The 53,571-nt window shown below is 69.3% G+C and carries 54 protein-coding genes and 3 pseudogenes (1 of these 57 only partly in view); 18 read left to right on the forward strand and 39 right to left on the reverse strand.

Annotated features, from left to right (window positions below; all coding sequences use genetic code 11):
* Nucleotides 1-522: YceI family protein (locus AC2YHT_RS13750; RefSeq protein ID WP_487290358.1), on the forward strand; the 522-nt coding region annotated here is incomplete at its 5' end.
* Entirely contained in the window at nucleotides 450-1,430 is a 981-nt protein-coding gene (locus tag AC2YHT_RS13755; RefSeq protein WP_487290359.1) for an L-threonylcarbamoyladenylate synthase, read from the forward strand. The genes AC2YHT_RS13750 and AC2YHT_RS13755, both read left to right, overlap by 73 nt.
* A gap of 198 nt (nucleotides 1,431-1,628) precedes the next feature.
* Here AC2YHT_RS13755 and AC2YHT_RS13760 read toward each other — a convergent pair whose 3' ends face one another.
* Complete coding sequence (locus AC2YHT_RS13760) at nucleotides 1,629-2,288, reverse strand: hypothetical protein (protein ID WP_487290360.1); 660 nt, start codon at nucleotides 2,286-2,288, stop codon at nucleotides 1,629-1,631.
* Nucleotides 2,289-2,540: 252 nt separating this feature from the next.
* On the opposite strand from AC2YHT_RS13760, the gene AC2YHT_RS13765 reads away from it, so the two are divergent.
* Entirely contained in the window at nucleotides 2,541-4,964 is a 2,424-nt protein-coding gene (locus AC2YHT_RS13765; RefSeq protein ID WP_487290361.1) for a TonB-dependent receptor, read from the forward strand.
* Between the two features lie 167 nt (nucleotides 4,965-5,131).
* Here AC2YHT_RS13765 and AC2YHT_RS13770 read toward each other — a convergent pair whose 3' ends face one another.
* From AC2YHT_RS13770 to AC2YHT_RS13790, 5 genes are all read right to left on the reverse strand, one after another.
* Nucleotides 5,132-5,893: an ABC transporter permease gene (locus AC2YHT_RS13770; RefSeq protein ID WP_487290362.1), complete on the reverse strand. Its 762-nt coding sequence runs from the start codon at nucleotides 5,891-5,893 to the stop codon at nucleotides 5,132-5,134.
* Complete coding sequence (locus AC2YHT_RS13775) at nucleotides 5,890-6,834, reverse strand: ABC transporter ATP-binding protein (RefSeq protein ID WP_487290494.1); 945 nt, start codon at nucleotides 6,832-6,834, stop codon at nucleotides 5,890-5,892. The genes AC2YHT_RS13770 and AC2YHT_RS13775 overlap by 4 nt, the downstream gene beginning before the upstream one ends.
* A gap of 252 nt (nucleotides 6,835-7,086) precedes the next feature.
* Entirely contained in the window at nucleotides 7,087-7,551 is a 465-nt protein-coding gene (locus AC2YHT_RS13780) for an NfeD family protein (protein ID WP_487290363.1), read from the reverse strand.
* 4 nt (nucleotides 7,552-7,555) lie between these two features.
* A complete protein-coding gene (locus AC2YHT_RS13785; protein ID WP_487290495.1) occupies nucleotides 7,556-8,533 on the reverse strand; it encodes an SPFH domain-containing protein in 978 nt (325 codons plus the stop codon).
* Between the two features lie 77 nt (nucleotides 8,534-8,610).
* Nucleotides 8,611-9,042 (reverse strand): TIGR02301 family protein, encoded by a 432-nt coding sequence (locus AC2YHT_RS13790; RefSeq protein ID WP_487290364.1) that lies wholly within the window; start codon nucleotides 9,040-9,042, stop codon nucleotides 8,611-8,613.
* Between the two features lie 215 nt (nucleotides 9,043-9,257).
* On the opposite strand from AC2YHT_RS13790, the gene AC2YHT_RS13795 reads away from it, so the two are divergent.
* Nucleotides 9,258-9,467 (forward strand): hypothetical protein, encoded by a 210-nt coding sequence (locus AC2YHT_RS13795; RefSeq protein ID WP_110118296.1) that lies wholly within the window; start codon nucleotides 9,258-9,260, stop codon nucleotides 9,465-9,467.
* Between the two features lie 123 nt (nucleotides 9,468-9,590).
* A complete protein-coding gene (locus AC2YHT_RS13800; protein WP_487290365.1) occupies nucleotides 9,591-10,361 on the forward strand; it encodes a Crp/Fnr family transcriptional regulator in 771 nt (256 codons plus the stop codon).
* Between the two features lie 6 nt (nucleotides 10,362-10,367).
* Here the strand turns inward: AC2YHT_RS13800 and AC2YHT_RS13805 are convergent, their stop codons facing one another.
* From AC2YHT_RS13805 to AC2YHT_RS13860, 12 genes are all read right to left on the reverse strand, one after another.
* Nucleotides 10,368-11,723, reverse strand: a complete 1,356-nt coding sequence (locus AC2YHT_RS13805; RefSeq protein ID WP_487290366.1) for a PI-PLC domain-containing protein — start codon at nucleotides 11,721-11,723, stop codon at nucleotides 10,368-10,370.
* A 127-nt stretch (nucleotides 11,724-11,850) separates the two neighbouring features.
* Entirely contained in the window at nucleotides 11,851-12,816 is a 966-nt protein-coding gene (locus AC2YHT_RS13810; protein ID WP_487290367.1) for an NAD(P)H-dependent flavin oxidoreductase, read from the reverse strand.
* 114 nt (nucleotides 12,817-12,930) lie between these two features.
* Nucleotides 12,931-13,077 carry a hypothetical protein gene (locus tag AC2YHT_RS13815; RefSeq protein ID WP_199228323.1) on the reverse strand — a complete coding sequence of 49 codons (147 nt, stop codon included), beginning with the start codon at nucleotides 13,075-13,077 and terminating at the stop codon, nucleotides 12,931-12,933.
* A gap of 234 nt (nucleotides 13,078-13,311) precedes the next feature.
* Nucleotides 13,312-14,625, reverse strand: a complete 1,314-nt coding sequence (locus tag AC2YHT_RS13820) for an ABC transporter ATP-binding protein (protein ID WP_487290368.1) — start codon at nucleotides 14,623-14,625, stop codon at nucleotides 13,312-13,314.
* A gap of 12 nt (nucleotides 14,626-14,637) precedes the next feature.
* Nucleotides 14,638-16,395 carry an ABC transporter permease gene (locus tag AC2YHT_RS13825; RefSeq protein WP_487290369.1) on the reverse strand — a complete coding sequence of 586 codons (1,758 nt, stop codon included), beginning with the start codon at nucleotides 16,393-16,395 and terminating at the stop codon, nucleotides 14,638-14,640.
* A gap of 279 nt (nucleotides 16,396-16,674) precedes the next feature.
* Nucleotides 16,675-17,106, reverse strand: coding sequence for an NUDIX hydrolase (locus AC2YHT_RS13830; protein ID WP_110118299.1), 432 nt, complete (start codon nucleotides 17,104-17,106; stop codon nucleotides 16,675-16,677).
* Nucleotides 17,103-18,176, reverse strand: coding sequence for a patatin-like phospholipase family protein (locus tag AC2YHT_RS13835; RefSeq protein WP_487290370.1), 1,074 nt, complete (start codon nucleotides 18,174-18,176; stop codon nucleotides 17,103-17,105). Before AC2YHT_RS13835 ends, AC2YHT_RS13830 begins: the two co-directional genes overlap by 4 nt.
* Before the next feature lie 174 nt (nucleotides 18,177-18,350).
* Entirely contained in the window at nucleotides 18,351-19,148 is a 798-nt protein-coding gene (locus AC2YHT_RS13840) for a 3-hydroxybutyrate dehydrogenase (protein ID WP_487290371.1), read from the reverse strand.
* Between the two features lie 104 nt (nucleotides 19,149-19,252).
* Nucleotides 19,253-20,020 carry a peroxide stress protein YaaA gene (gene yaaA, locus AC2YHT_RS13845; RefSeq protein WP_110118302.1) on the reverse strand — a complete coding sequence of 256 codons (768 nt, stop codon included), beginning with the start codon at nucleotides 20,018-20,020 and terminating at the stop codon, nucleotides 19,253-19,255.
* Nucleotides 20,021-20,275: 255 nt separating this feature from the next.
* On the reverse strand, nucleotides 20,276-21,022 hold the full coding sequence (gene map / locus AC2YHT_RS13850) for a type I methionyl aminopeptidase (protein WP_487290372.1): 747 nt from the start codon (nucleotides 21,020-21,022) through the stop codon (nucleotides 20,276-20,278).
* A complete protein-coding gene (locus tag AC2YHT_RS13855; RefSeq protein WP_487290373.1) occupies nucleotides 21,019-21,261 on the reverse strand; it encodes a ParD-like family protein in 243 nt (80 codons plus the stop codon). Before AC2YHT_RS13855 ends, map begins: the two co-directional genes overlap by 4 nt.
* 417 nt (nucleotides 21,262-21,678) lie before the next feature.
* On the reverse strand, nucleotides 21,679-22,830 hold the full coding sequence (locus AC2YHT_RS13860; RefSeq protein ID WP_487290374.1) for a lipase family protein: 1,152 nt from the start codon (nucleotides 22,828-22,830) through the stop codon (nucleotides 21,679-21,681).
* A 183-nt stretch (nucleotides 22,831-23,013) separates the two neighbouring features.
* On the opposite strand from AC2YHT_RS13860, the gene AC2YHT_RS13865 reads away from it, so the two are divergent.
* The 3 genes from AC2YHT_RS13865 (at nucleotide 23,014) to AC2YHT_RS13875 (ending at nucleotide 25,428) form a co-directional block, all read left to right on the forward strand.
* The gene (locus AC2YHT_RS13865; RefSeq protein WP_487290375.1) at nucleotides 23,014-23,844 is read left to right on the forward strand and encodes a hypothetical protein; all 831 of its coding nucleotides are present in this window, start codon (nucleotides 23,014-23,016) and stop codon (nucleotides 23,842-23,844) included.
* A gap of 38 nt (nucleotides 23,845-23,882) precedes the next feature.
* A complete protein-coding gene (locus AC2YHT_RS13870) occupies nucleotides 23,883-24,194 on the forward strand; it encodes a hypothetical protein (protein WP_487290376.1) in 312 nt (103 codons plus the stop codon).
* A 127-nt stretch (nucleotides 24,195-24,321) separates the two neighbouring features.
* Entirely contained in the window at nucleotides 24,322-25,428 is a 1,107-nt protein-coding gene (locus AC2YHT_RS13875) for a Fic family protein (protein ID WP_487290377.1), read from the forward strand.
* Between the two features lie 12 nt (nucleotides 25,429-25,440).
* On the opposite strand, the gene AC2YHT_RS13880 is transcribed toward AC2YHT_RS13875, so the two are convergent.
* Nucleotides 25,441-26,850 carry an FAD-binding oxidoreductase gene (locus tag AC2YHT_RS13880; RefSeq protein ID WP_487290378.1) on the reverse strand — a complete coding sequence of 470 codons (1,410 nt, stop codon included), beginning with the start codon at nucleotides 26,848-26,850 and terminating at the stop codon, nucleotides 25,441-25,443.
* 112 nt (nucleotides 26,851-26,962) lie between these two features.
* Here AC2YHT_RS13880 and AC2YHT_RS13885 point away from each other — a divergent pair, with 112 nt between their 5' ends.
* Nucleotides 26,963-27,139, forward strand: a complete 177-nt coding sequence (locus AC2YHT_RS13885; protein WP_487290379.1) for a hypothetical protein — start codon at nucleotides 26,963-26,965, stop codon at nucleotides 27,137-27,139.
* Between the two features lie 18 nt (nucleotides 27,140-27,157).
* Here AC2YHT_RS13885 and AC2YHT_RS13890 read toward each other — a convergent pair whose 3' ends face one another.
* Genes AC2YHT_RS13890 through AC2YHT_RS13900 form a run of 3 tightly spaced genes read right to left on the reverse strand, consistent with a single transcriptional unit; the run spans nucleotide 27,158 to nucleotide 29,132 of the window.
* Nucleotides 27,158-27,526: a hypothetical protein gene (locus tag AC2YHT_RS13890; RefSeq protein ID WP_487290380.1), complete on the reverse strand. Its 369-nt coding sequence runs from the start codon at nucleotides 27,524-27,526 to the stop codon at nucleotides 27,158-27,160.
* A 16-nt stretch (nucleotides 27,527-27,542) separates the two neighbouring features.
* Nucleotides 27,543-28,391 carry a prephenate dehydratase gene (locus tag AC2YHT_RS13895; RefSeq protein WP_487290381.1) on the reverse strand — a complete coding sequence of 283 codons (849 nt, stop codon included), beginning with the start codon at nucleotides 28,389-28,391 and terminating at the stop codon, nucleotides 27,543-27,545.
* Nucleotides 28,392-29,132 (reverse strand): 3-deoxy-manno-octulosonate cytidylyltransferase, encoded by a 741-nt coding sequence (locus AC2YHT_RS13900; RefSeq protein WP_487290382.1) that lies wholly within the window; start codon nucleotides 29,130-29,132, stop codon nucleotides 28,392-28,394.
* 169 nt (nucleotides 29,133-29,301) lie between these two features.
* Between AC2YHT_RS13900 and AC2YHT_RS13905 the strand changes: the two genes are divergently transcribed.
* Nucleotides 29,302-29,973 carry a c-type cytochrome gene (locus AC2YHT_RS13905; RefSeq protein WP_487290383.1) on the forward strand — a complete coding sequence of 224 codons (672 nt, stop codon included), beginning with the start codon at nucleotides 29,302-29,304 and terminating at the stop codon, nucleotides 29,971-29,973.
* 231 nt (nucleotides 29,974-30,204) lie between these two features.
* Here AC2YHT_RS13905 and AC2YHT_RS13910 read toward each other — a convergent pair whose 3' ends face one another.
* The 4 genes from AC2YHT_RS13910 to AC2YHT_RS13925 form a co-directional block, all read right to left on the reverse strand.
* Nucleotides 30,205-31,158, reverse strand: a complete 954-nt coding sequence (locus AC2YHT_RS13910) for an SDR family NAD(P)-dependent oxidoreductase (RefSeq protein ID WP_487290384.1) — start codon at nucleotides 31,156-31,158, stop codon at nucleotides 30,205-30,207.
* Nucleotides 31,159-31,326: 168 nt separating this feature from the next.
* Nucleotides 31,327-32,097, reverse strand: coding sequence for an enoyl-CoA hydratase (locus AC2YHT_RS13915; RefSeq protein ID WP_487290385.1), 771 nt, complete (start codon nucleotides 32,095-32,097; stop codon nucleotides 31,327-31,329).
* Nucleotides 32,094-32,555, reverse strand: a complete 462-nt coding sequence (locus AC2YHT_RS13920) for a MarR family winged helix-turn-helix transcriptional regulator (RefSeq protein ID WP_487290386.1) — start codon at nucleotides 32,553-32,555, stop codon at nucleotides 32,094-32,096. The genes AC2YHT_RS13915 and AC2YHT_RS13920 overlap by 4 nt, the downstream gene beginning before the upstream one ends.
* Nucleotides 32,556-32,724: 169 nt before the next feature.
* Nucleotides 32,725-33,804, reverse strand: coding sequence for an MBL fold metallo-hydrolase (locus tag AC2YHT_RS13925; protein ID WP_487290387.1), 1,080 nt, complete (start codon nucleotides 33,802-33,804; stop codon nucleotides 32,725-32,727).
* Nucleotides 33,805-33,944: 140 nt separating this feature from the next.
* Between AC2YHT_RS13925 and AC2YHT_RS13930 the strand changes: the two genes are divergently transcribed.
* On the forward strand, nucleotides 33,945-35,279 hold the full coding sequence (locus tag AC2YHT_RS13930) for a hypothetical protein (protein ID WP_487290388.1): 1,335 nt from the start codon (nucleotides 33,945-33,947) through the stop codon (nucleotides 35,277-35,279).
* A 174-nt stretch (nucleotides 35,280-35,453) separates the two neighbouring features.
* Here the strand turns inward: AC2YHT_RS13930 and AC2YHT_RS13935 are convergent, their stop codons facing one another.
* Nucleotides 35,454-36,995: an acetolactate synthase large subunit gene (locus AC2YHT_RS13935; RefSeq protein WP_487290389.1), complete on the reverse strand. Its 1,542-nt coding sequence runs from the start codon at nucleotides 36,993-36,995 to the stop codon at nucleotides 35,454-35,456.
* An 11-nt stretch (nucleotides 36,996-37,006) separates the two neighbouring features.
* Between AC2YHT_RS13935 and AC2YHT_RS13940 the strand changes: the two are divergent.
* A pseudogene (locus AC2YHT_RS13940) lies at nucleotides 37,007-37,106 on the forward strand (hypothetical protein); the annotation flags it as partial.
* Between the two features lie 29 nt (nucleotides 37,107-37,135).
* Here AC2YHT_RS13940 and AC2YHT_RS13945 read toward each other — a convergent pair.
* The gene (locus AC2YHT_RS13945) at nucleotides 37,136-38,926 is read right to left on the reverse strand and encodes a feruloyl-CoA synthase (protein ID WP_487290390.1); all 1,791 of its coding nucleotides are present in this window, start codon (nucleotides 38,924-38,926) and stop codon (nucleotides 37,136-37,138) included.
* 86 nt (nucleotides 38,927-39,012) lie between these two features.
* Here AC2YHT_RS13945 and AC2YHT_RS13950 point away from each other — a divergent pair.
* Nucleotides 39,013-39,126, forward strand: a pseudogene (locus tag AC2YHT_RS13950) (hypothetical protein); the annotation flags it as partial.
* A 22-nt stretch (nucleotides 39,127-39,148) separates the two neighbouring features.
* On the opposite strand, the gene AC2YHT_RS13955 reads toward AC2YHT_RS13950, so the two are convergent.
* The 3 genes from AC2YHT_RS13955 to AC2YHT_RS13965 all read right to left on the reverse strand — a co-directional run bounded on the left by AC2YHT_RS13955 (nucleotide 39,149) and on the right by AC2YHT_RS13965 (nucleotide 42,433).
* A complete protein-coding gene (locus AC2YHT_RS13955) occupies nucleotides 39,149-40,483 on the reverse strand; it encodes a dihydroorotase (RefSeq protein ID WP_487290391.1) in 1,335 nt (444 codons plus the stop codon).
* Nucleotides 40,484-40,726: 243 nt separating this feature from the next.
* Nucleotides 40,727-41,020 carry a GIY-YIG nuclease family protein gene (locus tag AC2YHT_RS13960; RefSeq protein ID WP_487290392.1) on the reverse strand — a complete coding sequence of 98 codons (294 nt, stop codon included), beginning with the start codon at nucleotides 41,018-41,020 and terminating at the stop codon, nucleotides 40,727-40,729.
* A gap of 231 nt (nucleotides 41,021-41,251) precedes the next feature.
* Nucleotides 41,252-42,433 (reverse strand): glycosyltransferase family 9 protein, encoded by a 1,182-nt coding sequence (locus AC2YHT_RS13965; protein ID WP_487290393.1) that lies wholly within the window; start codon nucleotides 42,431-42,433, stop codon nucleotides 41,252-41,254.
* Nucleotides 42,434-42,542: 109 nt separating this feature from the next.
* Between AC2YHT_RS13965 and ygfZ the strand changes: the two genes are divergently transcribed.
* Nucleotides 42,543-43,373, forward strand: coding sequence for a CAF17-like 4Fe-4S cluster assembly/insertion protein YgfZ (ygfZ, locus tag AC2YHT_RS13970; RefSeq protein WP_487290496.1), 831 nt, complete (start codon nucleotides 42,543-42,545; stop codon nucleotides 43,371-43,373).
* Nucleotides 43,374-43,545: 172 nt separating this feature from the next.
* Here the strand turns inward: ygfZ and AC2YHT_RS13975 are convergent, their stop codons facing one another.
* The gene (locus tag AC2YHT_RS13975; protein WP_487290394.1) at nucleotides 43,546-45,249 is read right to left on the reverse strand and encodes a hypothetical protein; all 1,704 of its coding nucleotides are present in this window, start codon (nucleotides 45,247-45,249) and stop codon (nucleotides 43,546-43,548) included.
* A gap of 139 nt (nucleotides 45,250-45,388) precedes the next feature.
* On the opposite strand from AC2YHT_RS13975, the gene AC2YHT_RS13980 reads away from it, so the two are divergent.
* Together AC2YHT_RS13980 and AC2YHT_RS13985 are read left to right on the forward strand one after the other, a co-directional pair.
* On the forward strand, nucleotides 45,389-46,288 hold the full coding sequence (locus tag AC2YHT_RS13980; protein ID WP_487290395.1) for an alpha/beta fold hydrolase: 900 nt from the start codon (nucleotides 45,389-45,391) through the stop codon (nucleotides 46,286-46,288).
* A gap of 251 nt (nucleotides 46,289-46,539) precedes the next feature.
* Entirely contained in the window at nucleotides 46,540-47,136 is a 597-nt protein-coding gene (locus tag AC2YHT_RS13985; RefSeq protein WP_487290396.1) for a DNA-3-methyladenine glycosylase I, read from the forward strand.
* 178 nt (nucleotides 47,137-47,314) lie between these two features.
* Here AC2YHT_RS13985 and AC2YHT_RS13990 read toward each other — a convergent pair whose 3' ends face one another.
* Entirely contained in the window at nucleotides 47,315-47,659 is a 345-nt protein-coding gene (locus tag AC2YHT_RS13990; protein ID WP_487290397.1) for a DUF8200 family protein, read from the reverse strand.
* Between the two features lie 64 nt (nucleotides 47,660-47,723).
* A complete protein-coding gene (locus AC2YHT_RS13995; RefSeq protein WP_487290398.1) occupies nucleotides 47,724-48,371 on the reverse strand; it encodes a glutathione S-transferase C-terminal domain-containing protein in 648 nt (215 codons plus the stop codon).
* 83 nt (nucleotides 48,372-48,454) lie between these two features.
* Here AC2YHT_RS13995 and AC2YHT_RS14000 point away from each other — a divergent pair, with 83 nt between their 5' ends.
* A complete protein-coding gene (locus AC2YHT_RS14000) occupies nucleotides 48,455-49,123 on the forward strand; it encodes a TetR/AcrR family transcriptional regulator (protein ID WP_487290399.1) in 669 nt (222 codons plus the stop codon).
* Between the two features lie 64 nt (nucleotides 49,124-49,187).
* Here the strand turns inward: AC2YHT_RS14000 and AC2YHT_RS14005 are convergent, their stop codons facing one another.
* From AC2YHT_RS14005 to AC2YHT_RS14025, 5 genes and pseudogenes are all read right to left on the reverse strand, one after another.
* Nucleotides 49,188-50,375 (reverse strand): sialidase family protein, encoded by a 1,188-nt coding sequence (locus AC2YHT_RS14005; protein ID WP_487290400.1) that lies wholly within the window; start codon nucleotides 50,373-50,375, stop codon nucleotides 49,188-49,190.
* Nucleotides 50,372-50,698 (reverse strand): hypothetical protein, encoded by a 327-nt coding sequence (locus AC2YHT_RS14010; RefSeq protein ID WP_487290401.1) that lies wholly within the window; start codon nucleotides 50,696-50,698, stop codon nucleotides 50,372-50,374. The genes AC2YHT_RS14005 and AC2YHT_RS14010 overlap by 4 nt, the downstream gene beginning before the upstream one ends.
* Nucleotides 50,699-50,731: 33 nt before the next feature.
* Nucleotides 50,732-50,914, reverse strand: a complete 183-nt coding sequence (locus tag AC2YHT_RS14015) for a hypothetical protein (protein WP_487290402.1) — start codon at nucleotides 50,912-50,914, stop codon at nucleotides 50,732-50,734.
* Nucleotides 50,911-51,999: pseudogene (locus AC2YHT_RS14020) on the reverse strand (PepSY-associated TM helix domain-containing protein); the annotation flags it as partial. The pseudogene AC2YHT_RS14020 and the gene AC2YHT_RS14015, both read right to left, overlap by 4 nt.
* A 105-nt stretch (nucleotides 52,000-52,104) precedes the next feature.
* Nucleotides 52,105-52,839: a DMP19 family protein gene (locus AC2YHT_RS14025; protein WP_487290403.1), complete on the reverse strand. Its 735-nt coding sequence runs from the start codon at nucleotides 52,837-52,839 to the stop codon at nucleotides 52,105-52,107.
* 143 nt (nucleotides 52,840-52,982) lie between these two features.
* Here AC2YHT_RS14025 and rnhB point away from each other — a divergent pair, with 143 nt between their 5' ends.
* On the forward strand, nucleotides 52,983-53,571 hold the 5' portion of the coding sequence (gene rnhB / locus AC2YHT_RS14030) for a ribonuclease HII (RefSeq protein WP_487290404.1). Its footprint extends 35 nt past the window's final position; only the first 589 of its 624 coding nucleotides appear in the window; it begins with the start codon at nucleotides 52,983-52,985; its stop codon lies beyond the right edge, outside the window.

The raw sequence follows: 53,571 nt of genomic DNA on the forward strand, positions 1-53,571 counted from the left end.
CCGGCCGACAGCGCCCTGAAGGACCCGGTCGCCTGGGCCGTGCAGAAGGGCTCGCACCTCGATTTCGACCTGGCCTGGGCCGACACCCCGATCCACGGCACGTTCAGCCGCTGGACCGCCGACATCCTGTTCTCGCCGGAAGCCCTGGACCGCTCCAAGCTGACCGTCAGCGTCGACCTGGCCTCGGCCGGCACGGGCGACGGCCAGCGCGACGAGAGCCTGCAGGGTCCCGACTTCTTCAACACCTCGGCCACGCCCAAGGCGACCTTCACCGCCACCAAGTTCCGCAAGACCGCCGAGGGCCGCTTCGTCGCCGACGGGACGCTGGACCTGCGCGGGACCAAAAAGCCGCTCAGCCTGCCCTTCAGCCTGAAGATCGACGGCGACACGGCCAAGGCCCGCGGTGTAACCACCGTCGACCGGACCGTGTTCGGGGTTGGACAGGGCGAATGGGCGTCGACGGATCAGATACCGGGCAAGATCAAGGTGAGCTTCGCCCTGACCGCCAAGAAGAAGTCGTAGCCAAAGCCGCCGAGGCCCTCGTTGCCGGGGGCCTGGTGCTGCTGCCCACCGAAACCGTCTATGGCCTGGGGGCCGACGCGTCGAACCCCACGGCCGTGGCGGCGATCTTCGAGGCCAAGGGCCGCCCGCGCTTCAACCCGCTGATCGCTCACGTCGCCGACGCCGAAACCGCCGCCCGCATCGCCGCCTTCGACGACCGGGCCAGCGCCCTCGCCGAAGCGTTCTGGCCCGGCCCCCTGACCATCGTCGCCCCGATCGCCGACCCCTCGGCCGTCTGCGACCTGGCCCGCGCGGGGCTGGAGACCGTCGCCATCCGCGTGCCCGGCCACCCGCTGGCCCGCGCCGTGCTGGCGGCCTTCGGCGGACCGGTCGTGGCCCCCTCGGCCAACCGCTCGGGCCGCCCCAGCCCCACCACCTACGCCGACGCCTTCGCCGAGACCGGCGACAAATGCGCCGCCGCCCTCGACGGCGGGCCGTGCACCGTGGGCCTGGAGTCCACCGTCGTCGCGGTGCTCGACGGCCCCGTGCGCCTGCTGCGCCCCGGCGCCGTCACCCGCGCCCAACTGGAGGCCATAGTCGGCCCCCTCGCCGAAGCCGACGACGACGCCAAGCGCTCCCCCGGCCGCCTCGCCCTCCACTACGCCCCCGACGCCCCGGTGCGCATCGACGCCGAGGCGCCGAAGGAAGGGGAAGCGTTCCTGGCCTTCGGGGAATGGCCGGAAGGGGAGGGCGTCCTGAACCTCAGCCCCTCCGGCGACCTCGCCGAAGCCGCCGCGAACCTCTTCGCCTACCTGCGGGCGGCCGACCGCCTGAAGCCGACGGCGATCGCCGTGGCGAAGATCCCCGACGAGGGGCTGGGCGAGGCGATCAACGACCGCCTACGCCGCGCGGCGGGGTTTGTGGGGTAGCGTTGATACGCATTATTGCTCGACAAAATGCGGCGCGGGTGGAATGTAAGGTGAACATGGGAGATTGTAACGTGACGGACAAACGCGTGTTTGTTGGTAATAGCGCTCTTCCGAAGACGTGGGAGCATGTTGAAAGGGGCTCTGTTCAGCCCAAGACTCCCTCTCCTCTTTCTCTCGGCGTTCCTTCAAGCGACCCTTCTACAACGTCCCAAGTTGCGACACCTCCTCCTCCGTCGAAAGATGATTGACTATGGGTGTGTGCCGCATTGTGATGCGTTTTATTTTTGCGGCTGGAATATAAGTTATTCTATCTCCCCATTTTGAATCTTTAACTGTAGATAGTTCTTTGGGGATGGAATCCTTAAGTTCTTCGTGGGTAAGGTAGATAGCGATATCGCCTCCCTCGCCTATGACGCATGGCCCGAATGGGGAATTAGAAAATTCGGATGTGTTATCGCATCTCAGCCAAGTCCCGTCGTCAAGTTGGACGGCGATTTGCGTTATGTAGTTATCGGTGTCGTGGGCGATAGATCCAAGAGCAGTCGGAAATTCATCCGCCCATGATATATTTAGATGCCGGAGAACGGCATATGATATTTTTTGCAGATACTTTCTCCATGCTAGGGCGATTGATACGGATATGAGTAAAGCGAGAGGCGCATATATTATCATTCCGACTTTTCTGGCGGAAAAAATAACAAAACTTGCTACCGACCCAAACGCAATAACTGAGAATATTCTGTCAAAATCGGTCATGGAGCGCCGCCTGCCAGTGTAGGCAAGCATGTAGGCTGTGTACCCGCAGCCTAAAGAAATTTGCAAATCTATAGATATTTTTAGAAAATCTAGCGGGTTCATGTGTGCTTCCTGCTTAATTGGTGTTTGGAAAGCTATACGATATAATCAATTATTCGATGGGGCGTGGGCATCCTTCGAGTGTCGATCGCAGGAACCAAGGTTGGCCATTGTGCTACTGCCCCCCACCCCTCCGTACACCCCGCAGAAAAACTCTCCCCCTGCCCACCCATTCTCTATTTCACCGATAGGAATAGGTAACTATCACGCTCCCCAACACGCCGAATGGCGTTATCTCAAAACGAGGGGGCTCTCGTGGCTATCGGAATTTCGGGCGGCCTTTCGGCCAAGGGCGTCGGCCGCGCCGCGCTGCTGAGCGTGCTTCTGTCCACCACCGCCGGCGCCGTGCTGGCCGCCGACCTGGCGCCGGCCGCCGATGTCGCCGCCGCCGCGACGCCCGCCGCCGACCCGGCTGATCCGACCGCCACCGACGCTTCGGCCGTCGGCCAGGTGTTCGTCACCGCCCGCCGCCGCGAGGAGAGCGCCCAGGAGGTGCCGATCGCGCTGACCGTGACCTCGGCCGAGACCCTGACCCAGACCGGCGTCAACAGCATCGTCGCCCTGACCCAGCTGGTTCCGACGCTTCAAGTCCTGTCGCCCAACCCGCGCAACACCGCCCTGACCATCCGCGGTCTGGGCGCCAGCTACGGCCTGGCCAATGACGGCCTGGAGCAGGGCGTCGGCATCTATGTGGACCAAGTCTATAATTCGCGTCCGGGCGCCGCGACGCTCGACTTCATCGACATCCAGCAGATCGAAGTGCTGCGCGGCCCGCAGGGCACGCTGTTTGGCAAGAACACCACGGCTGGCGCGCTGAACATCACCACCCGCGACGCCACCCAGAAGTTCGAGGCCGACGCCGAGGCCAGCTACGGCAGCCTCAACTTCCGTCAGTTCAAGGCCACGGTGGCCGGGCCGCTGATCGAGGGCGTGCTGGCCGGGCGCCTGTCGTTCGTCGGCACCTGGCGCGATGGCGACCTCTACAATCCCAAGAGCAACACCTGGCAGAACGCGCGCTCGAGCACGGGTTACCGCGGCCAGCTGAAGTTCACCCCGAACGAGCAGCTGACGGTCAAGCTCTACGGCGACTACGCCTTCCAGCAACCCGAGTGCTGCACCCAGGTCTATGTCACGGTCGGCACGACCCTGAAGCCGACCGCCCAGCAGTACGCCGCCCTGGCCGCCGGCAAGAACTACACCGTCGCCAGCACCAACCCCTATGACCGGATCTCCGACATCGACGATCCGATCCAGGCCGACCAGTGGGTCAACGGCCTGTCGGCGGTGGCCGACTACGACTTCGGCCCGGTGACCCTGACCTCGGTCACCGCCCACCGCGAATGGGACTGGGAGCCGCGCAACGACCGCGACTACACCGCGCTGGACGTCACCCGCCGCTCCAACAACCCCTCGCACCAGAAGCAGTTCAGCCAGGAGTTCCGCCTGTCCAACAACGAGGGCGAGCGCTTCGACTGGACCGTGGGCCTCTACTATTTCGACCAGAACGTCACGACCCACGGCGTCACCGAGTACGGCTCTGACGCCTCGTACTGGCTGCTGCCGGCCACCAACACGCCCTCGTCGCTGCTCGACGGCTACACGGTGTTCAACGACAGCACGATCGACACCACCAGCTACGCCGCCTTCGGCCAGCTGACCTGGAAGGTCAACGACCGCCTGAGCGTCACGCCTGGCGTGCGCTTCACCCAGGAAAAGAAGGACGGCGCCTACATCCAGACCACCACGGGCGGTTCGGTGACCACCGACACCACCCTGATCAACCGTCGCCTGGGCATCGCCCGGCCGCAGACCTTCTCGGCCAAGACCGACGACGGCGCCTGGTCGGGCCAGATCGCCGTGGTCTACCAGCTGACCGACGACATCAACGCCTACGCCACGGTGTCGAGCGGCAACAAGTCGGGCGGCATCAACATGACGTCGCTGCCGCTGACCAGCAGCAACACGGTGTCGACCTCGGCTGCGGTGATCCGTCCGGAAAAGGTGTCGACCATCGACATCGGCCTGAAGACCCAGTGGTTCGAGCGCCTGCTGACGGCCAACCTGGCGCTCTTCGCCACCGACGTGAAGGACTACCAGGCCAACGTCGTCGACAGCGGTCCGGGCGCCCTGCGCGGCTACCTGGCCAATGTCGAGAAGGTCGAGGTGCGCGGCGTCGAGCTGGACGCCACCACCCGCTCGATCGGCGGCTTCAAGTTCTACGGCAACCTGGCCTGGACCGAGGGCAAGTACGCCGACTTCAAGAACGGGCCGTGTCCGCTGGAGAAGATCGGCACCTCGACCGCCCAGTGCGACCTGTCGGGCCGTCCGCTGCCGGGCTTGTCGAAGTGGGCCGGTTCGGCCGGCGCCGAGTACCGCCGCGAGGCGACCCTCGGCCGTCTGGCCGGCGAGGTCTATGCCGGCGCCGACGCCAGCTTCCGCTCCAACTACTACGCCGACAGCTCGGACTCGCGGTACACGATCATCAAGGCCTACGAGATCGTCAACCTGCGGGCCGGCTTCAAGTCGGAAGCGGGCTGGGAAGCGTTCGTGTCGGTGCGCAACGCCTTCGACGCCGAGTACCTGCAGAACATCACCGTGGTCTCGGGCAACTCGGGCCTGGTGGTCGGCACCCCCGGCGACGCCCGCGCCTTCGCCTTCACCCTGAAGGCCAGCTACTGAAGCCCTTTCTTCTTCCCGTCATTCCCGCCCTTGTGGCGGGAACCCCTGGTTCCGCTCGCACGTGAGGCTCAAGCGGCGCGCTCAGCGCGCCGCTCCTTCCGCCCTAGCGGCTGACAGAGGGTTTCCCGCCACAAGGGCGGGAATGACGGGATTTGGGGAGAGCAGAACTACTGCTTCAGCCGATAGCCGGTCTTGAAGATCCAGCCGACCACCGCCAGGCACAGCGCCAGCACGCCCACCGTCGCGGCCAGGCTGATCCCCACCCCGACATCCGACGTGCCGAAGAAGCTCCAGCGGAAGCCGCTGATCAGATAGACGACCGGGTTGAACAGCGAGGCCGTCCGGAAGGCGCCGGGCAGCATGTCGATCGAATAGAAGCTGCCGCCCAGGAAGGTCAGGGGCGTGATCACCAGCAGCGGCACGATCTGCAGCTTCTCGAAGCTGTCGGCCCAGATGCCGATGATGAAGCCGAACAGACTGAAGGTCACCGCGGTCAGCACCAGGAAGGCGGCCATGAACAGCGGGTGCTCGATCTCGAACGGCACGAACAGGCGCGCCGTGGCCAGGATGATCACACCCAGCATCAGCGACTTCGACGCGGCCGCGCCGACATAGCCCAGCACGATCTCGAACGGCGACACGGGGGCCGACAGCACCTCGTAGATCGTGCCCGACCACTTGGGCATGTAGATGCCGAACGAGGCGTTCGACAGGCTCTCGGTCAGGATCGACAGCATGATCAGGCCCGGCACGATGAAGGCGCCGTAGGGCACGCCGTCGACCGAGGTCATGCGCGAGCCGATGGCCGCGCCGAACACCACGAAATAGAGCGAGGTCGACAGCACCGGCGCGGCGATGCTCTGGGCCAGGGTGCGGAAGGTCCGCGCCATCTCGAAGCGGTAGATGGCGGCGATGGCGTGGATGTTCATGGCCGGTCCTTCACCAGGCTGACGAAGATCTCTTCGAGAGAGCTCTGGCGGGTGTTGAGGTCGGTGAAGTCGACGCCCTCGGCGTGCAGGCGGCGCAGCAGCGGGGCGATGCCGGTGGCCTCGGCCTGGGCGTCGAAGCTGTAGACCAGCTCGCGGCCCTCGTCGGCCAGCGCCAGGTCGTACTCATCCAGGCCCGCCGGCACGGCTTCCAGGGGCGACTGCAGGTGCAGGGTCAGCTGCTTCTTGCCCAGCTTGCGCATCAGCACCTTCTTGTCCTCGACCAGGATGATCTCGCCCTTGCGGATCACCCCCACCCGGTCGGCCATCTCCTCGGCCTCCTCGATGTAGTGGGTGGTCAGGATGATGGTGACGCCGGTCTCGCGCAGCTTGCGCACCATCTCCCACATGTCGCGGCGCAGCTCGACGTCGACGCCGGCGCTGGGTTCGTCGAGGAACAGGATCGAGGGCTCGTGCGACAGGGCTTTGGCGATCATCACCCGCCGCTTCATGCCCCCCGACAGGGTCATGATCTTGGCGTCCTTCTTGTCCCACAGCGACAGGTCGCGAAGGATCTTCTCGATCAGGGCCGGGTTGGCCGGCTTGCCGAACAGGCCGCGGCTGAAGGTGACGGTGGCCCAGACGGTCTCGAAGGCGTCGGTGGTCAGCTCCTGCGGCACCAGGCCGATCTTGGTGCGGGCCGGACGGTATTCGCGGGCGATGTCGTGGCCGTCGGCGACGACCGTACCGGTCGAGGGCCGCACGATGCCGCAGATGATGCTGATCAGCGTGGTCTTGCCGGCGCCGTTGGGACCCAGCAGGGCGAAGATCTCGCCGCGCTTGATCGTCAGGTCGACGGTCTTCAGGGCCTGGTGGCCCGAGGCGTAGGTCTTGGTCAGACCCGACACCGTGATGATGGGTTCCACCCGGTCGTTCCCTTCGATGCGTGCGGTCCCGCGCCAGATGGGGGCGGGGAGGGGCAAAAGCCAGAGCCTTACATTTCTCCCGTCATTCCCGCCCTTGTGGCGGGAACCCCTGGTTCCGCTTTCACGTGAGGCGCAAGCGGATCGCTGGCGATCCGCCCCACCTGCACTTGCGGCTGACAGAGGGGTTCCCGCCACAAGGGCGGGAATGACGGGAGAGGATAGAGGCCGGAGGCTCTAGCGTCGTTATGCGCCGGAACCTGTCAGCAGCTGTCACCGCACCGTCAGCACCGCCCCGTGCACGCCCACCACCGAGACGCGGGTCCCGGTCGTCGGGGCGCTTTCGGCCTCGCCCTCGCCTTCGGTCTGGGCCGCCCACTCCTTGCCGTCGACGAAGACGCGGCCGCGGCCGTTCTCGAAGGCGGCGACCACTTCGGCCGGGCGGCCGAGCAGGCGCTGGGTGGGGTCGTTGAGGTCGGGGTCGGGACCGGCCAGGGCCGGCCGCAGGAAGCGGCGGGCCAGGTAGGTCGAGGCGATGGTCAGCACGGCGAAGAGGACGATCTCCACCGGCAGGCTGGTCGGGAGGAGGAGGGCGACGACGCCGACCGCCGCCGCCGAGGCGGCCGGCCACAGCAGCCAGCCGGTGCCGGTGCCTACCTCGATCGCCAGAAACGCGGCCGCGATCGACAACCACAGCCAGAAGGGATGGGCGACGAAGAAATCGATCAGGCCGGTCATGGGATCAGGCTCCCTTGCGCGGCGCGGACGGAACCGCGCTCGAACGCGACGCCGCCGGCGACGGGGTCGGACGCGGCGGAGCGTCGGGGCCGCCCAGCGAGCGGATCAGCTCGCCGACTCCGGCCACCGTGCCGGTGATGCCGGCGAAGTCGGCCGGCACGATCACCGTCTTGGCGTTGGGCGAACGGGCCAGCTCGCCGAACGCCTCGACGTACTTCTGGGCGACGAAGTAGTTGATGGCGTTGACGTCGCCGCGGGCGATGGCTTCCGACACGAAGGCGGTGGCCTTTGCTTCGGCCTGGGCTTCGCGCTCGCGGGCCTCGGCGTCGCGATAGGCCGCTTCGCGCCGGCCCTCGGCCTGCAGGATGGCCGACTGCTTGGCGCCCTCGGCGCGGGCGATCTGGGCCTGCTTCTCGCCCTCGGCCTCGGTGATGACGGCGCGGCGCTCACGCTCGGCCTTCATCTGACGGGCCATGGCGTTGGTGATGTCGGCCGGCGGGGTCAGGTCCTTGATCTCGATGCGGGCCATCTTGACGCCCCAGGGGCTGGTGGCTTCGTCGATGGTGGCCAGCAGGCGCGAGTTGATGTGGTCGCGCTGGCTCAGCACCTCGTCCAGCTCCATCGAGCCGACCACGGTGCGCAGGTTGGTCTGGGCCAGCTGGGTGATGGCGTAGATCAGGTTGTCGACGCGATAGGCCGCGGCGGGGGCGTCCATCACCTGGATGAAGACGATGGCGTCGACGGTCACCGACACGTTGTCCTTGGTGATGACCTCCTGCTTGGGAACGTCGAGCACCTGCTCCATCATGTTGACCCGGCGGCCCACCGTCTCGACGAACGGGGTGAGGATGCTGATGCCGGGCTTCAGGGTGCGGGTGTAGCGGCCGAACCGCTCGACGGTGAATTCGCGGCCTTGCGGCACGATCTTGATGACGTTGACGACCAGCAGGATCGCCAGCACCAGAAGCACCAGGGGGACCAGAAAAGCGGTCACGAAAGCCTCCCGAGACGCGGCCCGGCGGCCCAAGCCGCCAGTCGCCGTGCGTCCATGAGGAGAATTTAGCGCGCCGCTCGCCCTTCCGCCACGGAATCCGGCGCAGCTTGCTCGTTGATCCGCACCGTCTGCGACAGCTTGTTGGCCAGAGCCCGGCCGCGAAGAGCGGCCTGGCGCTCGGCCCGGCGGCTTTCGGGGCTGCACTCGGGATGGGCGGCCTGGGCCGCGGCGTAGCCGCCGTTGAAGCGGTCGCGCAGCTGGCCGTCGAAGGTCTGGTCGGCCTGCTCCACCTCGGTCAGCCGCACCATGCGGGCCCGCCAGAACTGGTCGCCGACGCCCTCGCAGGCCTGGCGCAGGGCGTGGCTCTGGCCGATGGCGTAGGCCAGGTCCAGCAGCCGCTGGCGCTCGGCCGGCGCGCGGTCCTGGGCGCTGGTCACGGCCGGTGCGGCCAGCAGCAGGGCGGCCAGGAACGGAGTGGCGAGGCGGGCGCGAAGCATGCGGGCACTATCGCCGCAAGCGCCCCGCCTGTCATCGCCTCGCCCGCGAGGGGCGAAATCAACCTTGAGGATATCCACAGCGGCGCTTGCCCATTTCAAGTCGAAACTTCGACTCTTCAGGGCCTTGCTATCAACAAGGATCGGGATCAGGCTGTGGATAAGTCAGGGGTGGCGAGAAACGACCAACTCCGACAGCGCAGAAGGGAGGACGTGTCATGGCTGAAGTGCACTACGGCGTCGTCCAGGTGGGCGACCGGTGGACCATCATCGGCGACCAGCTCAGGTTCGGGGCTTATCGCAGCCGCCACGAGGCCGAAAAGGCCGCCAACCGCCTGGCCGAGCAGGCCACGGGCGTCGGCATACCGGTGCGCATGCACCTCCAGGACGAGACCGGCCAGCTGCACCGGCCCACCTTGATGAGTTGATGGGATGAGCTGAGAGGGATGAGCTGACGCGCGGCGCGTGTCGGCGTCCCGACAGGTCCACGCAACGAAACCCTCGGTCCGCGCGCTTTAACCGACGAGCAAGCGCCGCCGTTGGATGCCGCCATGGCCGACTCCGCAGAAATGAACGACCGAGACACCCGCGCCGAGCGGGTGCACCACGCCTATGCCGGCAACCGCCTGCTGCTGGCCATGCCCGAGGACGCGCGCGCGGCGCTCAAATCGGCCATGACCCTGACCGCCCTGGCCCGCGGGACGGTGCTGTTCGACGTCGGCGAGGACGTGCGCACCACCTATCTGCCCTGCCGGCCGACCATGGTCTCGCTGCTGGTGCTGACGCCTGAGGGCCGCGAGGTCGAGGCGGCCACCGTCGGCTGGGAGGGCGCGCTGGGCGGCGTGGTCAGCGGCGGCCTCAAGCCCGCCTACGGCCGGGCGGTGGTGCAGGCGCCGGGACCGGCCTTCACCGTCCAGACCGCCCGCCTCGACGAGATGCGCCAGCGTTTCCCGGCCTTGGGCGACCTCTTCACCCGCTATGCCGACGCCATGATCGCCCAGATGATGCAGTCGGTGGCCTGCAACGCCCTGCACACCATCGAGCAGCGCTGCTGCCGCTGGCTGCTGGCCGCCCACGACCGAGCCGGCGAGGACATCGTGCGCCTGACCCAGGAGGCCCTGGCCGACATGATGGGCGTGCAGCGCACCACCGTCACCGCCGCGGCCAAGGTCCTGCAGGCCGACGGCATCATCCAGACCCGCCGCGGCCGCGTCGAGATCCGCGACCGCCGCAAGCTGGAGCGCCGGGCCTGCGAGTGCCACGCCCAGGTCGAGGCCCATTTCCACAAGCTGCTGCCGGAACTGGCCCTCGACGCCGGCTGAGGCGCCTCAGCTCGGATAGCCGAAGTTCGAGGCGATGACCGCCTCGACCACGGTGAGGTCTCCGAGGTCGGTCGAGGCCACGCTCTCCTCGTAGTCGTAAAGCGACCACCCCAGGGTCGTCGTCCGGGCCTGGACGATGTTGTAGGCCACCGAGCCCTGGATGTAGACGCCCATCAGTCCCCAGGTTCCGCTGGCGAAATTGACCAGCAGGCCGCCGGCGGGCTTTTTGGCGAGGGCGGCCATGAAGAGCGCATACTTGGCGTCGAACGCCCCGTCGAAATTGATGGCCAGGTGCTCGTACTTGTCCTGGACGTAGATCTCGAAATTGCGTCTCGGGTCGGCCGGCATCAGCTGGCCCGGCGTGTTGTCGGCGATGCCCAGCGGCACGCCGTAGCTGTGCGTCTCCACCTTGGCCTTGGTCTTCGCGTCGAGCGGCGGGTTGCGATTGGGGTCGATCAGGGCGGGCACGATCCGGTCGAGAAGGTAGATCTTGCCCTTCATCGTCTCCAGGGACGGCATGTCGCCCATCCAGGGCTTGATCCCGGCTCCCAGCAGGAGGGCGTCGAGCACGTCCAGGACGTCGGGCAGGTCGGCGTCGGGCACGCCGTTCTGGTCGTCGATCTTCAGCGACATGGCGATGAATTCGGTCGGCTGGCCGATGAGGAAGTCGGCGCACTCGTCCATCAGCGAGTTGAAGCTCTGGAAGACGTTGGCGCGGCGTCCCTGTCCATGGTCGCCGTGGCAGGTCTGGAAGACGTAGGTCGTGCCGTGCTGTCCCTGCACCGTGTCGATCAGCAGGCGCACGTCCAGCAGGCGCACGCCCGCCTGCAGCTGCTGGGTGATGCTGCGGTAATGGCAGGAATAGGCGGTGACGACGGTGGGATCGATCGCGGCGCTGTCGTGCGTGCCGGGCAGGTTGATGTCGCCGATCAGGGTGGCCGGCGGCAGGTCCTTCATCCAGGCGCGGGGATGGGGCAGGGCGACGACGATGATGTCGTCGTCATAGTTGTCGGTCGACCAGTAGACGTTGCTCTGACCCGAGGGGAACTTCAGCCGGCGGTCGGGCGCGCCCGCGAGGGAGACGCTGCCGTCGCCATGATAGACCACCGGCGCGGCGTATTTGCCGCCCCATAGCCCCCAGTCGGCGCGGTCGCCGACGTCGTCGTCGCCGCCGTCGCCGAGATAGCGGTTGTATGGGCTGGTTTCCTTGGTCAGGTAGAGATCGGAGCCGTCGTAGCCCCACTTGAGCGGGGCGGCGTCGCCCTTGGCCTGCACGATGGTCGTGTAGTTGTCGTGGGTGGCGAGATAGCCGACGAACGTGTTGGTGGCGCGATTGTAGCAAGCGACGGCGCGGTAGGTCATGTGCGGTCCCCTGGGGACGTTCCCCTTGCGCCCGGCGCCCCATGGCCAGGCGCGCGGACCCTAGGAGCAACCTTGCCGCGCTTTTGTGAAAATCGTCACTTCAGGATGTATTTTCACAAAGAGCGTCTCAGGAGAGCAGTCCCGCCGTCCGCCTGATCGCCGATTCCGCCTCCGCGACCAGGCTGGCCACGATCTCGGCCGCCGGGCGTACGTCGGTGATCCCGCCGGCGCTCTGGCCCATGGCCAGGCACGAGCGCTCGGGGTCCAGGCCCTCGGTCTGGCCGGCGATGCCGCCCAGCACCCCGGCCTGGACGCTGGCCATGGCCTGCAGGGGGAAGGGCTGGATGTCGCCGGCCCGGGCCTCCCAGTCGTCGACATAGGGGTTGGCGCGCACCCGCATCGGCTTGCCGGAATAGCAGCGGGTGCGGACGGTGTCCTCGTCGCGGGCGGCCAGGATGGCGTCCTGATAGAGCGCGCCGGCGTGGGCCTCGGCGCTGGCGATGAAGCGGGTGCCCATCCAGACGCCTTGCGCCCCCAGCGCCAGGGCCGCCGCCAGCCCGCGACCGTCGTGCAGGCCGCCGGCGGCGATCACCGGGATGTCGACCGCCTCCACCGCCTGGGCCACCAGCGGCAGGGTGCCGACGAGGCCCGTGTGGCCGCCGCCTTCGCCGCCCTGGCAGATCACCGCGTCGCAGCCGGCCTCCTGCGCCTTCACCGCGTGGCGCACCGTGCCGCAGACCACCATCACCTTCAGCCCCGCCTCGTGCAGTCGCGCCAGGATCGCCGAGGGCACGCCCAGGCCCGCGATGAAGGCGCTGGCGCCCTCCTCGATGATGACCTCGACGCTGGCGGTCAGGGCGTCGGGCGTGGCGGCCAGCAGGTCGACGCCGAACGGCCTGTCGGTCAGGGCCTTCACCTGTCGCATCTGCTCGCGGATGAAATTGGGCGAGGTTCCGGCCATGCCCAGCACGCCGTAGCCGCCGGCGTTGGAGACCGCCGCCGCCAGCGGCGCGTACGAAACCCCGCCCATGCCGGCCAGCAGGATCGGGTGCTCGATGTTCAGCAGGTCGCAGATCGGCGTGCGCAGGGTCATGGCGGCGTCTCCCGTTCGCGACCCTCTGGCGGGGCCGTCCGGGGGAGAGTGCGCTCGCCCTTGCTGGCGGCAAGCGTGCCGCGAGGTCAGGCGCGGGGCGGTGGTCCTGGGGCGCTATTCGTCGAGGATGCGCTCGGGATCCAGTTCCGGCGTCCAGAAGCAGGCGGCCATCGCCGCCAGCATGACGGCGACCATCGCCAGGAAACCACGCGGCGGGGCCAAACCCGCGATGTAGGGGCCCACGATGTCTTGCGGGGTCATCTCTCTCGTTTCCTCTGCAAGCAGCGCCCCGATCTGACGTCAGGACTGCCGTTCACGGAGGAAAGCGTCTCACCGAAGCGAAGGTTCGACAAGTCCCCATTTTTCAAGGGGTTATTGTGGACTCGCGGGTCCAGGATTGGACGGGGCAGGCCATGAGGGCCCGCCCCGCCTCGCACGTCTAGCGCCGCACGGTCAGGCCTAGGGACAGCGCTCGCGGGCTTTCGCCATCGGCGGCTAGGCCGGGTCGTCCAGCGAGAAGCGGTCGGCGCTCTCGTCATAGGAGAAGACCTCGGCGTAGCGGCTCCAATTGGTCGCCGCGCGCAGGGTCTGGTCGGCGTAGTCGGGGGACATGAAGTCCTCCAGCTCGTCGCGGAACCGGCTGGCGGGGGCGGCGTGGCTGGGCCGATCGTCCAGCACCCGGCGCACGTGGGCGGCCAGGGGAACGTGGGCCAGCAGCTGCTGGGCGAAGATCGACTTGCGCGCATCGACGTCGGCCTCGGCGTAGCGACGGGCCGTGGGCGTCAGCACCAGATCGCCCTCGCGCAGTTCGGCCAGGCGCAGCAGCTGCAAGGTCTCGGCGATCGGAAAGAGCGCGTCGGCCTCGTACCGCAGCACCCGGGCCAGCTCGGGCATGTGCGCCCGGCCGTCGAACGGCGCGGCGCAAACCGCCTCGATCAGGCCGGCCATGACGTTGGTCGAGACGCGCGGCAGCACCATACCAAGGCCCATGCCGGGAAAGACCCCGTCACGGGCGCTCGCCGCCGCCTGGTCGGGCCGGGTCATCTGGGCGTAGATCCGCTCGACCAGGGCCCGGAAGGCCGGATCCTGGCGGTTGCGCGGCTGCGGCAGGTCGACCTTGACCGTCGACGCCACCCGGCCCGGATTGGACGAGAACACCAGGATGCGGTCGCACATCAGCACGGCCTCCTCGATGTTGTGGGTGACCATCAGGATCGACTTGATCGGCATCCGGCCCTCGTTCCACAGGTCGAGCAGGTCGGTGCGCAGGGTCTCGGCGGTCAGCACGTCGAGGGCCGAGAACGGCTCGTCCATCAGCAGGATCGAGGGATCGACCACCAGGGCGCGGGCCAGGCCCACGCGCTGGCGCATGCCGCCCGACAGCTCCTTGGGATAGGCGTTCTCGAAACCGTCCAGACCGATCAGGTCGATGGCGGCCAGGGCCCGGCGACGGCGCTCGTCCGGGCGCACGCCCTTGGCCTCCAGCCCGACCTCGACGTTCTGCAGCACGGTCAGCCAGGGGAAGAGCGCGAAGCTCTGGAACACCATGCTGACCGTGGTCGGGCCGTCCTCGCGCGGCGGGAAGACGATGTCGCCCGAGGTCGGCTTGATCAGGCCGGCGATCGACCGCAGCAGGGTCGACTTGCCCGAGCCCGAGCGGCCCAGCAGGCCGACGATCTCGTTCTCGTCGAGGGTCAGGTCGACATTGTCGAGCACCAGCAGGTTCGCGCCTTCGGCCTTGCCGTACAGGTGACGGATGGCCTTGGCTTCGACCAGGGCGGGCGATTGGGTGGGGGTGAAGCAGGTCATGGATGCTCTCCCTTAGGCCAGACGGAGACGGCGCTCGGCGAAGCGGTACATCGGCCGCCAGAGCACGCGATTGAAGACGATGACGAAGACGGACATGACGGCCACGCCCAGGGCGACGCGGGCGCTGTCGCCGGCGGCGGTGGCCCTGGCGATGTAGGCGCCCAGGCCCGCGGCCTCGAGGCGCTCATGGCCCCAGCTGACCGCCTCGGCCACGATGCTGGCGTTCCACGACCCGCCCGAGGCGGTGAGCGCGCCGGTCACGTAGTAGGGAAAGATCCCCGGGATCGCGACCTGCCGCCACCACTGCCAGCCCCTGAGGCCGAACATGCCGGCGGCCTCCTTCAGGTCGCCCGGAATGGCGCTGGCCCCGGCGATGACGTTGAACAGGATGTACCACTGGGTGCCGAACACCATCAGCGGCGAGAGCCAGATGTTCGGGTCCAGGCGCAGGGCGACGATGGCCGCCACCGCGAACGGAAACAGCACGTTGGCCGGGAAGGCCGCCAGGAACTGGGCGATCGGCTGCAGGCGTTCGGCCCAGGCCGGGCGCAGGCCGATCCAGACGCCGATCGGGACCCAGACGAGGGTGGCCAGGGCGATCAGCACGACGACCCGGACCAGGGTCGCCAGGCCCAGCAACGAGACCTGGCCCAGGTCGCCGAGGGTCAGGCGCTGGCCGAGGAACGACCACAGCAGCCCGGCGCCGCCGACGACCGCGATGGCGACCAGCGCCAGCCAGAGGCCGTCCAGGACCCTGCCCAGCGCCGCGGGCTGCGCGGGCAGGCGCAGGGGCGGCAGGCGGACGGGCGGACGCAGGCCGGAGAGGGCGCAGGACAGCCTCGCCAGCGGCCGGGCCAGCGACCGGATCCAGACGGCCCGGCGCAGCAGGTCGTACAGCCACGAGGCCGGGCGCTGCTGGCTGGCGGTCTGTTCGAAGCGGAACTTGTCGGCCCAGGCCACGACGGGACGGAACACCAGCTGGTCGTAGAGCACGATGACCACGGCCATGGCGGCCACGCCCAGGGCCAGGGCCCGCATATCCTGGCGGGCGATGGCGACCGACAGCCACGAGCCGATCCCGGGCAGGGTGACGGTGGTGTCGCCCACGGTGATGGCCTCGGACGCCACCACGAAGAACCAGCCGCCCGACATCGACATCATCACGTTCCAGACCAGGCCGGGCGTGGCGAACGGCAGCTCCAGCCGGACGAACCGGCGCCAGGGCGAGAAGCCGAACTGGCGGCTGACGTCGTCCAGGTCGGCCGGGATGGTCCGCAGCGACTGGTAGAAGCTGAAGGCCATGTTCCAGGCCTGGCTGGTGAAGATCGCGAAGATCGCCGCGCATTCCACGCCCAGCTGACGGCCGGGGAACAGGCCCATGAAGAAGGTGACCGTGAAGGTCAGGAAGCCCAGCACCGGCACGGACTGCAGGATGTCGAGGGCGGGCGCGATCAGCAGCTCGGCCTTGCGGCTCTTGGCGGCCAGGGTGGCGACCGTGAACGTGAAGACGAGCGAGGCGAAGAGGGCCAGGAACATCCGCAGCGTCGTGCGCAGGGCGTATTCAGGCAGGCGGGCGGGATCGAGCGTGACCGGGGCGGCGTGCAGGGCCGCCAGGGGCTGGCTCATGTCCTCGGCCCCGCGCACGACCAGGACGGCCGCGGCGGCGAGCAGGAGGAAGGCGACCAGATCCGCCCACGAGGGGACGGTTCCGGCGCGAAGAAAGCGCGCGAGCGGACGCGCGGCCTTGAGGTCTCCGGAGAGGAAAACCATGGGGCTTGTCCTTGTGACTGTGGCCGCGACCGGCCGTCAGCAAGGAGCCCGTTGAACCCCTAGCGTGACGCCGTTCGCGGCGTGTTGGATCGACTGTGACTGTCGCTGGGCATGGGGCTTGGGTTTCCGTTGAAAGCGTCGTCGCCGCGTCGCGGCATCGAGCGCGGCGGCGGGATGCGCCCGTCGACCGACGTTGTCAAGTTGCTGTGGAGAAGATCCGTCGAGCGGCCGTCTTTTTCCGAAGCCCGCGCCTCGGGGCGCGGCGATCCGGCGATGCGCCTAGCGTCCGAACAGCGCGTAGGTCTGCTCGATGACCTGCCGGGTCAGGTCCCACTCGACGGCGGCCATGGCCTCCTCGCGGGTGAAGAAGCGGGCGTCGGCGGCGTCGTCGCCGGCCTTGGGCTCGCCGCCGGTCCATTCGGCGGCGTAGTCGAACATCACGAAGTGGCGGGTGGTCTCGCCGGTCTCGCGCGAGGTGAAGACGCCGTCGACGACGTCGATCAGGCCCAGCAGACGGGCTTCCACCCCGGTTTCCTCGCGCAGTTCGCGCAGGGCGGCGGCTTCCGCCGTCTCGCCGAACTCGATCCGTCCGCCAGGCAGGCTCCATTGGCCAAGACGCGGCGGCGTGCCGCGCTTGATCAGCAGCACCTCATGCCCCCGCAGGCAGATGACGCCGGCGGTGGGGGAGGGGATCGGTGCGGGGGTGTTCATGCGAAACCAGACTTCAAATCTACCGTCGAGCGCTCCCCCACCAGGGGCAAACACTCGCCGAGCCAAGCTTCCGCCGCCTTGCGCCCACGGGCCTTGAGGTCGGTCAGAAAGCTCCACTCGGTATTGAACTTGGACGCCAGCGACAGGTCGGCCAGCGGCTCGTCGGCCTTGATGGCGTGCAGCAGCATCCGCCGATAGCGCCCCCGGGCGTTGTCTTTCAAGAGGCCTTCGTCGAGCAGCTTCTGCACGAAGCCGATGGCGCGCAGTTCCGAGGACAACGCGGCGTTGAAGGTGATCTCGTTCAGGCGGTCCATGATCTCGCCCGGGGTCTTGGGCGTCTCGTCGCGCACGAAGGGATTGAGGCTGACCAGCAGGATGTCGTCGGGGGTCTTGTCGTAGAACAGCGGCCACAGCGGCGGGTTGGCCAGAAAGCCGCCGTCCCAATAGGGCTCGCCGTCGATCTCCACGGCCTGGAACACCTGCGGCAGGCAGGCGCTGGCCAGCACGTGGCGGGCGGTCAGCTCGGTCTCGCGGAACACCTTGGCCTTGCTGGTGCGCACCGCCGTGGCGGCGATGTAGAGCTTGACCGGCGAGCGGGTCCGCAGGGCTTCGAAGTCGATCGTCTCGTCGAGGATGTCGTTCAGCGGATTGAGGTTGAACGGGTTGAACTCGTAGGGGCTCATCGACAGGGCCAGGGTCTCGGCCAGCCGCCAGCCCGGGGTGTTCTTGATCCAGTCGGCGGCGCCGCCGAACGCGCCCCCGAAGGCGCTTGTCCAGATGCTGGTGTCGCCGAAGACGTTGCGGCCGCCGTTGCGGTTGACCTGCTTCCAGAAGTCGTCGAGCGAGGCCTTGGCCCCCTCGCGTCCGCCGGCGATCAGGCCCGAGGCGTAGGCCACCGCGTTCATCGCCCCGGCCGAGGCGGCGGTGATCGCCTGGATCTCCAGGCTCTCCTCCTCCAGCAGCCGCTCGATCACGCCCCACTCGAAGGCGCCGTGCGAGCCGCCGCCCTGCAGCGCCAGGCTGATCGGACGCGGCCCCTTGGGCTTCCTCTTCAGCGGCGCGATGGGCATGGGTCTGCCTTTGCCTCTAGAGCGGATCGATAGTCACAGCCTCGGCCCCCTTCTCCGAGCCTCCCCGCGAAGGCGGGGATCCAAGCCGAGTCTGTGGGCCTGACGCGGGAAGCGCCTCATCCTGAACGTCAGCTTGGATCCCCGCCTTCGCGGGGATCTTACGGCTGAAAAGAGCTACTGCGCCGTCCAGCCGCCGTCGATGGCGAAGGAGGCGCCGTTGGCCGAGGCCCCCAGGTCGCTGACCAGGTACAGAAGCTGGCCCGACAGCTGCTCGAAGGTGACGAACTGCTTGGTCGGCTGGGCGGCCAGGATCACGTCCTTCATCACCGCCTCCTCGCTGATGCCGCGGGCCTTGGCCTGGTCGGTGATCTGGGCCTCGACCAGCGGGGTCTTCACGAAGCCGGGGCAGATGGCGTTGCAGGTGATGCCCTGCTGGGCCACTTCCAGGGCGATGGTCTTGGTCAGGCCCAGGATGCCGTGCTTGGCGGCCACATAGGCCGACTTGTAGGGCGAGGCGACCAGGCCGTGCGCCGAGGCGATGTTGACGATCCGCCCGCGGCCCTGCTCGCGCATGATCGGGATCGCCGCCTTCGACGCGTGGAAGGCCGACGACAGGTTGATGGCGATGATCAGGTCCCACTTGTCGTCGGGGAATTCCTCGACGGGGGCCACGTGCTGGACGCCGGCGTTGTTGACCAGGATGTCCAGCTCGCCGAACTCGGCCTTGGCGGCCTTGACCATGTCGGCGATCTCGACCGGCTTGGTCATGTCGGCGCCGTGGTACAGCACCTCGACGCCGTGCTTCTCGGCCAGTTCCGAGCGGGTGCGCTCGATGGCGGTCATCTCGCCCAGGCCGTTGAGCACGATGTTGACGCCTTGACCGGCCAGGGCGTCGGCCAGGGCGTGACCGATGCCGCTGGTCGAGCCGGTGACGATCGCGACCTGCCCCTGCAACCCGAAATCCACCGCCATGGCGCTCTCCTGCCGGCCGCTCGGGCCGCTTGAATTGTTGCAACGCAACATATAGCCCGCCGTTGCGAAAGAACGAGGGGCTATAAATTCATCGTTAGATGAATTCAGGGCTGCGGGCGAGCGAAAACCCAGTCGGCCTCGGTGGAGAGCTCGGGCCTGAAGCGGTAGCCGTCGCGGTCGAAGGCCTTGAGGTCGGCGGCCTTCTCGATGCGGCCGTCGATGATGTGGCGGGCCATGCGGCCGCGGGCCTTCTTGGCGTAGAAGCCCAGCACCTTCAGGGTTCCGGCCTTCTCTTCCTTGAAGTGGCAGGTGACCACCGGCAGCTTCAGGGCCTTGGCGTCGACGGCGCCGAAATATTCCTGGCTGGCCAGGTTCACCAGGGTCGGGTCCGCGTGGCCGGCGGCGGCCTCGTTGAGCGTCTTGGCGATGGTCTCGCCCCAGAAATCGTAGAGGGTGGCGCCGCGCTTGGTCTTCAGGCGGGTGCCCATCTCCAGGCGGTAGGGTTGCAGGGCGTCCAGCGGCCGCAGCACGCCATAGAGGCCCGACAGGATCCGCAGGTGGTCCTGCGCCCACTCCAGCGAGGCGCGGTCCAGCTCGCGCGCCGCCAGGCCGGCATAGACGTCGCCGTTGAAGGCGATCACGGCCTGCAGCCCCTCTTCGACCTGGGGATCGAAGTGCTGAAAGCGCTCGCGGTTCAGGTCGGCCAGCTTCTCGGAGATGTGCATCAGCCGGCGCAGGTCGGCGGCCGTCAGCTTGCGCGTGACCTTGGCCAGTTCGGCGATCTGCGGTTTCAGGGCCGGCGTCGTCAGCGGCAGCACCTCGCTGGGCGCGGTGAAGTCGAGCGACTTGGCGGGAGAGATGACCATCAGCATGGGGACGCAGATAGAGGCTTTGGCCCCGCTTCGCCAGCGGTGGCGGTGTCGGAGCTGACCCTTAAGGCGTATCGCCTTCTCATGCCGCACCCCTTCTCCGAGTATCCCCGCGAAGGCGGGGATCCAAGCCGAGGCAGTGGTTTTGGCGCTGAGCGCGCTCCATCCTGAACGTCAGCTTGGATCCCCGCCTTCGCGGGGAACTGACGGTTGAAAATCAGCCGGGTGGGGGAAGTCAGCCCCGTTTGGCCTGCCCCCTCAGGCCAGCGTCAGCACCAGCGGTCCGTTCCGCGTCGCCACCAGGGTGTGCTCGTACTGCACGGTGGGCTGGCCGCGCGGCGGGCGCAGGGTCCAGCCGTCGTCCAGTTCCTCGACCCAGTCGGCGCCCAGCGACAGGAACGGCTCGATGGTGAAGACCAGGCCCTCGGGGATGGTCCGCCGGTCGCGCGGCTCGCGCCAGGTGGGGATCTCGCGGGGCTCGTCGTGCAGCGAGCGGCCGACCCCGTGGCTGGCCAGGTTGCGCACCAGGCTGTAGCCGTTCTTGTCGGCGAAGGTCTCGATGGCGCCGCCGATCGCGTTCAGCCGCGCGCCGGGCTGCACGGCCCGGATGCCCGCCCACATCGCCCGCCGGCCGTCGCGGCAAAGGCGTTCGATGCGCTTGGTCGTCGGCGGCACGGAAAAGCTGGCGCCGGTGTCGCCGAAATAGCCGTCCAGCTCGGCCGAGACGTCGATATTGATCAGGTCGCCGGCCTTGATCACCGTGTCGCCGGGAATGCCGTGGGCGCAGTCGGGACCGACCGAGATGCAGGTCGCGCCGGGGAAGTTGTAGGTCAGTTCCGGGGCCGAGCGCGCGCCGTCCTTCTCCAGCAGGGCGCGGCCGATGTCGTCCAGCTCCCGGGTGGTCATGCCCGGCTCCAGTGCCGCCCCCATGGCCGCCAGGGTGCGGGCCACCAGGGCGCCGATGACGCGCAGCTTCTCCAGCTGGTCTTCGTGCTCGATGGTCACGGCAGGGTCTCGACGGCCTTAGCCGCTTTGGGGCCGTCGGGCGTGGGATCGTCACCGTCCACGCCCGCCTCCCGCAGTTCGCGCGCCACCAGTTCCTGGAAGGTCAGGTGCGGGTGCAGCTCGCACAGCATGCCGATCCTGATCCAGAACGCCGCCTGGCCGTTGATCGACCGGTACGACGCCTTGCTGGCCCGCCGTAGCTGCTCGTGCAGCTCGTCCTCGATATTGACGATGCCCATGGGATATCTCAATCATATACGTTTCGTATATGCGATATATGGCCTGGGTGCGGACGAGGCAAGACCCGCTAGACCCCTCTCTCATGGAGAGAGGGAGGGTGAGAGGTGACAAAGCCGGCCGGTGTGGGCGCGAGGCTAAATACATTCGCCTCCCTAGGCCTTGTGCCTAGGGCCCAGGGTTCAGCCGCCGAGATCTCGGGCCGTTCGCGGCCACGCTGGCGGCGCCCAGGACGGAGGCGCCGAGCCTGGCCTGGCCATGGGTCCTCGCCACAGGGGCGAGGAAGGCGAGAAGTTTAGGGGCCGTCTCGAAAGGGGCGGCCCTTTTTCGTGGGTACGACGGCCGGCGGTGAAACCTCTCACCCTCCCACCGCTGCGCGGCGGGCCCCTCCCACTCTCTAAGAGAGAGGGATTTTACTGCTATTCCGCGGCCGCTGACGATGTCGAAGCCTGCTGCCCCTTCGCCGCCGCGATCAGTTGGCGGGCGTGGGTCTGGACCTGGCGCAGGGTGGCGTTGGTCATGACCTGGGTGGTGTCGTTCAGCGCGTCGGTCACCCCGAAATAGGTCGGGTAGGCCGCCAGGTGGTTGGCGACGATCAGGCCGAAGAAGTCCTGCAGGCTGGCGTAATCGACGTCCGGCGGGCTGGCCGCGAAGGTCTTGTGGGCGATCGGGGTGTAGGTCTTGAAGGCGAGCAGGCCGTCGGCCAGCAGGTCGATCGAGCCCAGCAGGGCGTCCATCTCCAGCTTGAACGCCAGGTCGCCGGTGTTGGTGAAGAAGCCCTTCAGGTGCACGTCGTTCCAGGCGGTGGGCACGATGTCGTGGGCGTTGACGATGTCGGTGTTGAAGGGCGTGGGGCCGGTGTCGGCCGGCTGCGGGTAGAAGTGGGTGTAGAGGGCCGCGAAGTCCGGATTGCCGGGCGTCGGGCCGGCGCTGGGCAGGGCCAGGTGGGTGATCCCGGGGAACGGGCCGCCGTTCTGGCCGATCACCGCCGTCGCCAGGGTCGGCGACAGCGCCCCGCCCAGGCTATGGCCGGTGAAGATGATCGTGCCGCCGGTGTTGGCCTTGGCCCAGGCCGTGACGAAGGCCTGGATGCCGCCGCTCTTGGTGTCGGTCATCGCGAGCAAGGCGGTGATGCCGGTGTGGGTGGCGTGCGAGATTTTCGGCGACGGCGCGCCCGTGAAGCCGCCGTTTCCATAGGCCCAGTCGACCTGGCGGACGATCGCGAAGTCCTCGGCCAGCCAGTCGTAGGCGTCGTCTTCGTTGGTGCCGGCCATGGCCACCACCAGGCAGGGCGCCCCGTTCACCGAGGCCTGCGCCGCGTACAGCAGGTTGTCGGCGTAGTAGAGCGCGGTCGGGTCGTCGCCGTCGTGGCTGGCGGCCTCGGGACCCCAGACGACCGACCAGTCGGCGATCTGGCCGGCGTTGTCGGTGACGAAGGCGGCCACCGCCTGGGCCACGATGGCTTCCAGATTGGCCAGGGTGTCGACCTTGTCGCCGGCGGCGTTCGACAGCCAGGACAGGCAGAAGGCCTGCTGCTGCAGGGTCAGGCTCGAAGCGGGCGTGTCCGTCATGATCGCCTCCGTTGCTCGGGGTTCCGGGGTCTGCTCGGCGGCGGCCGTCAGGCTCCGCCGGCGCGCACCATAGCACGGTGTCAACCTCCGGATGTGTTTGGCCGCACAAGCGCGCCGCTCGCGCTGGACAAGGCGCGAGCATGGTCTAGCTTCCTCCACCAGGGGTTTGTGGGGGCGTATCGCGTGAAATCGAAATCGAACTGGCGCGCCGTGCTGGCGGGCGCGGCCTTGGCGTGCGCGGCTCTGCTGGCCGGATGCAAGGCGCTGACGCCGGATCCGTCGCTCGATCCGACGGCGCGTGAGGTCTACACCCAGGTGCGCTCCCGCTCGCCGGCGCTGCAGGCGCGCCTGGCGCCCGGTCTGAAGACGCCGCAGGCGATCGCCCAGCTCGAGCAGGTTCGCGCCTACATTCCGCCCGGCGAGCCGACCGCCGGCGGCATGATCGGCTGGAACGTCTCCACCGTGGTCGGCCAGCAGCAGACGGCCGTGATCAGCCACGAATACGACTATCCGGGCAAGGTCGTCCTGGCCCAGGTCGCGGTGCAGCGGCCGATCGGCGCCAAGACCTGGACCGTCACCGGTTTCCACGTGCAGGTGGCGACCCCGGCCGAACTGGAAGGCGTCCGCTTCACCCTGGCCGGCCGCAAGCCGGGCCAGTACGTCTTCCTGGCGGCGATGGCGGCCAGCCTGGGCCTGATGCTGGCGGCCATGGTCAAGGTGATCCGCTCGCCGCGCCGCAAGTTCAAATGGCTCTGGCTGCCTGTGGCGCTGCTCGGCGTCGGCGCCTTCCAGATGAACTGGTTCAACGGCTTCTTCGGCTGGAAGCTGATGAACGTCAGCCTGATCGGCTTCACCGCGGTGAAGGGCTTCTCGCGCTTCGACACCTGGCAGCTGTCCTTCATCTTCCCGCTGGGCGCCATCCTGATCCTGGCCGGCGTGCTGGGGCGGCCGCGTCCGGACAAGGCCAGGACGGAGCCCGCGCCGGCGGCGGCGCCGGTCGATCCGGCGAGCTGACGATTTCCTCCGCGCCCGCCGCCCGCTAGGAAGGGGCCATGAACCAAACCCTCGCTCTCGCGGCCGCCCTGGCCTGGCCGCTGCCGATGATCGCCGCCCTCTACTTCGTGGCCCGCACCAAGGCGCTGAAGCTGCGGGTGATCTGGGCGGTGCTGGCCTTCGTCGGCGTCGGGGCGTTCTGGATGAAGCCCTCGACCGGCGAGTGGGGCTTCGTTCCGTTCGCGATCAACATCCTGGGCCCCGGCGCGGCCAATGGCCTGCTGAAGGCGACCTTCCCCGCCGGCGCGGTGCTGTCGCTGATCATGGTCTATTTCGCGCGACGCAAGGCGAAGGCGGCGCTTGGCGCCTAGAGCGTCGTGGGTCGGATTAATGAAAGCCGGATTTATCGTCAGCGCTCTTGTGAAAGGCATTTTCAAAAATACTTTTCACAAATTTGAGGAATTGAGCTAGCGTGCAAGGCGCGAAACGGGCTCGAACATGCCGCCGTGCATTCCTGACGAACTGCCGCTGACCGACCTGAACTGGCGCGGCCTGCTCCCGATCGTCGGGAGAGCTAACGCGGCCTTGGCGCGCTACGACGGCATGCTGCAGACTCTGCCCAACCCGGCCGTCCTGCTGTCGCCGATCACCGTCAACGAAGCGGTCTTGTCGTCGCGGATCGAGGGCACGCAGGCGACGCTCGATGAAGTGCTGGAGTTCGACGCTGGCCTGGGCGCCGCCGACGCTCGCCTCGGCGATATCGAGGAAGTCTCCAATTATCGCGTCGCCGTTCAGGTGGCCGAACAAGCCTTGGCCGAACGTCCGCTGTCACTTTCGCTGATCAAGAGCGTTCATCAACGCCTGATGCAGGGCGTGCGCGGCAGGGACAAGGAGCCTGGCGCGTTCCGGGTGGACCAGAACTGGATCGGGCGTCACGGTGATCCCATCGAGCGGGCGCGCTTCGTGCCGCCAAGCCCGCTGGTGCTTCCGCAGGCGTTGGAACGTTGGGCCGCCTATGTCGGCTCGGAGGACGAGGACCCCATTCTGCAGGTGGCCATCGCCCACGCGCAGTTCGAAATTCTTCACCCGTTCAAGGATGGGAACGGTCGTATAGGGCGCATGCTCATTCCGTTGCTGCTCTATCAGCGACGGGCGCTTTCGAGGCCGATGTTCTACCTGTCTGAGTATCTCGAAGCGAACCGGGACCTCTATTACGACCGCCTGCTCGCCATCACGAGCGATGGCGACTGGCACGGTTGGCTCGACTTCTTCGTCGGCGCGGTGGTCTCGCAGGCCGAGGCCAATCTGGAAAAGGTCAGAGCGATCCGGGATCTCTACGAGGAGATGCGACGCCGCTTCGTGGAGGTGACGCACTCCCAGTTTGCGATGAGCGCGGTCGATGCGTTCTTCATGCGGCCGATCATCCCCGGACCGGAGTTCGGCCGCATTGCGGGGTTCAACAACCGGATCACCGCCAACGGCATGTTGCGCCAGCTGGAGGGCGAGGGACTGATCTCCCGGGTCAGGGAAGGCGCTGGACGCATTCCTTCGGTCTACGCCATGCCCCGCCTGATCAACATCACGGAGGGACGGGTCGTTCTTTGATGCACAAGCCGCCTAGAACAGCACCCGCGGGTTCATGATCCGCTGCGGGTCGAGCGCCGCGCGGATCGCGCGAAGGGCGGCGACCTCGATGGGGTCCTTGTAGGCCAGGGCCTCGGCCGTCTTCATCGCGCCCAGGCCGTGTTCGGCGCTGATCGAGCCGGTGAAGCCGGCGGCGATGTCGTGGACGATGCGGGCGCCTTGCTCGCGCAGGGCGTCATGGGCGTCGTCGTCGGCGCCCGGGGCCTTCAGCACGTCGTAGTGCACGTTGCCGTCGCCCACGTGGCCGAAGGCGACGATGCGGGTTCCGGGGAAGGCCTTGTCGATCGCGGCGTTGGCCTGGCCGATGAACAGCGGGATCTTCGAGACGGGCACGCTGACGTCGTGTTTCCACACCGCGCCCTCCGGCTTCTGGCCGGCCGAGTGGCCTTCGCGGATGTGCCAGAAGTCCTTCATCTGGGTCTGCGTCTGGGCCACGGCGGCGTCGGCGATCAGGCCGTTTTCCAGGGCGCCGGCCAGCAGGCGCTCCAGCGCCGCCTCGGCCGCGCCGGGCTCGCCGCTGGCGATCTCGATCAGCACGTACCAGGGGTGCTCCGTGGGCAGAGGATCGCGCAGGCCGGGCACGTTGCGCACGGTCAGAGCGAAGCCCAGGCGGCCCATCAGCTCGAAGGCCTCGACCGCGCCGCCGGTCTCGTCCTTGGCGCGGGCGAGCAGGGTGATGGCGTCCTCCGGCGAGGCCAGGCCGACGATGGCCACGGCCCGCGAGGCCAGGGGCGCGTGCAGCTTCAGGGCCGCGGCGGTGACCACGCCCAGCGTGCCCTCGGCCCCGATCAGCAGCTGCTTGAGATCGTAGCCGGTGTTGTCCTTGCGCAGGCGCTTGAGGCCGTTCCAGATCTCGCCGTTGGGCAGCACCGCCTCGATGCCCAGCACCTGCTCGCGCATCATGCCGTAGCGCAGCACGGCCGTGCCGCCGGCGTTGGTCGAGATCAGGCCGCCGATCGTGCACGAGCCTTCCGAAGCCACGCCCACCGTGAACCGCCGGCCGACGCTCGCCGCCTGCTGGTGGGCCTCGTACAGGGTGACGCCGGCTTCCAGCACCATGACGTCGTCCAGGGCGTCGACGTCGCGCACCGCGCGCAGCTTCTCGGTCGACAGCAGGATCTCGCCCTGAGGAATCTGGCCGGCGACGAGGCCCGTGTTGCCGCCCTGCGGGGTGATCGCCACGCCCTCGGCCGCGCAGATGCCCACGACGGCCGCCACCTCGGCGGTGGTGCGCGGGGTGACCAGCAGCGGGGTCTCGCCCTTCCAGCGCCCGCGCCATTCCACCAGCTTCGGCGCCAGCCGCTCGGGATCCTGGCTCCATCCGCCCTCGCCCAGCACGGACTTCAGGCGGGACACGACATCGGCGGGAACGGGCTTGGTCATGGTCGCGGAGAATAGGGCGGAACGGGGAGGGGGTGAAGGCGAAGGACGCTTCAAGGCCATGCCGTTTTCGTGCACGCTGGGCAAAATCGGAATTTGTCCAACGAGGCGCGATATGCCGAAGCGTTCGACGGAAATGGCTGAAGCGCGCGGCGCCGCGCCGGTCCCGCCGCCAGCGCGCGCCGCTCGCGTTGAGGACGTCACCGCCAGCCGAGCACCGGAAGACAGGTTCGCCGAGGCCTTCGAGGCGGTCGGCGCCACCGTGGATCCGGATCTCAAGCTCGGCTTTTAGGGGGCGTTGAACGTGGGCTCAGGCGTCGCCCAGCGGCGTCCAGCGTGGAGCCCCGAAGCCTACGACCTCGAAGCACTCATCGGGCGTCCACACGAAGAAGATCAGGGGATCCTCCGCCATCAATTCGGGCGTGAGGAAGCTCTGGACCAGCGCGCCGGTCTTCACGCGATGCACCCTCGGCTCGCCGGCCCGATCGCCAAGCAGCAGCGACCTGTCAGCCTTCTCGAAGCGCGCCCAGAAGTCGGTCTCCTTCACGAAGACGAAGCTGCGGACATGGTCGAAGGTCAGGGCGCCGAGCGGCCGGCGGCCGTCGCCCATCCGGATCGTCAGCACGCCGTCCGTGAAATCGAGGGGCGAGAGGTAGAAGGTCGGCGAGGCGTCGGACATCGCGGCCCCTCCCGTCCTACTTCCCGTCGCGGAACGGGTCGGCGGGGTAGACGCCCAGGATCTCGAACTTCTCGGAGAAGAACTGCAGCTCGTCGAAGGCCAGGGCCAGGCTGCGGTCTTCGGGGCGGCCGTCGACCTCGGCGTAGAAGAAGGTGGCCGTGAAGGCGCCGTTCTCCATGTAGCTTTCCAGCTTGGTCATGTTGACGCCGTTGGTGGCGAAGCCGCCCAGGGCCTTGAACAGGGCCGCCGGGAGGTTGCGCACCCGGAAGACGAAGCTGGTCACGCAGCGGTGGGTGAACGACGGGGCCGGCGGGGCCGGGTCGGCGGTCATCACCAGGAAGCGGGTGGTGTTGTGGCGCTCGTCCTCGATGTCGCGGGCCAGGATGTCGAGGTCGTAGATCTCGGCGGCCAGGGCGGGGGCGACGGCGGCGCGGGTCTGGTCGGGCTTGGCGGCCAGGGCCTTGGCCGCGCCGGCGGTGTCGCCCGCGCCTTCCTTGGCCAGGCCAAGGCGCTTGAGGCTGTTGCGGCACTGGGAAAGCGCGATCGGCATCGAGACGGCGGTCGTCACGGTGTCCAGCGTCACGCCCTTGTTGGCCATCAGCTGGAAGCGGATCGGCTTGAAGCGCTCGCCGATGATCTTCAGGCCCGAAGCGGGCAGCAGGTGGTGCACGTCGGCCACGCGGCCGGCGATCGAGTTCTCGATCGGGATCATGCCGAGCTGGGCCGCGCCGGTCTTGATGGCCTCGAACGCCTCCTCGAAGGTGGCGCAGGGCAGCACCTCGTAGTCGGGGAAGTAGGTGCGGCACGCCTCGTGGCTGTTGGCGCCGGGTTCGCCCTGGAAGGCGATCTTCTTGAGGGTGCTCATCTAGCTTTCAGTCTTTTCGGCGTGGTCGCGCGCGGCCTGCAGGTCGGAAGGATTGTCGACGGAGATCGGGGCCTCGCCCGCCACCGCCGCGCGGATCGTCAGGCCCAGCTCCATGGCCCGCAGCTGCTCCAGTTTCTCGCGCTTTTCCAGCGGCGAGGGGAGGGCGGCGTTGAACGCCTCCAGCGCGGCGCGGCGATAGCCGTAGATGCCGATGTGGCGCCAGACGGGCGCGTCGCCATAGAGGGTGGAGCGGGTGAAGTAGAGGGCGCGGCCGCTCTCTCCACTCGCGTCCATGGCCAACACGGCCTTGACCACGTCGGGGTTGGCGCGGTCGTCGGCCGAGGCTTCCGGCGCCACCACGGTGGCGATGTCGGCGTCGGCGTGGGCGGCCAGCTGGCCGGCGCAGGCGGAGAGGACCGCCGGGTCGACGAAGGGCATGTCGCCCTGCAGGTTGATGATCACGTCGTGGACGCCGTCCGGGTCCAGCACGGCCAGGGCCGCCAGGATGCGGTCGGAGCCCGAGGGCAGGGCCGGATCGGTCAGCACGGCGCGGCCGCCGGCGGCTTCCACCGCCGCCACGATCTCCGGATCGCCGGCCGCCACGGCCACCGGGCCGATGCCCGCGGCCTCCGCCTGGCGCAGCACGCGCACGATCATCGGCAGCCCGCCGATGTCGGCCAGCGGCTTGTTGGGGAGGCGGGTCGCCGCCATGCGGGCGGGGATGAGGACGATCGGGTTCATGGCGTACCGGAGTTGGGCGAAACGCGGTTCGCCCGGGTTGCGCACGGGGCGGTAGCGTGTCAGAGACCGGAGCGCAACATCGCGCGTGGGACGACCATGGGGGGACCCGCGCTCATAAATCGGCTCCGCCCACGTAAGGCGGGCCAATAAAGAGGCTGACAAGGCTGAGATGAGCGACCTTACGTTCAACAAGATTTTCGGCGGCGTGCTCCTGACCGGCCTGGTGATCTTCGGTCTGCGCGAAGCGTCCGACATCGTCTTCAAGAAGCACGAGGTCGAGAAGGCCGGCTACGAGATCGCCGTCCAGGAAGACACCGGCGGCGAAGGCGCCCCGGCCGCCGAGGTCCCGCCGGACTGGGGTTCGGTGATCCTGCTGCCGGCCAACATCGAGGCCGGCAAGGCCGTCGCGGCCAAGTGCGCCTCGTGCCACAACTTCGATTCGGGCGGCCCCAACGGCACCGGTCCCAACCTCTACGGCACCCTGGGCAAGCACCCGGGCACGCACCCGGGCTTCGCCTATTCGTCGGCCATGACCGACTTTGGCGGCAAGAACCCGCAGTGGGACTACGACCACGTCGACCAGTTCCTCAAGGGCCCGCAGAAGTACATCTCGGGCACCAAGATGACCTTCGCGGGCCTGAAGAAGCAGGAAGACCGCATCGCCATCATCGCCTACCTGCACAGCCTGGGCTCGACCCTGCCCGTGCCGGCGCCCAAGCCGGCGGCCGCCGCCGCTGCTCCGGCTGCTGCGGCTCCGGCCGCGGAAGGCGCCGCGGCTCCGGCGGCTGGCGCTGCTCCGGCCCCGGCGGCCGCGGCTCCCGCCGCCCCGGCCCAGCACTAAGGCTCCAGACAGCCTGAAACGAAGAGCCCCGCCGGTGCGAACCGGCGGGGTTTTTCATGATCCTTCTCCCCTTGCGGGAGAAGGTGGCGGCCGAAGGCCGACGGATGAGGGGTCTCTCAGAAGTGAGACGCCGCACCCGATCTGACCGCCGTACGCAGCTTTGATTTTTGAGAGACCCCTCACCCGACCCTGCTCCGCAGGGCCACCCTCTCCCGCAAGGGGAGAGGGGACTCAGGTGGCCGACAGCGCCCACAGCCGCTCGGCCGCCTCCGGGTCCAGCGCGTGCGGCAGCACCCCGGCCCAGGGCTTGTCCTTGGTCCAGGCGAGGGCCTGCTTGCAGTCTTCCAGATAGAGCCCGCCGACGCCGTCGAGTTCGGGGCCGACCGCCGCCCAGACGCTGGTGGCCGCGCCCTGCTGCGGGGTCTTGAAGCCGTCGCGGGGCTTGCCGTCCTCGCCGATCCAGCCCAGGGCCACCTGCTCCTCGATCGGCAGGTGGCGCTGCAGCGGGGTCATGATGCCGCCGGGCATGACGGCGTTGGCCCGCACGCCGCGATCCTTGAACCGGGCGTCGAAGCCGACCGCGAACAGGCTGTTGGCGGTCTTGGCCTGGCCGTAGGCCTCCCACTTGTCGTAGGGCCGATGACGGAAGTGCGGGTCCTCGAAATCCACGCCCGAACGGCGATGGCCGATCGACGACAGCGACACCAGGCGCGAGGGAACGCCCGACCCTTCCGCGCCCTCGACCAGCCGTTCCGCCAGCAGCGCCGACAGCGCGAAGTGGCCGAAGTGGTTGGTGCCGATCTGCATCTCCAGCCCGTCTTCGGTGTAGGCGAGCGGGCAGGCCATGACGCCGGCGTTGTTGATCAGCAGGTGCAGCGGCGCCTCGCCCCAGGTCTGCGCGAAGGCCCGCACCGAGGCCAGGCTGGAGAGGTCGAGCATGGCGAACCGCGCCTTGCCGGGTCCGGCGGTGCGCTCGATCTCGGCGACGGCCTGCGCGCCGAGGTCGGGCTTGCGGGCGGCGATCACCACCTCCGCGCCCGCTTCGGCCAAGGCGCGGGCGGTCTCGATGCCGATGCCGGTGGTCGCGCCGGTGACGATGGCGGTGCGGCCCGTGAGGTCATGACCGGCGACCACCTCGCCGGCGGTGCTGCGGGCCCCGAAGGGCGAGACGATGCGGTCGGCCATGGCGAGGATCCTTGTCGGTCATGAGGAACCTCCCCCTGTGGGGGAGGCGATCGCGCAGCGATCGGTGGGGGGAGTTTCCGCGAAGCCGGCCTATGCAGCGGAAGCTGAAAACGGCCCCCTCCGTCGCCTTTGGCGACACCTCCCCCAGAGGCGGAGGATCTTTGTATCCTACCCCACCTTGCTGAAGTCCGGGGCCCGGCGTTCGGCGAAGGCCATGAACGCTTCGCGGGCTTCGGCGGTCTGCAGGCGCTCGGCGAACAGGGCGCCTTCCTTGTCCATCAGGTCGGCGATGGCCTCGGCGTCGCGCATCAGGCGCTTGGTGACGGTCAGGGCGCCCAGGGGACGCTTGGCCAGCTGGTCGGCGGCGGCGCGGGCGCGGGCGCGCAGCTCGTCGGCCGGAACCACGGCGTTGGCCAGGCCCCACGCGGCGGCGGTCGCGCCATCCACGGCCTCGCCCAGGGCGAACATGGCGTAGGCGCGGGCGTGGCCGATGCGGGCCGGCAGCAGCCAGCTGGAGGCGGCCTCGGGCGCCAGGGCCAGGTTGACGAACGGCACGGTCAGGCGGGCGTCGGGCGCGACGAACACCAGGTCGCAGTGCAGCAGCATGGTGGTGCCGACGCCGACGGCCTGGCCGTGGACGGCGGCGACCAGCGGCCGGGTGGCGTTGGCCAGGGCCTTCAGGAACCGCCACACGTGGCGCTCCTCGGTGAAGGCGCCGGTGGCCTGGGCCACGAAGTCGCCCAGGTCGTTGCCGGCGCTGAAGCTGTCGCCGTCGCCCTGGAACACCACGACCCGGATCTCCGGATCGCGCTCGGCGCCCTCCAGGGCGTCGGCCAGGGCGCCGTACATGGCGTTGCTGAGGGCGTTCTTCTTGTCCGGGCGGGCCAGGGTGATGGTCAGGACGCCCGCCTCGCGGTCAATCTTCACGTGCTCGGTCATGGCGTAACGTCTCCTTTGGGGAACTTGGTCTGCAGGCTCGCAAGCCAGCGGGCGACCACGGCGATCTCGTCGTCCGTGAAGCCTTCGGTGAGGTGGGCGTTGAGGTGGACGAGGCCGGCTTTCGCCTCCTCGCGGGCGGCGCGGCCGTGGTCGGTGAGGTGCAGGCGCAGGGCGCGGCCGTCCTTGGGATCGGGCCGGCGCTCGACCAGGCCCGCGCGGGTCATGCGGTCGACGAGGCCGGTCATGGCCGAGGGGGCCAGGTCCAGGGCTTCCGCCGCCTCGCCGATCAGCGCCCCGTCGGCGCCGCCCAGATAGAACAGCACCCCCGACTGCGCCGAGGTCAGGCCGTGCCGGTCGGCCGCCAGCTTGGCCTCGATCCAGCGCTGCACCCGCCGATGGCCGGAGGCGAGCAGGAAGACGAGGCGCTTGTCGGGGGCAGGGGCGGGGGGCGTCGACATGCGCCGACTATATGCTTCGTGTGCGAAATATCAAACGGGTGTTTTGGGGCGACGTAGATCCTCCCCCCCTCTGGGGGAGGTGGCCCAGAGGGCCGGAGGGGGTCAGCACCGCCTTCGGCGGCCCCCTCAGTCGCTTCGCGACAGCTCCCCCAGAGGGGGAGCATCTGGTTTACACCGCCCGATACCACCCCACGCCGGCCTCATCCGCCTCGCGCACCGCCAGCCCGCGGCCGATCAGGCAGTTGAGGTGGGCCATGGCCTCGCCGGTGGCCATGCCCAGCACGTCCGGGCCGATCGGCCGGGCGAAGAGGGCGCCGAAGGTGTCGACCGCCCGCTTGGGTTCGGACAGCTTGCCGACCAGGCGCGAAAGGCCGCGCTCGTGGCCGTTGATCAGCTGGTCGATGCGGGCGTGCAGGCCGCGGAAGGGGGCGTTGTGGGCCGGCAGCACCAGCACCTCGTCGGGGACGATCGCCTTGACCTTGGCCAGCGAGGTCAGCCAGTCGGTCAGCGGATCGGCGTCGGGCTCGGTGGGGAACACCGAGACGTTGGACGAGATCTTCGGCAGCACCTGGTCGCCAGAGATCAGCAGGCCCAGCGATGGCGACCACAGGCAGGCGTGGTCGGGCGAGTGGCCCTGGCCGGTCACCACCGTCCAGTCGTGCGCGCCGATGCGGAAGGTCTCGCCGTCCTCCATGCGCCGATAGCTGTCGGGCAGGGCGTGGATCGCCCGGCCGAAGCCGCCGAAGCGGGTCTTGTAGTTGTCGATGGCGTCGTCGTCCCAGCCGGCGGCGCGGAAGAACCGCACCCCGTCCTCGGGCGCTTCGCGGCCGGTGTCGGCCACCAGCATCCGGCACTGGAAGTATTCCAGCCGCGTCATCCACAGGCGGCAGTCGAAGCGGCGGGTCAGCCAGCCGGCCAGGCCCACATGGTCGGGATGCAGGTGGGTGACGATAACGCGGGTGACGGGACGTCCCTCCAGCGCCCCGGCGAAGGCCGCCTTCCAGGCCCCGCTGGTCTCCTTGGTGGCCATGCCGGTGTCGACGATCGTCCAGCCCTCGCCGTCGGCCAGGGCCCAGACATTGATGAAACCCAGCGAGCCGCCCAGCGGCTGGCGCAGCCACAGCACCCCCGGCGCGACCTCGACCGCCTGGCCCGAACCGGGCTCCGGCTCGACCTCGAACGGATAGGCCAGGCGCGGCCGGCGCGGCGATTCCGCGTCGCTGGCGGCCTCCTCGAACCCGTCGCTCATCGCCGTTTCACTCCCCTGCAGCCCATTTTTTATGGCCAAGCCGCGCCATGATTGCGCCCCTGTCGGACGACATCTTGACCCTAGATGCAAGCGGGCGCTTAAGTCCGCCGCGAGGAATTCACCCCCAGGAGACTACAGACATGAGGCCATTCGCGATCGGCCTGACGGCCGCCCTCGCGGTCGCCGTGCTCGTTCCGGCCGCCGCCTTCGCGGCGCCGAAGGATGCCAAGCCCGCCGCCGCCGCCGTCGACGCCAAGTCGCGTGAAACCGGCATGAAGGAAGCGCCGCCGCTGATGGCGCAGACGACCATCGCCTGCCAAGTGTCCGACGCCCGTCTGATCGGCGCCGACAAGAAGACCAGCACCTCCTACTACGAAGTCGCCTGCCAGGAAGGCATGGGCTACGCCATCGTGGCCAAGAAGGACGCCGCTCCGCAGGCGTTCAACTGCCTCGAGACCGGCCAGGTCGGCGCCGACGGCAAGGAATCGGGCCTCAAGTGCCTGCTGCCGGCCAACGTCGATCCCAAGCAGGGCCTGAAGCCCTACCTCGCCAAGGCCAGCGCCGCCTGCGACCTGCAGAACGCCCGCGCCATCGGCACCGGCAACAACAACTCGTTCTTCGAAGTCGCCTGTAAGGGCGGCGCGGGCTACATCGTCCAGGTCCCGGTCCCGATGAAGCTCGAAGGCACGGTGGCCAACAGCTGCCTGCTGTACGAAGAAACCGGCAACATCTCGTGCAAGCTGACCGACCGCGCCACCCAGCTGCAGGTCGTCGACACCCTGGCCGCCGCCGCCAACAACGGCTGCGCGGTGAAGGACAAGCGCTACATCCTGACCACCAAGACCGACAACTACTTCGAAGTCTCGTGCCAGGACGGCAAGGGCTACGTGCTGCAGCAGACCCTGGCCAGCGGCGCTCTCTCCCGCGCCATCGACTGCGCCAACGCCCCGGGCGGCGCCGAGTGCACCCTGACCGACAGCCGCGCGGCCAAGACCGAGCAGGCCGGCCTCTACACCAGCCTGGCCAAGAAGGCCGGCTTCGACTGCAAGGTCGAATCCTACGGCCTGTTCCCGTCGAACGACCCCAAGAAGGAAGTGGTCGAGCTGAAGTGCTCGAACCGTCCGGACGGCGGCATCGGCATGTTCTCGCCCACCGAGAACCGCGTCTATGACTGCCTGTTCTCGGAGCTGAACGGCTTCCGCTGCAGCTACACCAAGCCGAACGCGGTGTTCCCGCGCCTGTGGTCCGACCTGAAGGCCTACGGCAAGGGCAGCTGCGAGGTTTCCGACGCCCGGGTCATCGGCCGCACCGAGACCGACGGCTTCATCGAAGTCGCCTGCGCCGACGGCCTGCCGGGCTGGGTGATGTCCTACCCGCTGAACGCGCCCGCGCCCAAGCCCAAGGAACTCCTGTCCTGCCTGCAGGCCAAGGGCGTCGGCGGCGGCTGCAAGCTGCCGACCAACATCAAGAAGTAAGAGCTTTTCTGAGCTCTGACGAAGAACCCCGCCGGTGCGAACCGGCGGGGTTTTTTGTGTCCGGGGAAGGCCCCCTCAGTCGCTCCGCGACAGCTCCCCCAGAGGGGGAGCATCTGACGGCGCGAACCCAGATCCTCCCCCTTTGGGGGAGGTGGCCCGGAGGGCCGGAGGGGGTTAGGCCAGAGCCGCCTCGATCAACCTTGGCCCCTTGCCGGCCATCGCCTGTTCGAACGCGGCGTCGAAGGCTTCGGTCGTCTCCACCCGCTGCGCGGACACGCCCAGCCCCTGCGACACCGCCACCCAGTCGATGCGCGGCTCGCCGATGTCGAGCAGCTTGCTGGCCGCCTGGCCCGCCGGGCCGGCGCCGGTGCGGGAAAGCTCGATGCCGAGGATGCGGTAGACGTGGTTGGCGAAGACCACGACCACCACGTCCAGCTGCTCGCGGGCGATCGTCCACAGGCCCTGCACCGTGTACATGCCCGCCCCGTCGCCGGTCAGGGCCAGGACCTTGGCGTCCGGCCGGGCCACGGCCGCGCCGATGGCCAGCGGGATGCCCTGGCCGATGGCGCCGCCGGTCAGCGACAGCCAGTCGTGGGCGCGGGCGGCGCGGGTCTGGGTGAAGATCGGCAGGCCGGCGGTCACCGCGTCGTCGGAGATCACCGTATCGGCCGGCATGTGGCGGGCGATGCTGGCCCCGATGGCCCAGGCGTCCAGCTTGCCGGCCGGCGCGGGCGGCGGGGCGTAGGCCTCGGCCGGACCGGCGGCGGGGGCCTCCAGGGCGTCGGCCAGGGCGTGGAGGGCGGCGGCGGCGTCGTCGCCCCGGCCGCACAGGGTCTCCAGCCCGCAGTGCTCGGGCACGAGCACGCTGGGCCGGTCGGGATAGGCGAAGAAGGCCACCGGGCGCTCGGTGGCGACCAGCACCATCAGGTCGGCGCCGTCGAGTTCCTTGAGGGCCTGCTCGCCGAAATAGGGCAGCTTGTCGGGGCGGAAGCGGCCTTCGCCGCGCGCCTGGCGGGCGGTGAAGGTGTCGGTCAGCACCCGGATGCCCAGGGTCGCCAGCCGTCCGGCGGCGGCGATCCCGTCCGCGCGGCAGGCGCCCGAGCCCAGCAGCAGCACCGGCGCCTTGGCCGCCTTCACCGCGTGGGCGACGGCGGCGATCGTCTCGTCGTTCGGCGCGCCGGGGGCGGGGATCTCGGCGACCCCGCCGTGCACCGTCGCCTCGTTCCAGGCCGCGTCGGCGGGCAGGATCAGGCAGGCGTTGCCCGCCGGCGTCCCGTAGCTGGCTGTGATCGCCTCGGCCGCGAGGGGGCCGACGCTGTCGGCGCTCTCTGCCGACTTCACCCACAGCGAGTTGGGCGCGGCCAGGGCGGCGATGTCGCTGTTCAGCGGGGCGTCGAACCCCCGGTGATAGGTGGCGTGGTCGCCGACCACGTTGACGATCGGGGTGAAGGCCCGGCGGGCGTTGTGCAGATTGGCCGCGCCGTTGGCGTAGCCCGGCCCCAGGTGCAGCAGGGTGCAGGCCGGCCTGCCCGCGATCCGCCCATAGCCGTCGGCCGCCCCGGTCGCCACGCCCTCGAACAGGCACAGGATCGAGCGCATGCGCGGCTCGCGGTCCAGGGCCGAGACGAACTGCATCTCGCTGGTGCCGGGGTTGGCGAAGCAGGCGGTGACGCCGTTGTCGGCCAGGGTGGTGATCAGGGCGTCGGCGCCGTTCATGTGCTTTTTCCTTGCCTAACAACAACGCGCGTCATCCCGGCCGTAGCGAAGCGGAGAGCCGGGACCCAGGGGCAAGCGGCAGTGCGGCGGCCCCTGGGTCCCGGATCGGCTAGGCCGTCCGGGATGACGATCTTTCTAGATCAACCAAACACCATCACGTCTTCATCCGGCGCCGCCGCGAACAGCCGCTCGATCTCCGCTGGCCGCCGCTCGCGGGCCAGGGCCTGGTTGATGTAGCCCTTGTCGGTCAGCTCGCCGCTGGCCGCGTCGGGGGCGCCGGGCAGGATCAGGGCGCGGGCCACGCGGCCGCCGCCCCTGGCTCCGGCGTTGAAGCGCTCCAGCCCGGCCCGCACCGCCGCCCGCACGGCCGCCGCGTCGCCGATGCGCTCGCAGGTCCGGGGCTCCAGGAACAGCATCAGCCCGACGCCGTCGCGGCCCTCGCCGCAGACCACGGCGTCGCTGGCCGCCCCGCCGATGGCCGAGATCGCCGCCACCCGCAGGGCCCCGGCGGCGACGAAGGTCCCGCTGGCCAGCTTGAAGTTCTCCACCAGCCGCCCGTCGAACACGAGGCCCGCCGAGGGATCGTCCGGATCGGCCAGCCGCGCGGCGTCGCCCAGGCGGTAGAAGCCGTCCTCGTCGAAGGCCTCGCGCGTGGCGTCCGGCTGGTCGAGATAGCCGGGCGAGACCTGCGGGCCCTTGACCCGGATCTCCAGCTTCTCGCCGGCCGGCACCAGCTTCACCGACGTGCCGGGCGTGGGCAGGCCGACCATGCCCGAGCGCGCGTTCAGCCAGTGGATGTTGCAGGCCGTCGGCCCGGTCTCGGTGGCGCCGTAGCCGGCCGCGAAGGTGATGCGCTGGCCGGTGGTCTCCAGGGCCACGGCCTGCACCCGGTCGAGGATCGACTGGGCCATGGCCGCGCCGCCGTACTGCAGCACCCGCACCTTGCGGAAGAAGGTCGCGGCCAGCACCGGATCGCGCTCCAGCTCGCCGACCAGCAGGCCCCAGCCGGCCGGCACCATGTTGTGATAGGTCGGCGAGACCTCGCGCAGGTTCCGCAGTGTCTCGGAAAAGCGCCCCGGCACGGGCTGGCCGGTGTCGATGTACAGCGTGCCGCCCCGGTGCAGCACCATGTGCAGAATGGCGTTGGCCCCCAGGCTGTGGCTCCAGGGCGCGGAATTGACCAGCACAGGCGGGTCGGGATCGGCGTAGCAGGCCTCGATCTGGGCGGCGTTCAGCGCGATGTTGGCGTGGGTGCAGATCACCGCCTTGGGCCGCCCGGTCGAGCCCGAGGTCAGCAGCAGCTTGGCCGGCAGCTCGGGCCTGGCGAAGTCGATCGGCTGGAACCTGCGCAGCAGTCCGTCCAGCGCGATGTCGCCAGGGCGGGCGTTGCGGCTGACGATGATCGGCAGGTCCGCCAGGGCCGGATGCGACAGGCCGTGGGCGAAGACCGCCGCGTCGTCGACATAGACCGCCGCCGGATTCAGGCGTTCCAGCGCCTGGCCCAGCCGCGCCAGGTCGGCGCCCGCCTGGCCGTATTGCGGCGACACCGGCGCCACGGCGCGTCCGCCCATCATGGCGGCGTAGGCGATCAGGGCGTGGTCAATGCCGTTGCGGGCAAGGATCAGCAGCGGCCTGTCGGGATCGGGCAGAAGGGCCAGGTCGCCCAGGCCGTCGGACAGGCGAACGATCTTCTCGTACGCCTCGCCATAGGTGATCGTCCGCCAGCCGCCCTGGCCCTCTACGCGCTCGGCCAGCCAGACCCGGTTCGGCGCCTGGGCGGCCCAGCGGGCCAGCGGGGCGGTGGTGGTCCGCACCGCGTCGGAATAGGGCATGGGGTTGCGCAGGATCAGCGCCTCGCCGTGCTTTTCGACCTCCAGCGCCCGTTGCGCATAGCGGGCGTCACGGAACGGAGCGCTGACGAGGGTGTCCATGCCCCCTGTTATGGAGCGCGTCGAACGGCCGTTCAATCCTCGGCGAGCGGCGTTCGATCGACAACTCCTCCCCCGAGTAGCGAAGCGAAACGGGGGAGGGGGACCGCGAAGCGGTGGAGGGGGCGGCGGCGCGCGCGGCGCTCCGTCCCTCGCCCCCTCCGTCACGCTGCGTATCCGCAGCGCGCCACCTCCCCCGCTAAAGCGAGGGAGGAGCTGGGGGTCTTATTTCGCCAGCGTCTCCAGGAACCGCACGGGCTCGCCGCGGCCCTCGGCGATGATCTCGTCGTCGCGCATGACCACGATGCCGCGCACGATGGTGGCCACCGGCCAGGCCTTGGCCTCGAAGCCGTCGAAGGGGGTCCAGCCGGCGCGGTTGGCCATCTGCTCGTGGGTGATGGTCTTGCGGGCCTTCATGTCGACGATGGTGAAGTCGGCGTCGAAGCCTTCGGCCAGGCGGCCCTTGTCGGCCAGGCCGAACACGCGGTTGACGCCATGGCTGGTCAGGTCGACGAAGCGCTCGAGGGAAAGCTTGCCGTCCACCACGTGGGTCAGCATCACCGGCACCAGCGTCTGCACGCCCGGCATGCCCGACGGCGAGGCCGGATAGGGGCGGGCCTTCTCCTCGCGGGTGTGGGGGGCGTGGTCGCTGCCCAGCACGTCGGCGATGCCGGCCTCGATGCCGCGCCAGACGCCGGCCACGTGATAGGCGTCGCGGATCGGCGGGTTCATCTGGGCGAAGCCCTTCAGCCGCTCATAGGCCTCCGGCGCGACCAGGGTCAGGTGCTGGGGCGTGACCTCGACCGAGGCGACGTCCTTGTTCTGGGCCAGGAAGTCGATCTCTTCCTTGGTGGTGACGTGCAGCACGTGGATGCGCTTGCCCAGGTTCTTGGCGATGCGCACCAGGCGGTGGGTCGATTGCAGGGCGGCTTGGGCGTCGCGCACCTCGGGGTGGCTGGTCCAGTCGCCAGGACGGGCCAGGTGGCGGCGGTCGGCCAGGCGGTATTCGTCCTCCGAGTGGAAGGCCGCGCGGCGGTTCACGTGCCGCAGCACGTTCTCGACGCCCTCGTCGTCCTGCACCAGCAGGCTGCCGGTCGAGGCGCCCATGAACACCTTGATGCCGCAGCAGCCCGGCAGGCGTTCCAGCTCGCCCAGGAAATTGGCGTTCTCGTGGGTGCCGCCGACATAGAAGGCGTGGTCGGTGTGCATCCGGTTCTTGGCGCGGGCCAGTTTGTCGGCCAGGGCGTCCGGATCGGTGGTGGTCGGCTCGGTGTTGGGCATCTCGAACACGGCGACCACGCCGCCGAGGGCCGCGCCGCGCGAACCGCTTTCCAGGTCTTCCTTCCACTCCAGGCCCGGCTCGCGGAAGTGCACCTGGCTGTCGATCACGCCCGGCAGCACGGTCAGGCCCGTGGCGTCGAACACCTCGCCCGCCGAGGCCTGGCTGAGGTCGCCGATGGCGACGATCTTGCCGCCGCGCACGCCGACGTCGGTGATCCCGCGCCCGGCATGATTCACCACCTCGCCCCCACGGACGATCAGGTCGAAGGTCTGGGACATGGCGCGCGCTCCTGAGGGGGTTGCCGGGGTCTAGGTCCGCTGCGGGCGGGTGGCAACAGGTTTCCCTATTTCACCTGGACCCTAAACTCCGATCATCCCCGCGAAGGCGGGGACCCAAGCGGGGGCGGCCGCTGCGCGACGCCGTGGGGTTGGCCACCGCCGACCGTGATACAAACCCCCGTTCGGCTTGGGCCCCCGCCTTCGCGGGGGTGAGCGGAAGAGGGGCGTTCAGCCAGAACGCCATCAACAGTTCAACGTCTCGTACAGGTCCAACCAGCCCGGGTTCATCGCCTCGATGAGCCGGATCTTCCAGGCGCGGTTCCATTTCTTGATCTGGCGCTCGCGGATCAGCGCGCCTTCGCGGCTGTCGCCGTTCTCATACCAGACCAGCCGGTGCACGCCGTAGCGGCGGGTGAAGCCCCGGAAGTGCTCTTCCTTGTGCTGCCAGATGCGGCGGGCAAGGTCGTCTGTGTGGCCGCAATAGAGCGTGCCGTAGGGGGCGCTGGCCAGGATGTAGACGGTGAACAGGAGGTCCATGGGCCGGCCTCGGGTTGCTCTCGAAATAGAACATAACGAGAACAATCTTGGCGTGCAATAGGCTAGCTCCGCCCTTCATCCGAGCGTCCCCGCGAAGGCGGGGATCCAAGCTGAGGTTGGTGTTCGCGCATCGGCGGCCGATCTTGGCGCGGCCGCAGACTCCGCTTGGGTCCCCGCCTTCGCGGGGATGCTCGGAGTTAAATGCGGAAGAGCAGAGGGAGAGCGGCCGTTCTAAGCCGGCGGGCTGGCTTCGCCGCTGGCGCGTTTGCGGCGGCGGGGGGAGACCTTGAGTTTGGGTTCGGCTTCGGCCGGCTCTTCGGCGATGGCCGGGGTTTCGGCGGCGGCTTCCAGGGCCGCTTCCGGCGCGGCGGCTTCGACCGGCGTTTCGGCGACCGGTTCTTCCACCGGCGGCGCGACGACGACCGCGCTGGCGCGGGCCTCGTCCAGCAGCGCCACGGCCGCCCGAACCACCTTGGCCACCGGCAGGTCGCTCATGTGGCGGATGGCCTGCGAGAGGTCGGGATCGACGGCCTTGAACTGTTCGAAGTCGCGCGGGCCGCGTACGGCGCGGGTCAGCGGACCCCAGGGGCCATAGCGGCGCTCGTCCGAGGGGCCGAACAGGCCGACGGTGGGCGTGCCGGCCGCGGCGGCGATGTGCATCAGGCCGCTGTCGTTGCCGATGAAGAGGTCGGCGCGCTTGAGGCAGGCATAGGCGGTCAGCAAATCGACCTTGCCGGTCAGGTCGATGCAGCGGCCGCGCGCGGAGGCCATGCGCAGCTCCTCGACCATGCGGCCGTCCTCCGGACCGCCGAGGATCAAGAGGCGCCCGCCCTCCAGCTTGCCGCCGGGACCGAGCAGCTGGGCCGCCGTCTGGGTGAAGCGCTCGATCGGCCAGACCTTGCCGATCCAGTTGGCGGCCGGGCCCATGGCCAGGATCGGGCCGGCCTGCTCATTGCCGCGCGGGGCCAGCATCTGGTCGGCCAGGGCCTGGACTTCCGGGGTGATGTAGAGGTGCGGCGCCGGCGGGGCGTCTTCGATCTTCAGCACGCGGGCGGTCTCGATCACCTTGTGGGCGATCTCGCCGGGGGTCTTCTTCCAGATCGCCCGCTTCTCGCGGCGCAGGAAGAGGGCGGTGGCGCTGCCGCGCAGATCGACCACCAGGCCCCACTTCTTGTGGCGCACCTGGTTCCACAGCTTGAACCAGTGACCCTTGCCCTTGCCCTTCTCCATGACGATCACCCGGTCGAGGCCGGGGACATGGGCGAACAGGGGGGCGGCCAGCGGGCCGGCGACGATGGTGAAGCGGGCGTTGGGGATCTCGTCGGCCAGCATCTTGATCAGGCCGGACGACAGCACGGCGTCGCCGATACGCGTGGCGGTGATGAAGAGAATCGGGAAGGCCCGCTGTGTCATCGGTCCATCTATAGGGTGAACCGCCTGTCAACGCATCCCGTTATCCCGCTTAAGCTTTCTTCGCATGAAAGACTGGCGGATGCGTCGCCCTGGCGCCACATGTTCGGCCATGACCAGCCCGCGCACCGCCCATCTTTCCTCCCGCGCCGTCATCGCCGTCGCCGGCCCCGATTGGCGCAGCTTCCTGCAGGGCCTGCTGACCCAGGACGTCGAGACGCTGGCGCCCGGCGAGTTGCGCTTTTCGGGCCTGCTGACGCCGCAGGGGCGGCTGCTCTACGACCTGTTCGTGGCCGGCCTTCCGGACGGCGCCTTGCTGGACGTGGCGGCCGAGCACCGCGAGGCCATCGTCACGCGGCTGTCGATGTACCGCCTGCGGGCCAAGGTCGAGATCGGGGCTTCCGATCTGGCGGTCGCGGCCGTGTTCGCGCCGGACGGCGCACCGGTGGTGGGCGAGGGCTTCTACGCCGATCCCCGCCTGCCGGCCCTGGGCGCGCGGGTCTATGGCCCGACGGCCGAGCCCGACGCCACGGAAGCCGAGTACGACGCCCATCGCCTGGCCCTGGGCGTGCCCGGCCCCGCCGACTGGCTCAGCGACAAGGCCTATCCGATCGAGGCCGACTTCGACCTGCTCTCGGGCATCGACTTCAAGAAGGGCTGCTTCGTCGGCCAGGAGACCACCAGCCGCATGAAGCGGCGCGGCACGATCAAGAACCGCATGCTGCCGATCGCCTTCGACGGCCCGGCCCCGGCCTTCGGCGCCGAGGTGCTGGCCGGCGAGCTTCGCGCCGGCGAGGTGCTCAGCGGCGGCGACGGCCGGGCCATGGCCCTGCTGCGCCTGGACCGCATCGAGGGCGCGGACCTGACGGTCGACGGCCGTCCCGTGCGGGTCGAGCGCCCCGACTGGGTCCCGCCGACGCCGGTGGTGGTTCCGACGGTCTAGTCGGCCCGACTTCAAGACCTTCGGCCATCTTTCACCGAGCCTCCCCGCGAAGGCGGGGATCCAAGCCGAGTCCGCGGCTAGCCCACGGCGGCGCCATTCCCCGAAAGCCAGCTTGGGTCCCCGCCTTCGCGGGGAAGGACGGAGGTTGGGGAAGGCAGGCGGATGATCCGCCCTAGCCGGCCCCTTCCAGCCAGGGCACGCGCGGCAGGCGGCTCTCGCCATCCAGCTGGCACACCGAGCGCGGCGAGGCCGGCCCCACCTCGGCGAGGATGCGGTCGATCTCCTTGCGGTAGCCGCGCCGGGCGGCGCCGTTGAAACCGTTGCTGGCGGGCAGGGCGGCCAGCGGCTGCGCCAGGTCGCGCCGTCCCATCCGCAGCAGCGCCAGCACCGAAGCCTGGATCACGTCGGCGCGGGCGTCGTCCCGGGGGATAGTCGCGACCCGGTCGGCGACGCCGGCCGCCGCCGGTCCCGCCCGGCAGAGGCCCAGCAGGGCGTCGGTGCGGCCCGGCACCGAGCGGACGGCCTCGATCCTTTTCGCCAGCGGCAGGGCGGCCGGCGCGCCCAGATCGCCCAGGCGGACGGCCAGACCCTCCAGGGCCGCGTCCTCGCCGACCAGCGGCGCCAGGCGCGGGCCGATGCGGGCGAAGGCCTCGGCCGGCAGGGCGGCGGCCACGTCGGCGAAGGTCTGCTGGGCGCTGGAGCGGGAGCGATCGCCATAGGCCCGTCCGATCGCCGCCAGCAGGGCCTCGGGGTCGACCTGGTCGGCGTTGCTGACCACGATCCAGCGGCTGAAGTCCTCGTCCTGGGCCAGGTCCTCGCCGGCCATCAGGCGCGAGAAGCGGGCCAGGTTCTTGTCCACGGCCTGGCGTCCGAAGGCGCGGGCCTGGGCCACGGCCGGTTCCGAACCCGCCGCCAGGGCGCGGGTCTGGGCCTCGTCGAGCGACAGGATCAGCTTGCCGCCGGTCCTGGTCGTATGGATCGGCCGTTCCGCCAGGCCAAGGGCTCCGGCGACCATGCCCGCAAAGCCCTCCGCCCCGCCGCCGACCCCCGGCTTCAGCTGGTAGAGCGTGTGGGTGCATTCGTGGCGGGTCCAGGTGAGGCAACTGACCAGCGGGAAGGGGATCGGCGAGGGGATGGCGGCGATCCCATAGGCCAGGGCGACGGCGCGGCCGTCCGGCGCCGTCAGGGTCAGGCGCCGCAGACCCGGCTCCAGATCCCCCGGCCCTTCGCCGGTGGCCACCCGCACCACCGGCCCCTGCGGCTCGCCGGGCAGGCTCAGCACGCAGGCGTTGGACACGAGCGCCCGGCCGACCATCATCCGCTGCGCCGTCATCCGCAGGTCGGGGGACTTGGGAATGGTCTCGCAGGTCGCGCGCGGCAGCACCCGCAGCGCGGCCGGCTGGCCGCTGCGGTAGACGTCGGGATAGCGGTAGACGACCGGCAGGGCGTAGCGCTCGACCAGGCTCTGGGCCAGTTGCCCGGGGGCCAGGATCGAGGCCTGGGCCGGATCGAAGGGCAGGTGAGCGGCGGCGTTCTCGCGCCGCAGGCGGGCGTCCAGGGCGCGATAGTCCAGATAGCCCGTGACGCACCAGACCAGGTTGCCGCCATAGACCAGCACCGGGATGATCAGCAGCGAGCGGGGCGCGGCCCGGCGCCAGGCGTCAACCGCCATCGTCACCAGGGCGGCGTTGAACAGCAGGCCGATCCACAGCGGCGACAGGGCGAAGAACAGGATCAGGTTCAGCAGCGGGATCTGCTGCAGCAGATAGGCCGGGATCATCGCCAGCAGGAACAGCGGCCAGGCGGGCCAGCGCCGAGGCTTGGCCGGCCCGTCGGGACTGGGAGCGGGTTTTCGCCGTCCGAACGTCTCGCTCATGCGGGCCGTCTCCGTCGCCAAGCGCGCGGGCCATACTCGCTCATAAATTGATTACTGATTATTCATCGCGCGGGCGATTGCGGCGGCGAGGATCTGGGCTCAAGTCTTCGGGCGAGCATCGCCGTCTGGGGGAAAGCCAATGAACCGCCGTGAACTCCTGGGCGCGGGCGCCCTGCTGGTCGTCCCTCTGGCCGTCCCTCTGGCCGCGCTCGCCGGACCGGCCCTGGCGGCCGACATCGACCGCTTCTCCGTGGTCGTCCGCGGCAAGGGGCCGGACGTGATCCTGATCCCGGGCCTGGCCTCGTCGCGGGCGGTCTGGGCGCCGACGGCCAAGGCGCTGGAAGATCGCTACTGCGTCCACCTGGTGCAGGTGGCGGGCTTCGCCGGCGATCCGGCCGGGGCCAACGCCGATGGCGCGGTCGCGGCCGGCGTCGCCGAGGGCCTGGCAGCCTACATCCAGGCCAAGGGGCTGAAGGCGCCGGCCGTCATCGGCCATTCGATGGGCGGCACGATCGGCCTGATGCTGGCGACCCGGCATCCAGCGCTGGTCGGCCGGCTGATGGTGGTCGACATGTTCCCCAACCTGGCCATGGCCTATTTCGGACCGGGCGCCTCGCGCGACGCCGTGGCCAAGGGCGCGGCCGACTTCCGCCAGCGGATCGAGACCTCGCCGCCGGACCAGTACCTGGCCCGCCAGAACCAGACCGCCGCGACCATGGTGCTCACCGAGAGCGCCCGCAAGGCGGTGGTCGACGACTCCCTGGCCAGCGACCGCAAGGTGGTGGGCCGGGCGATGGAGGAACTGCTGACCACCGACCTAGCGCCCGAACTGCCGAACATCACCGCCCCCACCACCGTGGTCTGGGCCTGGAACAAGGCCAGCTTTGCGCCCGTCGAGGCCTTCGCCGGCTGGTACGGCGCGGCCTATGCGCCGCTGAAGGGGGTCAGGCTCGTCCGCATCGACGACTCCGCCCACTTCGTGATGATCGACCAGCCGGCCCGCTTCCAGGCCGAGGTCGAGGCGTTCCTGAAGCCTTAGGCCGTGTCGACATTCAGCTGTTCGCGATCTTCAAATCCGTGTTTCCCCGCGAAGGCGGGGATCCAAGCTGGTTTTCAGGATGAGGCGCGGCCGTGGGTCGATTCCGACCTCGGCTTGGATCCCCGCCTTCGCGGGGATGCTCGGTGAAAAAAATGAACTCGGGCCGGTGAATGTCGATCCGACCTAATCGGTCTGCGCGGATGTTCTTCAAAAGTTCTGGTTTCCGCCATCGGTTCTGCTAGCGTCGCCGCATGACTGAGATCCATCGCTGCACCTGGCGGGGCATGAACGGCGACCCGCTGTACGAGGCCTATCACGACACCGAGTGGGGCGTGCCCGAGTACGACAGCCGCGCCCTTTGGGAGAAGCTGGTGCTCGACGGCTTCCAGGCCGGGCTGTCGTGGATCACCATCCTCAAGAAGCGCGAGGCCTTCCGCGCCGCCTTCGCCGATTTCGACCCCGAGATCGTCGCCCGCTTCGGTGCCGAGGACCGCGCCCGGCTGATGGCCGACGCCGGCATCATCCGCTCCAACGCCAAGATCGACGCGGCCATCAACGGCGCGCGGATCTATCTCGACATGCGCGACCGGGGCGAGGACTTCTCCGAGTTCCTTTGGGGCATCGTCGGCGGCGCCCCGATCCAGAACAGCTTCACCGGCATGGGCGACGTCCCGGCCCAGACGCCCCTGGCCGTCGAGATGGCCAAGGCCCTGAAGGCCAAGGGCTTCAAGTTCTGCGGCCCGGTGATCGTCTACGCCTTCATGCAGGCCGTCGGCATGGTCAACGACCACTTCGTGACGTGCTTTAGGCATGACGAGTGCAGGGTGTTGGGCGGGAAGGCGGGGTAGGGGGCGCGCGTCGGAAGCTCGGCCATTTTCCCCCGAGCATCCCCGCGAAGGCGGGGACCCAAGCTGAATTTCAGGCGGGGGCGCGGCCGTGGATCATCCGCGACCTCGGCTTGGATCCCCGCCTTCGCGGGGAAGAACGGGTTTGGGTAGCGCAGGGCGGAGGACTGCCCGCCGCCACCTAACGCGCCGCCGCGACCTCGGCGGGGCTGGGCGTCTTGGCGAAGCGCACCGGGTTGCAGTCGGCCAGCTGGGCGTCGGACAGCGTCACGCCGCGATAGCTGAAGCCCGTCACGGTCCCCAGTTCGCGCGACAGGCGGCGGCAGCTGCGCAGGGGCGGCAGCGATTTCACCTGGAGCGAGCGGCAGACCTGGCCCTCGCAGCGCCAGGCCGCGCCGTCGAACACGATGTAGTCGCGGGGCGCGGGCGCGCTGAGGGTCAGCCAAGCGTTCTGGGCCTGGGGTTCGGCCATGGCGGGGCCGCCCGTCGCGACCAGGGCCGCGACGGCGAAAAGAAAGCTACGCATGGGAAAAGCTCCGGGGAGGAGGTTGGGGAGGGTACGCTTACTGGGTACCGGTCGGCCGCCGCGCCTAGGCGGCGGCCTTGAAGAGCGTGAATTCCTCGCCCAGCGCCCGCGCCACCGAGGGGCGGACTTGCAGGCGGTCGCGATAGGCGCAGAGGGCGGGATAGGGCGTGAAGTCCATCGCCAGGTAGCGGGCCCAGACCAGCATCACGAACAGATAGGCGTCGGCGACGCCGAAGCGGTCCTGCAGGAATTCGCGCCCGGCCAGGTGCGCCTCCAGCACCGCGAAGCGCTCGGCGGCCGACGAGCGGGCCAGGGCCTTGGCGTCTTCCGGCGCGCTGGCGGCCAGCAGGACGCCGAAGGTCCGGGCGTGCAGCTCGGCGCCGACGAAGCTCAGCCAGCTCTGGGCGCGGCGGCGCTCGGGACCGTCGGGGGCGATCAGGCCGGCGGCCGGGAACAGGTCGGCCACATGCTGCAGGATCACCGCGTTCTCATAGATCAGCTCGCCGTCGCCCGTGCGCAGCACCGGCACCTGGCCCATCGGATTGATCGCCAGGAACGGCGCGCCGTCGTGCGTGCGCTTGGGCCGGGCCTTCGTGTCGACCTGGATGAAGTTGATCGGCGCGCCCGCCTCGTAGGCGGCGATCCGCGTCGCCATCGAGCAGGCCATCGGAGAGAAGTACAGGTCCATCGCCGCCTCCGTTTGCATTTTCATACTGTTTCGCATAAAAATAACCGGGGTCAAGGAATAAGCTGCGAAACGGTACAAAAAGCAGCGCCGGCCTGGAGAGAGTCGAGATGTCGGAACAACCCGCCAAGCGCCGAGGCCGCCCGCGCGCCTACGACCCCCAGGTCGCCCTGGCCAAGGCCACCGAGACCTTCTGGACCCAGGGCTACGCCGGCGCCTCGCTGGACGACCTCAGCGCCGCCACCGGCATGAACCGCCCCAGCCTGTATGGGGCGTTCGGCGATAAGCAGGCGCTCTTCTCCGCCGCCATCGACGCCTATATGGACTCCTCGCGCGGGGCGATGGTCCAGGCGTTCCGGGCCGGGGGCACGCTGCGCCAGGCGCTGGAGCGGGTCTATCGCGCGGCGCTGGACATCTATCTGTCGGGCGAGGATGGCGGGCGCGGCTGCTTCATGGTCAGCGCGGGCCTGGGCCAGGCGGTGGTCGATCCCGCCGTGCGCGACAAGGTGGCGGCCGGCCTGCACGAGTTGGACCGGGGCTTCGAGCGCCTGGTGGCCCGCGCCGAAGCCGCCGGCGAACTGCCCCCCGGCGCCGATCCGGGGGTGCTGGCCCGCGTGGCCGGCGGCATGCTCAACGCCCTGTCGGTCCGCGCCCGCGCCGGCGAAACCCGCGAGCAGCTGGAAGCCACGATCCAGGCGACGGTGGAGCTGGTGTGCGGGGCGGAGAAGGAGAGCCGCCCAGATGCTCCCCCTCTGGGGGAGCTGTCGCGGAGCGACTGAGGGGGTTAGCCGCCGTGCCGGCCCCCTCCGGCCCTCCGGGCCACCTCCCCCAGAGGGGGAGGATTTACCGCTTCGCCAGCCCCGCCACCGGAACCCGCGTCACCTGCACGTCCTCCTTGTTGGCGGCGTAGCCGACATAGAGCCAGCCGTTCCAGACCACGCTCTTGGGATAGTGATAACCCGGCCGCTTGTACTTGCCTTCGAACCGCAGCGGCTGCAGGTCGGCCTGGCCGCGCAGGCGCCAGCTGCGATCGAAGCGCTGGCCGTCGGGGCTGAGGGTCACCGCCAGGGGCAGGCGCGGGCGGTCGGTGTTGGGGGCGTTGACGAGATAGGCGGTCCCGTCCGGCAGGTTGCCGGCGCTCTGCTTGGCGCGGGCGTCGGGCATGTCGGTCAGGGCCGGCGTGGTCCAGGTCTCGCCCTGGTCGCAGCTTTGCGCGGCCAACTGGCGGAAGCTGAGGTCCTCGTCGCGGAACACCATCACCGCGCAGCCGTCGGCGCGGCGGAACAGGCTGGGCTCGATCTCGCGGCTGAGGCGCTTTTCGTGCGGAGCGGCCGCCTGTGAAGCGTCGCGCGGCAGGTTCTCCATCTTCCCCTGCCTCCAGCCCGAGACCCCCAGCGGGTCGTCGGTGAAGAACGGCTTGGCGATCATCCCCGGTCGCAGGTGGAAGGCGGTCATCACCCGGCCGTCGATCCGGTGCGGGTCCTGCTCGATCACCCCTTCGACGGGGCGGCCGCCTTCGCCCATAACCCGGCGCGGCGCGCTCCAGGTCCGCCCGTCGCGGCTGGTGCGGTATTCGGCGTAGCCGCCGGCCCCCGACTGGAAGCCCTCCGGCCAGACATTGGCGTAGGCGACCAACACTTTGCCGTCGCTCCACCAGCCGCCGCTCGAGCGCATCAGCCCGCCGGTCCCGGCCGGCGCCAGTCGCCTGGGCCCGCTCCACCGCTCACCATCGTCGCTGACGCTGTAGGCGACCCAGGTGTCGGCGGAATCCTCGTCGCGGGCCGAGCTTTGCCACTGGGCGTAGAGGCGGCCCTTGAAGCCGATCAGAGCCACGCCGTTGCTGAACTTGTCGGTCGCCTCGCTCGGCGCGAAGACGGTGAAGGTCTCCGCACCTGGCGCGGGCGCCAGGTCGAGGTCCGGCCGGCCCTGCGCGAAGAGCCCCGGTGCGACCGTGTAGGGCGGCGTGGACGGCGCGGCGGCGGCCGTCAGCAGTAGGACGGCCGCGATGCTCGCGATCGATGACAATCTCATGCGCGCGCCGCGTCGACGGCGTGATCGACCCGCCACACCACCTTGTTTCCCCAATAGGTGATCGTCGTCGGCTCCGGCCCCAGGACGAGTTCGAACCAGAACTGGTCGCCCCAGGCGGCGTCCGTCCCGATGGTCATGCCGCCGAGGCTGCGGCCGCCTTCCGGGTGAAGGTCGCTCGTCACCACGTGCCAGGTCATGGCGACGCCGCCGATGACGGTGTCGATCACGCCGTCCCAGTCGTCGGTGGGACGAAAGGCCAGGTCGTAGGCGCCGTCCGGGCCGATCATCCGGACGGTGAAGGGGGCGGGCGTCGTGGTTCTCATGCGTCCAGCCTAACGGTGCGAGGCGCCTCTCCGCTACCGCCTGCGCGCGACCAGCGCCCAGATCGTCACCGCCACCGAGGCCCCCAGGGCCGCCGCGCCGATCCAGTCCCAGGCGCCGTCGCCCAGCAGGGCGACGACCAGGCCAAACAGGCTGAGCGCCGCCACGGCCAGCGGGATGCGGAACACCTGCCAGAGCGAAAGATGGCCCCGGCTCATTTCAGCGTCCCCCGCTTGACCAGCCACAGATAGAGGCCCGAGCCGAGGATCACGATGGTCGCCAGATCGAGCAGCGCCCAGAGGATCTTCAGCGGCAGGCCGCCATAGTCGCCGAAATGCAGCGGCTGCGACAGCGACAGGGCCGCCACGTACCAGGGCGTCGGGGCCACGGCGGCCAGCCGGCCCGTGCGGGCGTCGATCAGGGCCGGGGTGGTCAGGTGGGCGGTCAGCGGCGTGTCGCCGTGGAAGAACACCGCGTAGTGGTGCTGCGTCGAATAGGTCGAGCCGGGGAAGGCCACGAACTGCAGCTGCTTGCCGGGCAGGGCCAGCTTGGCGCGCTCGACCGCCGCGTTCAGCGAGCTGCGCGCCGCGATCGGCGCGGGCTGGTCGTAGGCGGTGGTTAGCTCCTTCAGCGCCGTGTCCTTCCAGTAGGCGATGATCGGCGTGGCCAGGGTGTTGACGACGCCGGTGACGCCCACGACCAGCACCCAGGCCAGGGTCACCGCGCCCAGCAGATTGTGATAGTCGAGCCAGCGGGTCCGCGCGGCCTTGTGGGCCCGCACCGTGCCGAACGGCAGCCGGCGCATGAACGGCGCGTAGAGCACCACGCCAGACACCAGCGCGACCACCAGCAGCAGCCCCATCGCCCCCAGGAACAGCATGCCCGGCAGGCCCAGGAACATGTCGGTGTGCAGCTGGAGCAGGAACTCCATCACCGGATGGCCGGCCACCGACGGGGCCGGATCGCCGCTGGTCTGGTCGATCGGCTGGAAGCTGTAGCCCGACTTGCCGGGGACCACGCTGGTGACGTTCACCACCGGCCGGTCCTCGTCGAAGCTCATGAAGGCGGGAACCTCGCCGGGCTTGCGGGCCATGGCCGCGGCCAGCACCTGGTCGAGGTCGAGCTTCGGCCCGTTCGGATGCGCCGGCGTCCAGGCCTGGTGCATGGCCACCTCCTCGATCTCGTGGGTGAACACGAGCGGCAGGCCGGTGAGGCACAGCATCAGCAGGAACAGGGTCGAGACCAGGCTCGACCACTTGTGCGCCCACGACCAGGCCCGCAGCGTCGAGGCCTTCATCGGGCGAGGCGCGGGGTGATGGACGGGGCGGGCACGGCGAGGTCTCCAGCGCTGAGAACGAGTCGCGATAGAGAAAAAGCCGTGCGGTGACAATCGGATCGTGGGGCGGGCTCAATCGATCAGTTGGCAAAGCTCGGCCTGGCGCTGGCGGGCGAAGGCCAGGACCATTTCCATCGATCCGGCCTTGGTCGCCGTTTTGTAGAACCAGGCGCTGAAGGCCTCGACGGCTTCAGACGGCGGATCCTCCCAGTCGTCGAACACCGCTTCGCCGTCGGGCCTCAGCACGCCTTGGCCGACCAGCTGTTGGTACTTGGCTTGCCAAAACCAGTCGGCCCGCCCCCCCAGGGCGGCGTCGATCTCCTTGCGTGAGGGCGGCCGCCACCAGGGGCGATCCTGCGACAGCAGATGGCGCATCAAGCGCCGACGGTTGCGCGCCCACTTCTTCGGCTCGTCCAGCAGGTTTGGCTCTTCGATCACGCGGGGGGCGGCCGGGTCGCCCGCCTGCTCGCGGAACGCCGCCTCGAAATGCGTCTGCAACTCGGGCCAGGGCAGTTGCCGGATCAGGCGCCAGGCCAGGGCCAGGTTGGCTCGGTAGTTGTAGGCGAACTGGCTGAAGCCGCCGTTGGCGGTCTGGCCGACAAGATCGCTCCACATCATCAGCACGCGTTGGGCTTCGGTCAGGGAGTCGTTGCCGGGGCTGCCATAGAAGTTCCATCCCTCGATCTCCATCACCTCGGGCCGGTGGATCAGACCCTCCCCCGTCGCCCATGTATCGGCGTCGTACGGCTTCAGTGCCTCCTCGAACTGGGCGCGTGTCAGGCGCGGCAGCGGATTGGTGTTCGGCATGATCCATTCCCCGATCCTCCCCGCGATGCGACCGCGCCCGAGGGGAGAGCGGGGAGCGTATCCTCTACCGGCGCGAGCGTCGTCAATCGCCATCCGGCCTCGCCCCGTTCCCTTCGACAGCGAACGCGCCTAAACACCCGCCCATGCCGAGCGGTCCCGACATGATGCTGGAAGCCGCCTGCGGGCCGGGACCGGTCTGCGGGGTGGACGAGGCCGGCCGCGGGCCGTGGGCCGGTCCGGTCAGCGCCGCCGCCGTGATCCTCGATCCGGCCCGGGTCCCTGCGGGCCTCAACGACTCCAAGAAGCTCTCCGCCAAGGCCCGCATGGCCCTGGAGATCGAGATCAAGGCCATGGCTGTCGCCTGGTGCGTGGGCATGGCCAGCGTCGAGGAGATCGCGGAGCTCAACATCCTGCACGCGGCGGGCCTGGCCATGAAGCGCGCTGTCGAGGGGCTGGGGGTCAAGCCGGCCTTCGCCCTGGTGGACGGCAACTACCGCTTCGTCCTGCCGTGCGAGGTCAAGACCGTGGTCAAGGGCGACAGCCTGTCGTGCTCGATCGCCGCGGCCTCGATCCTGGCCAAGGAAGCCCGCGACCGGATCATGGTCGAGGCCGACGGCCTCTATCCCGGCTACGGCTTCGCCGGCCACAAGGGCTACCACGCCCCCATCCACCTCGAAGGCCTCCGCAAGCTCGGCCCCTCGCCGATCCACCGCCTGAGCTGGGCCCCGGTGA

It is taken from the genome of Caulobacter sp. SRI_008, assembly GCF_057586355.1.

Coding starts and splice junctions, on each gene's coding strand:
- AC2YHT_RS13755 (WP_487290359.1), top strand. CDS start 450: ATGGGCGTCGACGGATCAGATACCGGGCAAGATCAAGGTGAGCTTCGC.
- AC2YHT_RS13760 (WP_487290360.1), bottom strand. CDS start 2,288: ATGAACCCGCTAGATTTTCTAAAAATATCTATAGATTTGCAAATTTCT.
- AC2YHT_RS13770 (WP_487290362.1), bottom strand. CDS start 5,893: ATGAACATCCACGCCATCGCCGCCATCTACCGCTTCGAGATGGCGCGG.
- AC2YHT_RS13780 (WP_487290363.1), bottom strand. CDS start 7,551: ATGACCGGCCTGATCGATTTCTTCGTCGCCCATCCCTTCTGGCTGTGG.
- AC2YHT_RS13790 (WP_487290364.1), bottom strand. CDS start 9,042: ATGCTTCGCGCCCGCCTCGCCACTCCGTTCCTGGCCGCCCTGCTGCTG.
- AC2YHT_RS13795 (WP_110118296.1), top strand. CDS start 9,258: ATGGCTGAAGTGCACTACGGCGTCGTCCAGGTGGGCGACCGGTGGACC.
- AC2YHT_RS13800 (WP_487290365.1), top strand. CDS start 9,591: ATGGCCGACTCCGCAGAAATGAACGACCGAGACACCCGCGCCGAGCGG.
- AC2YHT_RS13805 (WP_487290366.1), bottom strand. CDS start 11,723: ATGACCTACCGCGCCGTCGCTTGCTACAATCGCGCCACCAACACGTTC.
- AC2YHT_RS13810 (WP_487290367.1), bottom strand. CDS start 12,816: ATGACCCTGCGCACGCCGATCTGCGACCTGCTGAACATCGAGCACCCG.
- AC2YHT_RS13815 (WP_199228323.1), bottom strand. CDS start 13,077: ATGACCCCGCAAGACATCGTGGGCCCCTACATCGCGGGTTTGGCCCCG.
- AC2YHT_RS13820 (WP_487290368.1), bottom strand. CDS start 14,625: ATGACCTGCTTCACCCCCACCCAATCGCCCGCCCTGGTCGAAGCCAAG.
- AC2YHT_RS13825 (WP_487290369.1), bottom strand. CDS start 16,395: ATGGTTTTCCTCTCCGGAGACCTCAAGGCCGCGCGTCCGCTCGCGCGC.
- AC2YHT_RS13830 (WP_110118299.1), bottom strand. CDS start 17,106: ATGAACACCCCCGCACCGATCCCCTCCCCCACCGCCGGCGTCATCTGC.
- AC2YHT_RS13835 (WP_487290370.1), bottom strand. CDS start 18,176: ATGCCCATCGCGCCGCTGAAGAGGAAGCCCAAGGGGCCGCGTCCGATC.
- AC2YHT_RS13840 (WP_487290371.1), bottom strand. CDS start 19,148: ATGGCGGTGGATTTCGGGTTGCAGGGGCAGGTCGCGATCGTCACCGGC.
- yaaA (WP_110118302.1), bottom strand. CDS start 20,020: ATGCTGATGGTCATCTCTCCCGCCAAGTCGCTCGACTTCACCGCGCCC.
- AC2YHT_RS13855 (WP_487290373.1), bottom strand. CDS start 21,261: ATGGGCATCGTCAATATCGAGGACGAGCTGCACGAGCAGCTACGGCGG.
- AC2YHT_RS13860 (WP_487290374.1), bottom strand. CDS start 22,830: ATGACGGACACGCCCGCTTCGAGCCTGACCCTGCAGCAGCAGGCCTTC.
- AC2YHT_RS13870 (WP_487290376.1), top strand. CDS start 23,883: ATGAACCAAACCCTCGCTCTCGCGGCCGCCCTGGCCTGGCCGCTGCCG.
- AC2YHT_RS13875 (WP_487290377.1), top strand. CDS start 24,322: ATGCCGCCGTGCATTCCTGACGAACTGCCGCTGACCGACCTGAACTGG.
- AC2YHT_RS13880 (WP_487290378.1), bottom strand. CDS start 26,850: ATGACCAAGCCCGTTCCCGCCGATGTCGTGTCCCGCCTGAAGTCCGTG.
- AC2YHT_RS13885 (WP_487290379.1), top strand. CDS start 26,963: ATGCCGAAGCGTTCGACGGAAATGGCTGAAGCGCGCGGCGCCGCGCCG.
- AC2YHT_RS13890 (WP_487290380.1), bottom strand. CDS start 27,526: ATGTCCGACGCCTCGCCGACCTTCTACCTCTCGCCCCTCGATTTCACG.
- AC2YHT_RS13895 (WP_487290381.1), bottom strand. CDS start 28,391: ATGAGCACCCTCAAGAAGATCGCCTTCCAGGGCGAACCCGGCGCCAAC.
- AC2YHT_RS13900 (WP_487290382.1), bottom strand. CDS start 29,132: ATGAACCCGATCGTCCTCATCCCCGCCCGCATGGCGGCGACCCGCCTC.
- AC2YHT_RS13905 (WP_487290383.1), top strand. CDS start 29,302: ATGAGCGACCTTACGTTCAACAAGATTTTCGGCGGCGTGCTCCTGACC.
- AC2YHT_RS13910 (WP_487290384.1), bottom strand. CDS start 31,158: ATGGCCGACCGCATCGTCTCGCCCTTCGGGGCCCGCAGCACCGCCGGC.
- AC2YHT_RS13915 (WP_487290385.1), bottom strand. CDS start 32,097: ATGACCGAGCACGTGAAGATTGACCGCGAGGCGGGCGTCCTGACCATC.
- AC2YHT_RS13920 (WP_487290386.1), bottom strand. CDS start 32,555: ATGTCGACGCCCCCCGCCCCTGCCCCCGACAAGCGCCTCGTCTTCCTG.
- AC2YHT_RS13925 (WP_487290387.1), bottom strand. CDS start 33,804: ATGAGCGACGGGTTCGAGGAGGCCGCCAGCGACGCGGAATCGCCGCGC.
- AC2YHT_RS13930 (WP_487290388.1), top strand. CDS start 33,945: ATGAGGCCATTCGCGATCGGCCTGACGGCCGCCCTCGCGGTCGCCGTG.
- AC2YHT_RS13935 (WP_487290389.1), bottom strand. CDS start 36,995: ATGAACGGCGCCGACGCCCTGATCACCACCCTGGCCGACAACGGCGTC.
- AC2YHT_RS13945 (WP_487290390.1), bottom strand. CDS start 38,926: ATGGACACCCTCGTCAGCGCTCCGTTCCGTGACGCCCGCTATGCGCAA.
- AC2YHT_RS13955 (WP_487290391.1), bottom strand. CDS start 40,483: ATGTCCCAGACCTTCGACCTGATCGTCCGTGGGGGCGAGGTGGTGAAT.
- AC2YHT_RS13960 (WP_487290392.1), bottom strand. CDS start 41,020: ATGGACCTCCTGTTCACCGTCTACATCCTGGCCAGCGCCCCCTACGGC.
- AC2YHT_RS13965 (WP_487290393.1), bottom strand. CDS start 42,433: ATGACACAGCGGGCCTTCCCGATTCTCTTCATCACCGCCACGCGTATC.
- ygfZ (WP_487290496.1), top strand. CDS start 42,543: ATGACCAGCCCGCGCACCGCCCATCTTTCCTCCCGCGCCGTCATCGCC.
- AC2YHT_RS13975 (WP_487290394.1), bottom strand. CDS start 45,249: ATGAGCGAGACGTTCGGACGGCGAAAACCCGCTCCCAGTCCCGACGGG.
- AC2YHT_RS13980 (WP_487290395.1), top strand. CDS start 45,389: ATGAACCGCCGTGAACTCCTGGGCGCGGGCGCCCTGCTGGTCGTCCCT.
- AC2YHT_RS13985 (WP_487290396.1), top strand. CDS start 46,540: ATGACTGAGATCCATCGCTGCACCTGGCGGGGCATGAACGGCGACCCG.
- AC2YHT_RS13990 (WP_487290397.1), bottom strand. CDS start 47,659: ATGCGTAGCTTTCTTTTCGCCGTCGCGGCCCTGGTCGCGACGGGCGGC.
- AC2YHT_RS13995 (WP_487290398.1), bottom strand. CDS start 48,371: ATGAAAATGCAAACGGAGGCGGCGATGGACCTGTACTTCTCTCCGATG.
- AC2YHT_RS14000 (WP_487290399.1), top strand. CDS start 48,455: ATGTCGGAACAACCCGCCAAGCGCCGAGGCCGCCCGCGCGCCTACGAC.
- AC2YHT_RS14005 (WP_487290400.1), bottom strand. CDS start 50,375: ATGAGATTGTCATCGATCGCGAGCATCGCGGCCGTCCTACTGCTGACG.
- AC2YHT_RS14010 (WP_487290401.1), bottom strand. CDS start 50,698: ATGAGAACCACGACGCCCGCCCCCTTCACCGTCCGGATGATCGGCCCG.
- AC2YHT_RS14015 (WP_487290402.1), bottom strand. CDS start 50,914: ATGAGCCGGGGCCATCTTTCGCTCTGGCAGGTGTTCCGCATCCCGCTG.
- AC2YHT_RS14025 (WP_487290403.1), bottom strand. CDS start 52,839: ATGCCGAACACCAATCCGCTGCCGCGCCTGACACGCGCCCAGTTCGAG.